Here is a 56,596-nt window from a genome sequence, read left to right as displayed (position 1 = left end):
CTCCGACCGGCGACGACCCGGCCACCCCCGGCACCACCACGACCAGCGCCGAGCCCGGCGGCGCCTCGGACCTCGCCGGTCTGGAGGCGGGGCTCGACGCCCTGGAGTCCACGGTCGTCACCCGCCAGCCGTGGCTGCGCACCGCCGTCGCGAAGGCGTTCCCGCCCGTCGTCGCCATCCTGATCGTGCTGGCGCTGTGGCAGCTCGCCTACCACTTCTCGCTCAAGCCGCACTACCTGCTGCCGAGCCCGGTGGAGGTCGCCCGTTCGCTTCAGCAGAAGTGGCTGGAGGGCACGCTGCTGGGCTTCGTGTGGACCAGCGTCTCGCGCGGCGCCCTGGGCTTCGTCGCCTCGGTCGGCCTCGGTACGGTCCTCGGCCTGATCGTGGCCCAGGTGCGGGCCGTACGGGCCGCGATCGGCCCGATCCTGAGCGGTCTGCAGTCGCTGCCCTCGGTGGCCTGGGTGCCCGCGGCGATCATCTGGTTCGGGCTGAGTGACGCCACCATCTACGCGGTGGTGCTGCTCGGCGCCGTGCCGTCCATCGCCAACGGCCTGGTGGCGGGCGTCGACCAGATCTCCCCGCTCTACCTGCGGGCCGGCCGCACCATCGGTGCGACGGGGCTGGCCGGCGTGCGGCACGTCCTGCTGCCGGCCGCGCTCCCGGGCTATCTCGCCGGCCTCAAGCAGGGCTGGGCCTTCTCCTGGCGCTCCCTGATGGCCGCCGAACTCATCGTCAACGCACCGGATCTGGGCACCGGCCTGGGGCAGCTGCTGGAACAGGGCCGCGAGCTCCAGGACATGTCCTGGGTACTCTCCGCGATCCTGCTCATCCTGATCGTCGGCATCGGCATCGAGCTGCTGATCTTCGCGCCGATCGAGCGGCGGGTGCTGCGCAGCCGCGGTCTCCTCGTCAAGAGCTGAACCATGAACACACGCCCCCTGCACCCCACGCTTCTCGTGATCGCCCATGGCAGCCGCGACCCGCGGCACGCGGCGACCGTCTCCGCGCTCTGCGCGCGGGTACGGGCGCTGCGGCCGGGGCTGCGCGTCGAGGTCGGCTATCTCGACTTCAACGCGCCCCGGGTTCCCCGGGTGCTGGAGCGCCTGGCGGCCGAAGGCACCGGGGAGGTGGTGGCGCTGCCGCTGCTCCTGACCCGGGCCTTCCACGCGAAGTCCGACATCCCGGCGGTGCTGCGGGAGGCCGCCGCGCGGCTCCCCCTGCTGACCGTCCGCCAGGCCGAGGTGCTGGGCCCCTCCCCCCTCCTGACCGGCGCGCTGGAGCGCCGGCTGGCGGAGGCCGGGCTGCGGCCCGGCGACCGCCGCTCGACCGGGGTCGTACTGGCCTCGGCGGGCTCCTCCGACCCGGAGGCGAGCGCAGTGATCGCTGAAATCGCGCGGGAGTGGCGGCGCACCGCTGGTTGGTGTGCCGTGCGGCCTGCGTTCGCCTCCGCATCTCTTCCCCGCACGGCCGACGCCGTGCGGGAGCTGCGCGCCGAGGGCGTGCAGCGGGTGGCCGTCGCGCCGTACGTCATCGCGCCCGGCTTCCTCCCCGACCGCATCGCGGCCGGCGCCCGCGAGGCCCGCGCCGACCTCCTCGCCCCGGTCCTGGGCGCCGCGCCCGAACTGGCCCGGCTGCTGCTGCGGCGCTACGAGCAGTGCGTACTGGCCGGCGCCCGTGGCGAGGCCCCCGCGCTCATCGCCTGAGGCCCGGCGGCACGGGCCGGGCCGCTCCGGCCACCGCGGGCCGGAGGGACCGGGTGCTCAGCCGGCCGGGGTGCGTACCCAGGCCGTCGTCCACGGCGGCAGCTGCGTGCCGGTGACCGGGGCGGAGGACACCAGCAGCTCACCGGGCGGCAGCGGCCGCGGCTCGTCCGACAGGTTCGTCACGCAGGCCCAGCCGCCGCTGCGGCGGAAGTGCAGCACTCCGTCGGCCGCCGTCCGGGCGTCGCCGACCCACTCCAGCGCCTCGTCGGCCACCAGCCGGCGGCGCAGCCGCAGCGCCGTGCGGTACAGCTCCAACGGCGTGTCGGGCACGCCCTGTTGGGCCGCCACGGACAGTTCGCCCCAGCCCGTCGGCTGCGGCAGCCACGAGCCGCCGCTGCCGAAACCGTACGAGCTGCCGCCGCGCTGCCACGGCAGGGGCACCCGGCAGCCGTCGCGTCCTTTCAGCCGGCCGCCGCTGCGCGTCCACACCGGGTCCCTCAGGTCCTCCCGGGCCAGGTCGGCGACCTCGGGCAGGCCCAGTTCCTCGCCCTGGTACAGGTAGCTGGAGCCGGGCAGCGCCAGCATCAGCAGCGTCGCGGCCAGCGCCCGGCGCAGCCCGAACTCCCTGTCCAGCGGCGGCTTCTGCCCGTCCGCCAGCAGCCATGCCTCCTCGTCGCAGCCGTCCGGGAGGCCGTGCCGGGAGGCGTGCCGGATCACGTCGTGGTTGGAGAGCACCCAGGTCGCGGTCGCCCCGGCCGCGCGGGCGTCAGCGAGGGCGGAGTCGATGGAGGAACGCAGTTCCTCGGCGTGCAGCGACGCCTTGAGGAAGTCGAAGTTGAACGCCTGCCCCAGCTCCTGCGGCGTTGCGTACGCGGTGCGGCGGGAGTTGCGCACCCAGGCTTCGGCGACGGCGATCCGCGGCGGGTCGTACTCGTTGAAGACCCGGCGCCAGTCGCGGAAGATGTCATGGACCTCGTCCCGGTCCCAGAACGGGTGGCTGCCGTCCTCGGGCAGGTCCTCCGGCTGGTAGCTCTCGACGGCGCCGAGGTCGCGCAGCGGCGCCGCCAGGTCCTTGGCGAGGCCGTGCGCCACATCGACGCGGAAGCCGTCCACGCCCCGGTCGGACCAGAAGCGCAGGGTCGTCCGGAAGTCCTCGCGGACCTCGGGGTTGTCCCAGTTGAAGTCCGGCTGCTGCGGGGCGAAGAGGTGGAGGTACCACCAGCCGTCGGGCAGCCGGGTCCAGGCCGGGCCGCCGAAGCAGGAGACCCAGTCGGTGGGCGGCTGCTCGCCGTGCTCGCCCCTGCCCTCGCGGAAGACGTAGCGCTCCCTGGCCGCGGATCCGGGTGCGGCCCGCAGCGCTTCCCGGAACCAGACGTGCTGGTCGGAGGAGTGGTTGGGGACGATGTCCACCATCACCTTGAGGCCGAGGCGGTGCGCCTCGGCGACCAGGGCGTCGAAGTCGTCGAGGGTGCCGAGCCGGGGATCGACGTCGCGGTAGTCCGCGACGTCGTAGCCGCCGTCGGCCAGCTCGGAGGGGTAGAAGGGGCTGAGCCAGACGGCGTCCACCCCGAGTCCGGCGAGGTGGCCGAGCCGGGAGGTCACACCGGGGAGGTCACCGATGCCGTCGCCGTCGGAGTCGGCGAAGCTGCGCGGATACACCTGGTAGACGACGGCCTGCCGCCACCAGTCGGTGGTGCCGGGCCGTGCGCCGAGGTGCTGTGCGGTCACGTGACTGCCTTTCGGTCGGGTGCGAAGCGGCGTCGTCCTCGACCACCCCGGAGGTCATGCGCTCCGCACGTTCGTGACTGCCTTCATGACAGCGCTTGCAGGCTAGGAGGGCGTCATTCCCGGGTCAACGGTCGGTGCTCCCCAGGTTTCGGAACCAACCGCCCTGCCAACGCTGTCATCGACTCTCTGTGCTAGCGTCCCGCCATGTCCTCAGCTCGGAGTGAGGCCACGATGGCCGAGGTGGCCCAGCGGGCAGGGGTTTCTGTGTCCACCGTCTCGCGCACCCTGCGCGGACTGTCGACGGTCTCGGACACGACCCGCGCCCGGGTGGAAGCGGCGGCCCGCGAGCTCTCCTTCGCGATCACCCGCAGCGCGTCGAGCCTCGTCACCGGCCGCACCGGTCGCGTCGCCGTCCTGCTCCCGGACCTGGAGTCGTGGTTCCTGGGCGCGGCGCTCTCCGGAATGGCCCCCGCCCTGCGCGACGCCGGCCTGGAACTGCTCGTGTACAGCGTCACCGACGTCCACGAACGCGCCGATTTCTTCGACCGGTTGCCGGCCCGCCGCAACGCCGACGCCCTCCTCGTCGTGAGCTTCGCACTCTCCCCCACCGAACGTGCCCGCCTGGACGACCTGGGCATGCCGCTCGTCTTCGTCAGCCAGCACGCCCCGGGACGGCCCAGCGTCTACGTGGACGACGAGGACGCCGCACTGCGCGGCACCCGCCACCTCCTCAACCTCGGCCACCGGCGGATCGCCTTCCTCCAGACGGCCGACGGGACCGGCTTCACCTGGAGCAGCAAGAGCCGCCTCGCGGGCCATCTGCGGGCCCTGACCGAGGCCGGAATCGAGCCCGACGACGCACTCGTCCTCAGCGTGCCGGACTGGAAGGGCAACGGGATGGCCGCGGCGGTGGGGCGCCTGCTGTCCCTCCAGGACCCGCCCACCGCCCTCTTCACCGAGACCGACGACCTGGCCTTCCGCCTGCTCGCAGCGCTACGGGACGCCAACATCCCGGTCCCCGGGCGGGTTTCGGTCATGGGTTTCGACGACCACGTCATGGCCGGGGTCATGGGCCTGACGACGCTGGCCCAGCCCGCCGTGGAGATCGGCCGCGCCGCGGTGCGCCTCACCCGCGCGGTGATCGACGGCTCCGACGGCGACCACCAGCGCCACATCGTCCTCCCCACCGAACTCGTCCCCCGCGGCACCACGGCCCCACCACCGGCGCCGGTACGTTAGGACCTGCCGGCGCGGCTCCCGTTCGGCCCGCGGGCAGCCTCCTCTTCCGTAAAAGCCCCACCCGTCAGGGGCAGTTGGCCACCGGCGGCCGGGCTCCGACAAGAAGCCGATCACGGTGAGGTCCTACGGATCCGACGCCGGCCGAAACTGGTGATTCCCGACGCGCGCCGAGCCGTGGGAGACCCGCGGTTCGTCTGCCCCGGGCCCGCGACGTCCGTCGATGACGCCGCCGGGTACCTGCTGAAGCGCTCCTCGCCGGCGCCGGGCAGCGGCGTACGCCTCCCCCAAGACGCGCATTCCCCGCCGAGCCCGGTAGGGCAGAGGGCTTAATTAGTTGCCCCCACACTAGTACCCTGGCAACTATGACGTACAGGCGCTCAACGCTGGCTCTGGCGGTGCTCTCCCTGCTGGCCGAGGTGGACCACGAGCAGCAGCCCGGCATGCACCCCTACAAGATGCAGCGGTTGATGAAGGACCGCGGCAAGGGCGAAGTGGTCAACGTGGGGCAGCGGGCCAGCCTCTACCGCACCATCGACCGACTGCACCGCAAGGCCCTGATCGAGGTGCGGGAGAGCAGCCGCGAGCACAACCGCCCCGAGCGGACGCTCTACGCCCTCACCGACGAGGGCCGTGCCGTGTGGCGCGACTGGATGCTCGACGCGCTGGCGGCTCCGACCCGCGAGTACCCGGAGTTCCTTGCCGCCATGGCGTTCGTCCCCCTCCTCGAACCCGGCGAGGTGGCCGAACAACTGGAGAAGCGCCAGACGAACCTCGCCACCGAACTGGCCCGGCTCGACACGCAGATCGCGGCGACGGGCGAATGGGGCAGGCTGTTCGCCCTGGAGATGGAGTGCATGCGCGCCACGACCGCCGCGGAGCTGGACTGGGTGGAATCGGTCATCGCAGACCTGTGCTCCGGGCGCATCACCTGGACCAAGGAGTGGCTGGCCGCAATGGCGGCCGCCCACACCCGCTAGGGCTGTCACGCGCCGGGGCGGTCCCGACAAGGGCGCCGACGCGCCTTCCTCATGACGAAACGGGAGACCGAAATGCCCGGTTTACCTTTGCATGTCATCATCATCGGCGCCGGCACGGGCGGGCTCTGCCTCGCGCAGGGCCTCAAGCGCGCGGGTGTCAGCGTCGCGGTGTACGAGCGTGACCGCACCCGGCGCGACGGTCTGCAGGGCTACCGGGTCGGCATCGACGCCGACGGCAAGCGGGCGCTGCGGGCCAACCTGTCACCGGAGCTGTACCACACCTTCCTCACCACCTGCGCCCAACGCCCCCGCTACGGCAATCAGATGACGCACGAGAAGAAGTTCCTCTTCTCTGCCGGACCCGAGGTGCTGAAGGCGGCGGACCAACCGTCGGAGGACGACGCCGATGAGTCGGTGAGCCGCATGACGCTGCGGCAGGTCCTGCTGACGGGGGTGGAGGACGTCGTCCACTTCGACAAGCGCTTCACCCACTACGAGCAGCACGCCGACGGCCGGGTCACCGCATTCTTCGCGGACGGCGACTCGGCAACCGGCGACCTCCTCGTGGGCGCCGAGGGGGCCAACTCCCCCGTACGCCGGCAATACTTGCCGCACGCGAGGCTGGTCGACACCGGGCTGATCGGCATCACCGGCAAGACGCCGCTCACCGACGAGACCCGGGCACTGCTGCCCAAGGAGGTGATGGAGGGCGTCACCATGGTGCACGGCCCCAAGGGGTTCATGTGCATCCTGCATGTGATGCGCTTCAAGTGGGACGAGGACGGCAAGCCGAGGCAGGGCATCGGCAGCACCGACGCGGAGGCGCTGCGCGCCTGGCCGGGAATGCTGTACGACAACAGCCGCGACTACATCATGTGGGGCTTCGCCGCGTCGGAGCGGTGGCTGCCGCAGGACGTCACACGGATGCGAGGCGCCCGGATCCAGCAGCTCGTGAAGGAGAAGACCGCCTCGTGGCACCCCGACTTCCGGCGGATCTTCGCGCTGGGAGACCCGAACAGCAGCCTCCCGCTGGTGATCCGGACGTCCGAGCCGATCGACCCGTGGCAGCCGAGCAATGTCACGCTCGTCGGTGACGCCATCCACACCATGACGCCGGGCCGCGGGGTGGGCGCCAACACCGCGCTGCGCGACGCCCGGCTGCTCACCCGCAAGCTGGCCGCCGCGAGCCGACGAGAACTCTCCCTCCTCGATGCGGTGGGCCGGTACGAGACAACCATGACGTCGTACGCCTGGGACGCCGTCATCAAGTCCCGGGCCCAGATGGACGGCCACTCCGTCATGCACAGGGGTGACTTGATCGGCACCCTGGCCCGGACCGGCATGCGCACCGCGATGCGCACGATGAACCACCTCCCCCCGGTCAAGCGCAAGATCGTCCTCGCGGAGAGCTCATTCCGCGGTGCCGGCCGCGAGCACGAGGACTGACCCACCGCCCCGCCTCGGGGGCGCGTCGTCCGGAAGAGGCGGGCCCCGAACGGCGGCGGTACTGCCCCACGAGCAGCCGCCGGGGACGGTGTGCAGGACCAGGCTCATGCCGCCCCCCTCCATCCGTCGTCCGTGCTCCCGCGTCCCCGCCGTGAACCGTCCCCCGGCATATCGTGCGACTCGTACACAGCGAATGGAAGGCTTCGCAATGCAGATTGAGTTGACGGGCGACCAGGCCCTTGTCCTGTCAGACTGGCTGAACCGTGTCATGCATAAAGAGGATTTCTCGAATGTGGTGGATGACCGCGCAGTCTGGTCCGCCCTTCTCAGGATCAGCGGGAATCTGGAGACCGGCCTACCTCAGATCTTCGACTCCGCATACTCCGATCAATTGGAAGCGGCGCGCAAACGCCTGATTGCGGAACTCGGCGATTTCGGGCAGTCAACACCCTGACGTCCCTGGCCCGCACATACTGCGCGGGGAGGGGCGTCACCCCGTCCCGGCGAGTGCTGTTCGGGGCGTGGGGGTGTCGGCGCGGCCCTTCTCGTAGACGGTGAGGCCGCGGGACAGGTGGAGGGGGACGAGCAGCAGTTCCACGATGAGGGCCTTCCAGGCGTAGACGAGGTTGACGGCCTTAGTGGCGTAGACGCAGGGGATGTTCAACAGGACATGGCCTACCGGGAGTTTGCGGCGGTGGGCGGCGTAGAGGAGGGGTGGTGTCGTGAGCAGGAGTTCGGCTCCGGCCCACCAGAGGAAGGCGAGCGCGGGTGGCTCATCGGTCGTCGAGGCAATCACCAAGGGCGTCGCCCACCAGACCGGTGCGGTGAGGATTTCCAGCAGAGCGAGCAGGACCCAGAGTGCGAGCAGGGGTTTGCGGAGGATCAGGCCACCCAGGTGGAGCCGGACGTTCTGGCAGAAGCCGGCCATCCAGCGCCAGACCTGTTTGCGGAGGTAGGTGAGGTCTTCCGGGTCGGCGGCCAGGGCCACCGCGTCGGGGACGTAGACCGCGCGTCTGCCGGCGATCTGCTGGGACCAGGTGTAATCCATGTCCTCGACGATGGTGCGCTCGGGGAAGCCGCCGAAGGCCATCAGGTCGTCGCGGCGGAACACCGAGCAGCAACCCGAGCAGACCATGGGGCTGTTGGCGCGTGCCTGGATGGGGCGGTGCCAGTGGAAGCCGAAGAGGTACTCGGTGGAGCGGCCGCGTTCCCAGAGGGTGCGGGTGTGGCGGGTGCGGACCGTGCCTGCCGCGACCGAGACCGCCGGGTCGCGGAAGACCGGGACGACGGTCTCGATGTAGTCGGGCGCGAGGACCGTGTCGGCGTCGACTGCCAGGACGAGGTCGGTGGTGCAGTGCGGAAGGGCGTAGTTCTGGGCTCTGGCCTTGCTGCCGAGGTTGTGTGGCGGGCGTAATACCGTCACGCCGTGTGATGCCGCCACCTCGCCCGTGCGGTCCGTGGAGGCGTCGTCCACGACGAGGATGCGGTCAGGCCGGACCGTTTGCCGGGCGAGAGATTCCAGCGTGGCCGGCAGACCCTCCTCCTCGTTGTGAGCTGGCACGATGACGGTGATGGTGTGCATGTCGCGTTCCCCCTGTCTTGCGGATCGTGCTGACGACGACGGTGATCAGTCCGATCAGGCCGTAGACGATGGTGCTGATGCCGATGAACGGCAGTCCTCCGTGCATGTCACCGACGGTAGGGGGAACGGACCTCAGATGGTTTCGGAGGCTCCCTCCTGTGGATAAGTCGCGGGATCGGACTGTGAGTTGCCCCCTCGGGCGGAGGCCGCAGGGAGGGTTGCGGCGCACAGGGTGCCGAGAGCGGCCAGGGCGGCGAGGGGGAGGAGGGTGGACTGCAGGGTCGGGGTGTAGGTGAGCAGCATGGTCGCGGTGGCGACGCCCAGGGTGGGGCCGATGTTCATGGCGGTCTGCTGGAGTCCGCCGGCGACACCGGCGTTGTCCACGGGGGCGTGGCGCACGATGACCGCAGTGGCGGTGACCATCACCGTGCCGAAGCCCGCGCCCAGGAGGAGGAAGCCGGTGCCGGCCTCCAAGGGAGTGGAGGTTTCGTCGAGTCGGGAGAGGAGGAGGGTGCCCAGCGTCAGGAGGGCCATGGCGGCCGTGGTCGTGCGGCGGGGGCCGTATCGGCGTTGCAGCACGGCCGAGGCCGGGGCGCTCAGCACCATCAGCAGGGGTAGCGGCAGGACTTGGAGGCCGCACTGGAACGGGTCCAGGTGCCGGACGTTCTGCAGGTAGTAGCTGCTGACGAAGAGCGTGCCGAACAGGGCGGCCGAGGCGGCCAGGAGTATGGCGAGGGACGAGGCGACCGCCTTGGAGGCGGCTACGCGTGGGGGCACCAGGGGGCTCGCGGTGCGGCGTTCGTGGTGGACGAACGCGGCGAAGGCGACCGCGGCGGTGAGCACGGCCGCCGTGGTGGTCGTCGTCCAGCCGTGCGCGGGCAGGGCGACCAGGGTGTGTACCAGGCACACCAGGGTGATGCCGAGCAGACCGGCGCCCGGGAGGTCGAGGCCGGTCAGCGGGCGGCTCGGGGGTTTCGGCAGCGGCGGCGGTACGCGTACGGCGAGCGCCAGGGCGCCGATCAGCAGGGCTGGGGGCACGTTGAGGAAGAAGACCGCGCGCCACCCCAGTTGGGCGACCAGTGCGCCGCCGAGGAGGGGGCCGGCCGCGGCGGCGAGACCGATGGCGCTGGTGCGCAGCGCGAGCGGCATACCGAGACGGTCGGGCGGGTAGGCGGCGCGCAGCATGCCGAGGGTGGCCGGCTGCAGCAGTGCGCCGAAGATGCCTTGGACGATGCGCAGGGCGATGACCCAGCCGACGCCGGGGGCCAGGCCGATCCCCGCCGAGGCGGCGCCGAAGCCGAGGATTCCGAGGGCGAAGAGGCGCTGGTGTCCGTACCGGTCACCGAGGCGGCCGGCGAAGACGAGCAGGCTGGCCACGGCGATGAGGTAGCCGGTGCTGGTCCACTGGACCTGCGCGAACGTGGCGTGCAGGGTGCGCTGGAGAGTGGGTTGGGCGACGGTCAGCACTGTGCCGTCCAGGGCGACGATCACCGCACCGGTGATGCTGCCGGTGAGGACGAGCCGCCGGTGGCGTAGTGAGGTCACCGGCCCTCCGGCCCCAGGTGCGCGTCCAGGGTGGCGCGCAGCAGTGGTTCCACGTCGTCGGCTCCGGTGGCGAGCTGGAGGCTGCCCCATTCCCAGAGCTGGGCGATGCCGTGCAGGTTCGCCCACAGCGCGCCCGCGACCACCGGGGGCGGAATCTCGGTTCGCGGCTCCACCTGGCGGACGAGGTCCACGAGCACGGTGAAGAGCGGCAGGCTGGTCTCCCGCAGGCCGAGCTGATTGCTCTCCAGCAGGTCGTGGCGGAACATCAGCTCGTACATCCCGCGGTTGGTCCGCGCGAAGTCCAGATAGAGCCGCGCCAGGGTCATGAGCCCGGCGCGGGGGTCCGGCCGGCCGGCGCCGAGCACCTCGGTGACCCGGGCGGCCAGGTCGGCGAACCCCTGGCGGGCGATGGCGGAGAGCAGGGACAGGTGGGTGGGGAAGTAGCGGCGCGGCGCGCCGTGCGAGACCCCGGCGCGGCGGGCGATCTCGCGCAGGGACAGCGCCTGGACGCCTTCCCTGCCGACCAGTTCGACGCCGGCCTGGACCAACCGGGCGCGCAGGCCGGTGTCCTGGTGCTGTTCAGCCGGCTCGCGGTGCTGCGCGGCTTCCCCCGAGTGTGCGTTCATAGACACTGTCTACCATTCGCGCGTAGACACTGTCTACGCGAGTCGGCACACAAAGAGGCCGGCCGCCGCGCCCCGTGGGGGCGAGCGCGACGGCCGGCGTACAGCTGAGGGGTGAGGAGGTTACTCGACGACCTTCAGCAGCTTGTTGGGCGTGCCCTTGCTCGGGTTCGTGATCTTGTCGGCGGTGGCGCCGTCGGTCAGGGCCTTCTCCACGTCAGCGGGCTTGGCGTCCTTGTGACCGGCCAGGTAGACCGCGGCCGCGCCCACGACGTGCGGGGTGGCCATGGACGTACCGGAGATGGTCTTGGTGGCGTCGTCGCCGGTGTTCCAGTCCGAGGTGATGTCGGAGCCGGGGGCGTAGAGGTCCACCACGCTGCCGAAGTTGGAGAAGTCGGACTGCTCGTCCTTGTTGGTGCTGGAGGCCACGGTGATGGCCTCCTTGACGCGCGCGGGGGAGCCCTGGCCCGCGTCGGCGGACTCGTTGCCCGCCGCGACACCGAAGGTGACACCGGAGTCGATGGCCTTCTTCACGGCCGCGTCGAGCGCCTCATCGGCGCCGCCACCGAGCGACATGTTGGCGACCGACGGGCCCTTGTGGTTCTTGGTGACCCAGTCGATGCCGGCCACGACCTGCTCGGTGGTGCCCGAGCCCTGGCCGTCCAGGACCTTGACGGCCACGATCTTGGCCTTCTTGGCGACGCCGTGCGCCTCACCGGCGATGGTGCCGGAGACGTGGGTGCCGTGACCGTTGTCGTCCTCGGCCTTGTTGCTGCCGTCGATGGCGTTGAAGCCGTACGACGCGCGACCGCCGAAGTCCTTGTGGCTGATGTGCACACCGGTGTCGATGACGTACGCGGTGACGCCCGTACCCGCGCTGTCGGGGTAGTTGTACTTCTTGTCGCCCTGCGTGTCCGCCTGGTCGATGCGGTCCAGGCCCCACGACGGCGGGTTGTCCTGGGTGGCGTCGATGTGGAACTTCTTGTTCTGCACGACCTTGTCGACCGCCGGGTCGGCGGCGAGGCGCTTGGCCTCCTCGGTGCTCAGACCGGACGCCGAGAAACCGTCGATGGCGGAGGAGTACTTCCGCTTGACCTCGCCGCCGTACTTGGCGGCCAGGTCACCGCTCTCGGCGGTACGGACCGACTTCTTCAGCATGACGATGTAGCTGCCGTTCACGGCGCCCTTGGCCTCGGCGCCGAAGATCTTGCCTTCGGCCGGGGCGGGTGAGGCACCCGCGGTGACGGCCGTGACGGTGGCGATACCAGTCGCGGCCACCGCGGCGGCTATCGCCGTGACGAGCCGCTTCTTGCTGGAACGCTTGTGAGCCATTGCGAGGGTTCTCCTCGTTTTGTGGTGTGGGGGGAAAGCGTTGCGCCAACAGCCCCTGGACGCAGGAAGATCTGCGTCGGGCTGGTTCGAAACCCTGTCTGATTGATGAGTTCAATTCAAGGGGGGCCCGGCCGTGTGAGATAAGCAACAAGGCTGCAAAATTGGCGAAGTTGCTACAGAACCGGTCAAAGAAACCCCATGGGTTGAACCTCAGGGGCTCAACTCCGTTTACATACGGGCAACAGAGGGTTACAAGCGGTTCCGGAGCGGCGGCCCGCCGGTGCGGAACCGGGGCGTTGTGCGTCCGACACCCGGCGCGGGCTCAGCGTTGATAGCGCGCCAGCACCAGATTGCCGTCCCGGACCAGCCGCTTGCGCAAGGCGTCCAGACCGATGGCGCCGCTGTAGTACTCCTGCAGACCGGGAGTCGCGATCTTGTCCTTCCACTCCGGGTAGCCCCGCACGGACTGGGCCGGGGCCGAGCGCAGCGACCCGGCGAGCGCCGTGCCCGTCGCCCAGTCGTGCTTCGCCACCCGCAGCGCGGGGTCCCTCAAAGCCTCCTGACCCGTCGGCAGCAGCCAGTCCCCCAGGGCGAGACGGACCATGTTCGGCGGTCGGAGGAGGAAGTCGATGAAGGCCATCGCCTCCTCCTTGTACGGGCAGTCCTCGGCGATCGAGAGGGTCTGCGGGCTCACTCCCTGGGCCGCCGAGGTGCCCCGGGGCGCGGGCAGCACCGTCCAGTCGAATCCCTCGGGCGCCTGCTGGACGATCTGCTGACGGTACGAGAACCCGAGCGGCACCATCGCGTAGCGCCCGGCGAAGAAGCCCGGGAGCGTGTCGGAGCCGCCCATGCCGAGGGTCGTGCGCGAGGCGCTGCGGTCGACGTTCACCTGGTCGTGGACGGTGCGCGGCACCACCTGGTCGACGGCGTCGAAGCGGACCGCCACCTTGCCGTCCGGGCCGCGGTGGAAGACCCGGCCGCCCGTGGAGAGCGCGAGGTTGAGGGTGGCCGAGACCGGTTCCTTGAGCGGCCAGGCGACGCCGTAGTCGGAGCCCCGCGTCAGACGCTTGGCGGCCTCCGCGAACTCCTCCCAGCTCCAGGGGCGTTCGGGAGTGGGAAGGCGGACGCCGGAGCGCCGCAGCTTGGCGCGGTTGGCGATCAGCACCCGTGGTTCCTGGAGGAACGGGACGCCGTACACGCGGCCGTTGAAAGTGGCGGTCTCCCAGCTGTGCGGCGGGATGTCCTGCCGCAGGCGCGTCGGCAGCAGGGCGGTGAGGTCGGCGAGATCGCCGCCGTACGCGAAGTCCGCGAGGTCGTCCGAGGCGTCGTGGATGATGTCCGGCGCCTCGCCCCCCTCGAAGGACGTCAGCAGCTGGTCGTGGACGGTGGCCCAGGCTCCCTGTACGTAGCGCACCTGGATGTCAGGGTGATGGGCGTTCCACTCGGCGACCAGCTGTTTGTTGGCCTTGAGGGAGTCCTGCTGCCAGGCCAGCGACTGGAACCGCAGGGTGATCCGGCCGCCGGACGAGCGGCGCCGGCGCTCCCCGGAGCAGCCCGGCAGCAGGGCCGCGGCGGGCAGCGCGGCGGCGGCCGCGAGCAGTCCCCGACGGTTCCAACGCCCGGGTGCCGTCGCTTCGTTCCCGTCGCGCATCAGCTCTTCACCGCCCCGGCGAGCATCCCGCCCGTGATGCGCCGTTGGATGACGGCGAAGAGCAGCAGGCTGGGGAGGGTGGCGAGCAGCGCGGCGGCGGCGAGCGGACCCAGGTCGGCGACGCCCTCCGTTCCGATGAAGTGGGTCAGCACGACCGGCAGCGTCTGTTTCTCCGGCGTTTTCAGCAGGACCAGGGCGAAGAAGAACTCGTTCCAGGCGGTGATGAAGGCGAACAGCGCGGTGGCGGCGATGCCCGGTGCCAGCAGCGGCGCGGTGACCGAGACGAGCGTACGGACCCGCCCGGCGCCGTCCACGGCTGCGGCCTCCTCCAACTCCGGCGGCACCGACCGGACATAGCCGGTCAGCATCCACAGCGCGAACGGCAGCGACCAGACGACATAGACCATGATCAGGCCGGTCCGGGAGTCCACCAGGTGCAGCCCCTTGAGGATCAGGAACAGCGGGATGATCACCAGCACCAGCGGGAACGCCTGGCTGACCACCACCCAGCCGGTGGCCGCCCGCGAGAGCCGGCTGCGGTAGCGAGCCAGGACGTACGCCATCGGCGTGGCCAGCGCGATCGCGACCAGCGCGGACACCGCCGCGGCCAGCAGGCTGTTGCCGGCGGCGGCCAGCAGCGGCTGTTGCTCGAAGGCCAGCCGGAAGTTCTCCAGGGTCGGCGCCTTCGGTATCCAGGTGGGGTGCAGGCTGCCCAGCTCGCGCGGCGGCTTGAACGCCGTGGAGAGCAGCCAGAGGAAGGGGAAGGCGAGGAAGAGGAGGTAGGCCAGCAGCGCGGTGTACTGGCCGGTGCGGGTGGCGGTGCGTCGCGCGCCGCCGGTGCGTCCTGTCCGGCGCCCGGCCTCCGCGCGCCTCCCGCCGGCCGGCTTCTCGGTGGCGCTCACCGTTCGTCGTCCCCCTTCAGCCGGCCGACCAGATAGAGGGCCAGCAGGACGGAGATCACCGCGACCATCGCCAGCCCCATCGTCGCGGCGTACCCGAACTGGCCGTAGCGGAACGCCTCTTCGTACGCGAAGAGCATCGGCAGCCTGGTCCGCCCGCCGGGACCGCCGTCGGTCAGCACGAAGACCAGGGCGAAGGAGTTGAAGTTCCAGATGAAGTTGAGCGCGGTGACGGCGAGCGCGACGGGCCGGAGGGCGGGCCAGGTGACCGCGCGGAAGCGGCGCCAGGCGCCCGCGCCGTCCATGGCGGCGGCCTCGTGCAGTTCGCGGGGGACGTTCTGGAGCCCGGCGAGCAGGGTCACGGTGGTCTGCGGCATACCGGCCCAGACCCCGACGAGGACGACCGCGGGCAGGGCGGTGGCCAGTCCGCTCAGCCAGTCCCGCCCGTCGGCGCCGGACAGGCCGAGGTCGCGCAGTGTCTCGTTCAGGACGCCGGCGTCCGGGTGGTAGACCAGCCGCCACATGATGCCGACCACCACCTCCGGCATCGCCCACGGGATGATCGCCAGCGCGCGGGCCAGCCAGCGCAGCCGCAGATCCAGGTTGAGCAGCAGGGCGAGGCCGAGGGCCAGGAAGAACTGCGGGACGGTGACGCCGAAAGCCCACACCAGGCCGATCCGGAAGGAGTCCCAGAAAAGGGTGTCCTGGAACAGGTCGGAGAAGTTCAGCAGCCCCACGAAGCCGGTGGCCTGGCTCCGGCCCGACTGGGCGTCGGTGAACGCCAGCCCGATGCCGTACAGCAGCGGCCCCAGGCTCAGCACCAGGATCGGGATCAGTGCGGGCAGCACGAGGAACCACGCACCATGGTCGCGCCGGACCCCGGTGGCGCGGGAGACGGCCGGCACCGAGCGCCGCGGGGCGGACGTCAGGGTCACGGCAGCGCCCCCTCGCCCGGTGTGGGTGCCATCGGCACTGCTGCCATCGCGCTCCCCCTGTCCCCCGTGTCGGCTCCCCGTCAGCCGCCGTCATCGTCGTGACGGCGGCCACAACAGTCAAGGTCCCGGGCGGTTTCCCCGGCGGATCTCCGCATCCGGTAGGTCCCGGTGGGCGGCCGGCCGGAGCCCTGGGACACTGGTCGCGATCACGCACCGCAGGAGGCATCACCATGACCGAACCGAGCACCGTCGCCTTCACGGAGGCGCGCGCCCGGGACGTGCTGGCCGCGGCCGGACGGCCGGACGCGGCGGCCGACGCCCGGCTGCTCTCGCTCGGCGAGAACGCCGTTTTCGCCCTCGGCGACGACGGCCCGGTCGTACGGGTGGGCCGCAGCGCCGAACTGCTGGAGCGCGCCGAGCGGGAACTCCGCGTGGCCCGCTGGCTGGCGGCCGAGGGCGTGCCGGCCGTACGGGCCGCGGAGCCCGCCGCGACGCTGGTCGACGGGCATCCCGTGACCTACTGGGAGCGGCTGCCGGAGGCCGTCCGGCCCGCCGGGCCGCACGATCTCGCCGCGCTGCTGAAGCTGGTGCACGCCCTGCCGGAGCCCCCGTTCGCCCTTCCCCGGCGGGAGTTGCTCGGTGGTGTGGAGCGCTGGCTGCGGCTCGCGGGCGACGCCGTCCCGTCCTCGGACGCGGAGTATCTGCGCGGCCGGCGGGACGCCTTCGCCGCGGCCGCCACGGCCCTGGAGCCGCATCTGCCCCGCGGTCCGATCCACGGCGACGCACTGACCCGCAACGTGCATGTCGGGCCGGACGGGCCGGTGCTGGTGGACCTGGAGACCTTCTCCTCCGATCTGCGCGAACACGACCTGGTCGTGATGGCGCTGAGCCGGGACCGTTACGGCCTGGCCCCGGACGCCTACGACGCCTTCGTGTCGGTCTACGGCTGGGACGTACGGGACTGGGAGGGCTGCGCCGTGCTGCGCGGGTCACGGGAGACGGCGAGCTGCGCCTGGGTGTCGCAGCACGCACCCGCCAACCCGGCGGCGCTCAAGGAATTCCGGCGCCGGATCGCCTCCCTGCGGGAGAAGGACGCGACGGTGCGGTGGTATCCCTTCTGACGCCGGGAGCCTGAGCCGGGCCACGCCGGGGCGGTCCGAGCCGCAACGGTCCGAGCCGAGACGGTCCGAGCCGGAGCGCTCCGAACCGGGCCGACCGGCGGTGTCCCCCTCGGTCAGGATCCGGCCTGGTACGGGATCAGCGGCCAGGCCGGCTCGACTATCGCCTCCGGGTCCCCGGAGCGCCGCAAATACGCCTGGAACGACGCGGCTTGTTCGGCGGCCGCCTGCTCCTGCAGAACGTGCAGGTCGCGCGGGGAGGGGATCGCGACGGCGGGGTACGTGGCCCCGATCCGCCGGGCGACACCGGCCGCGGCCGCCGCGTCGGCGCCCGCCTCATGGGCGCCCTCCAGCCGTACGCCGTAGTGACCGCACAGCGCCTGGAGTGCGCGCTTGCCCTTGCGGTACCGGTCCACGTGCTTGTCGAGCACGAGCGGATCGATGACCGGCGCCGGCTCCCGCCCCAGCCGCTCGCTCAGGGTCCGCACGCCGTGCCGCCGGCACTCACGGTCCAGGAGCGAGAGGTCGTACCGGGCGTTCATCACCACCAGCGGTATGTCCGCGCTCAGCGACTCGGCCAGCGCCTCGGTGATCTCGTCTATCGCCGTCGCGGGCGGCCGGCCGTGCTCCTGGACGTATGCGGTCGAAATGCCGTGAATCGCCGTCGCTTCCTCGGGAATCGGCACCCCCGGATCCAGCAGCCAGGTCTGCTGCCCGGCTGCCCGGCCGTCGCCCTCCAGCCGGATCACGGCGGCGGTGACGATGCGGTCCTGCTCGACGTCCGTGCCCGTCGTCTCCAGGTCGAAGCTGACCAGCAGCCCCTGATGCCAGCTCATGCCGCTACCTCGCTTCGCCCGGCCTCGCACCCGCCGGCCCGGCACCCTTCAACGACGATCCCCCGGCTTCCGGCCGGGGGGACTTGCCTGCCGCGCTCGCTCATACGGCCTCCTTCGGTGGTACTTCCCCCGTCGCTCGCCACTCTCCCACGCACCACTGACAATCGACCGCGCGCCCGTCGCGGCCCGGCGACCGGCGGTACCCGGGTGCTCCGGGGAGTGTCTTTCCGACCGTGCCCCGTGTGCCCGGCCCGATCCGGACGACACCCCCTAGGCTGGCCGTCATGGACCTACGGCTGGCAGGACACGGCGCGCTGGTGACGGGCAGCAGTTCGGGTATCGGGACGACGATCGCCGAGACGCTGGCGGACGAGGGGTGCGACGTCCTCGTCCACGGCCGCGACGCCGGCGCCGCCGCGGCGGTCGCCGAACGCGTCGCCGCCCGCGGCGTACGGGCCGAAGTGGTGCTCGGCGACCTGACGGAGCCCGGAGTCGCCGAGCAGGTCGCCCTCACCGCACGGGACTTCGGCGCCCACATCCTGGTCAACAACGCCGGCCCGTTCGCCGAGCACGACTGGGACAGCGCCCAGCCGTCCGACTGGCGGGCCGCCTTCGAGGGGAACGTGCTGCCGACGGTGCGGGTCAGCCAGACGCTCCTGCCGTCGCTGCGCGCGTACGGCTGGGGCCGGGTGATCACCATCGGCAGCCGCGCCGTGCGGACCCCGCTGCCCAACATGGTGGCCTACTCCGCGGCCAAGGCCGCCGTGGTGAACATGACCACGAGCCTGGCCCGGCACCTCGCCGGGACCGGCGTCACCGCGAACTGCGTGAGCCCGGGCGTGATCGTCAGCCCGTCGATGTTCCGGATACTCCAGGGCCAGACGGACGAAAAGGACCAGGCAGACGAAGCGAACGGCGGAGCAGGCGCCGCGGGTCGGGAGGACGCGTCGGCGGACGGCCCGGACGAGGCGGAGATCGTCGCCGAGTACGCGCCCAACCCGACCGGCCGGCTGGGGCGCCCGGAGGACATCGCCTCCGCGGTCGCCTATCTGGCGAGCCCGCGCGCCGATTACGTCAACGGGATCGAACTGCGCGTCGACGGAGGGATCACGGGGACGCCGTAGGAGTCACGGGACTCCGGGACGCCGGCGGACTCACGGGGAGACCGGAGGGATCCGGGCACGCTGCCCGCGGGCTCCCCCGTCGGCTCCGCCACGTCAGCCCGCCTCCGCCTCGCCTCGTCCGTCACCTCGGCCATGTCAGTCGCTTCAGCGACCCCAGGCACGTCCGTCACCTCCGCCGCCAGGACCTCCGGGGCCACCCCGGCCCCGCTGCGGTACGCCGTTCCGAAGGCCGCCTCGCCCAGACCACGGCGCGCCGCGGCTGTGCTGCGGGCCACGTCCTCCCCCTCCGCGGCAGGCTGGGGCGCGCCGGCCGCGGCCCGCAGCGCCGCCGCGGCGCCCAACAGCCGGGCCGCGGAGACGAACCGGCCGGCCTGTGCCTGGACGCCGGCCAGGCCCTCCAGCGCCAGCGCGACCGCGCGCGGATCCCCGGTGGCGCGGGCCGCCTCGAAACCGTCCAGATGGAGCCGGCGGGCGGCCCCGGTGTCGCCCCGCAACTCGGCGACGAAGCCCAGCTCGGCCAGCGCGAACGCGGTCCCGGGGTCGCCGTCCCGTCCGCGGCACCACTCCAGCCAGGGCCGCAGGCGCGCTTCCGCCTCGTCGAGACGCCCCTCCTTCCGGGCGCCGAGGGCGAGTCCGGACTCGGCGAACATCTCGCCGCGCCGGTGGGACTGTTCCGCGGCCAGCCGCAGCCCCCGCTCGTGACAGTCCCGGGCGCGCGCCAGGTCGCCGGTCAGCAGCGCGATCCGGCCGAGGCCGGTGAGCTTGTACGACGCCTGGATCCACAGGCCGAGCTCCTGGGCGATCCGCAGTCCGTCCTCGTGGAGCCGGGCCGCCCGGGCGTAGTCGCCGGTGATCTCGGCCATCGCGCCGAGGGCATCGGCGGCCTGCAACTGGCCCCATCCGTCGCCCAGTTCGCGGAAGAGCGCGGCGCTCTCCTCGGCGTCCCGGCGGCGGGCGGCCAGGTCCCCGCGCGTCCCCTGGGCGCGGCTGCTCAAGCACGCCGCGGTGCCCCAGCGGTCGCCGAGCGCGCGGAAGGCGGCCAGCGAGCGGTCGAGCCGTGCCGCGGCGGCCGCCGGGTCGCCGAGGCCCACCTGCGCGTACCCCAGGAACCACTGGGCCCAGGCCCGCTCGCGCGGCTCGCCGTGCGCCTCGTACCGCTGGAGGACGGCGGCCGCCCGCGCCACGGGGTCGGCGTCCCCGCCCGCCAGCGAGCCCATGCCGACCTGCCAGGCGGCAGCCCGCAGCCGCCGGCCCTCCGCGACGGAACCGGCCGCCGCCTCGCCCGCCGCGAGCGCGGCCTCCAGGGAGCGGCCCGCCTCCGCGAGGCGTCCGCGCAGGAACCAGTACCAGGCCAGCGCGTTGACCAGGCGCAGCGCGCGGTCCGCGGCGCCCTCCCGGATCGAGCCGTCCAATGCGGTGCGCAGGTTCGCGGCCTCCGCGTCGAGCCTTTCCAGCCACTGCCGTTGGTCCGCTCCGTACAACAACGGTTCGGCCTGCTCGGCGAGTTCGGTGTAGTAGCGGTGGTGCCGGCGGCGTACGGCGGGCAGTTCGCCGGCCTCCGCCAGGCGCTCCAGGCAGTACGCGGCCACCGTCTCCAGGAGCCGGTAGCGCGGCCCGTGCGCGGTGCGCGCCACCGTCACCAGCGAGCGGTCCACGAGCCGGGCGAGCAGGTCCAGCACCTCGTCCTGCGGTACGCCGTCGCCCGCGCAGACCGTCTCGGCGGCCCGCAGGGTGCAGCCGTCGGCCTGGACCGCCAGCCGGCGCAGCACGGTGCGTTCGGGGGCGGGCAGCAGCTCCCAGCTCCAGTCGAGCACGGCCCGCAGGGTCTGCTGGCGGGCCGGCGCACCCCGTCGGCCGGCCCCCAGCAGCCGGAACCGGTCGTCGAGCCGGGCGTTCAGCTCCCGCACGCCGAGTGCCCGCACCCGGGTGGCGGCGAGTTCCAGGGCGAGCGGGATGCCGTCCAGCCGGCGGCAGATCTCCGCCACGACGGGCGTGACTCCCGCGTCCAGGGCGAAGGCGGGGTCGGCGGCGGTCGCCCGGGCCGCGAACAGCTCGACGGCGCCGGCGGGTTCCAGCGGCGGTACGGCCCACACCGCCTCGCCGGGCAGGCCGAGCGGTTCCCGGCTCGTCACCAGTGTCCGCAGGTGCGGTGCGGCGGCGAGGAGTGCGGCGGTGACCTCGGCGGCCGCGTCGATGACATGCTCGCAGTTGTCCAGGACGAGCAGCAGGCGTTTGCCGCGCACCGCACCGGTGAGGCGTTCGGCGACCGGGCCGCCCGCGGCGCCCTCGCGGATGCCGAGGACGGCGAGCACCGTCTCGGCCAGTTCGGCGGCGGTGCAGCGGGTGTCCCGGCCACGCGCGGGGTCGTCCGGGCGGCTCAGCGCGCCGAGTTCGACGAGCCAGACGCCGTCCGGGAAGGTGTCGCCCAGCCGGCCCGCGGTCTCCAGGGCGAGCCGGGTCTTGCCGACGCCACCGGGGCCGGTGAGCGTCAGCAGGCGGTGGTCCGAGAGGGATTGCTCGACCTGGCGTACCGCGTCCTGGCGGCCGAGGAGTGCGGTGAGCGGGGCGGGGAGGTTGGTACGGGGGCGGGCAGGCGCGGTGCCGACCGCCACCTGCGCGCGCCCCGCGTCCCGTGTCACGGCCCCGCCGCCCGGCTCCCAGGGCTCCTGGCGCAGGATCGCGCGGTGCGCCGCGGCGAGCTCCGGTCCGGGGTCGACGCCCAGTTCCTCGGCGAGCAGGGCCCGGATCTCGCCGTATGCGGTCAGCGCCTCGCTCTGCCGGCCGGCCCGGTACAGCGCGGTCAGCTGAAGGGCGCGCAGTCGTTCGCGCAGCGGGTGCCGGGCCACCAGGCCGGCCAGTTCAGCGGCCAGCGGGGCGTGTTCGCCCAGTTCCAGGCGGGCCGCGGCCCGCTCCTCCAGTGCCGTCAGCCGCTGTTCCTCCAGGCTCTCGGCCACCGGGCGGATCAGATCGCCGTCCGCGAAGCCGGCGAACGCCGGGCCGTGCCACAGGTCCAGGGCCGCGCCGAGCAGACCGGCCCGCTCCTGCGCGCCGGCGGCGGCGTGGGCGCGCGCGGTGAGGGCGGTGAAGCGGCCGGCGTCCAGGGCGTCGGCGGCGACGTCCAGGCGGTAGCCGGGCGGGGCGGTCACGACCAGCTTGCGGGCGCCGGGCTCGGCCGTGTCCAGGGCGCGGCGGAGCTGGGAGACCTTGCTCTGGAGGGAGGCGGTCGGGTTGGCGGGCGGACGCGCGCCCCAGAGGTGCTCGACGAGCCGGTCCGCGGACACCGGGCGCCCGTGGTGCGCGAGGAGTGCGGCGAGCAGCGCCCGTACCTTCTTCTCCGGGACGGGGGCGGAGCGGCCGTCGGCGGACCGCACCTCCAGCGGGGCGAGCACGCGGAATTGCATACGCACAACCGTACGAGGTGGTCAGGAAACCGGCCGGGAATCCGCCCAGATGCCTTCGAACTCCTCGCGGTAGGTCTCGAACAGCCCGTGGTCGCCGTCGCGGCCGTCCCGGGCGTCCTGGCGGACGACCTCGCGGGCGCCGCCGCGCAGGACGAGGACCGGGGACTCCATCCCGCGGCTCTTGCGGAGGTAGGACTGGACGACGGCTATGCCGTCGGGGCCGTCGCCGTCGACGAGGTAGGCGGTGAAGCGCGGGGTCTCGTCGAAGACCTGGATCTCGAAGGCGCCGGGGTCGCGCAGCCGGGCCCGCACCCGCCGCATGTGCAGGATGTTCATCTCGATGGAGCGGCTCATCTCGCCCTTCTTCAGGCCGATTTCGCGCTCCCGGCGGCGGACCGCGCTGCTGGCGGGGTTGAGGAAGAGCAGCCGGACCCGGCAGCCGGTTTCGGCGAGCCGGACCAGCCGGCGGCCGGAGTAGTTCTGCACGAGGAGGTTGAGGCCGATGCCGACGGCGTCGAGGCGGCGGGCGCCGCCGAAGAGGTCCTCGGCGGGGAGCTGGCGCTGCAGCCGTACCCGGTCGGGGTGGACCCCGATGACGTCGGCGTAGCGGTCGCCGACCAGGTCCTCGACCGCGTCGATGGGCAGCCGCCCGGAGATCCGGGTGCCGATGCCGGAGCCGAGGATGTCCAGGAGGCGGGCGGAGGCGCGCTCGGCCTGGGCGAGGACGGTCTCGGACAGCGCGCGGTTGCGGGAGACGATGTTGCGGGCGACCTCCAGCTCGTCGAGGGCCAGCTCGACCTCGCGGCGGTCGTCGAAGTACGGCTCGAAGCAGGGCCAGTGCTGGACCATCAGTTCGCGCAGTTGCGGCAGCGTCAGAAAGCTGACGATGTTGTCGTCGGCGGGGTCGAGGAGGTAGCCCTTGCGCCGGCTGACCTCGCGTACGGCGACGGCGCGCTGCACCCACTCCTGTCCGGCGGGGCCGGCCGCGGCGATCACCCATTCGTCGCCGTGCACCGGCTCGTAGATCGGCCGCAGGACGGCCGCGACCACGGCGCGCAGCCGCTGCTCGACGAGATTCAGCCAGATGTAGGCGCGGCCGGCCCGACGGGCACGGGTACGCACCTCGCTCCAGGCGTCGGCGCCCCAGTCCAGCTCCGCCCCGATCTCCAGCGGTCGCGCCAGGGACACCGCGCCGGGCGGTGCGTCGACGGAGCCGCCCTCATGGCCCTCATGACTCTCGTCACCAGGGGGCAACTCCAGCCCGCCGCTCACCTGCCACCGCCTTCCGAACCCCCGTGCCCAACGATCAAGGCAGACTACTGCGGTGCGGGAGGCGGTGCAGCAGGATGGGTCGAGTCGTCTACCAACTCCCCTTATTCATAGTGCCCGTTGTGACCGGTCAGCGCGGGCGGAGTGAGCGGATTCATAGCCGTGACGTCGCGCGGCACCAGTTGGAAGCCCTGCCAGTGGACGGGCATCGGCTCCTGGTCCTCGTCCCTGGCGATGTGGTGGAACCCGATGTTGACCCACGCGATGGGGTGTTTGAGCGGCTGGCCGTTGACCCAGCGGTCGACGCTTCTGCCGGTGCCCGCACCGCAGTTGGCCAGGTTGTTACTGGCGAACTGCTCGCACTTGTTGTACTCGGTGACATACACGTCGTGCTTGGTGTAGCCGCGGCCGCCGTACTTGCTGGTGTGGCCGGGAACGATCTCGTACGAGCGCGGATGCCCGTCCCTGTTCTTGCCGGTGGCGCTCACCACCCGCCACCAGCGCATCGGCCCGGCGTCTCCGGCCAGTTCCTTGGTGACCGGGGTGCGGGTGGTGCGGATGGTCGGGGTGCCACCGCCGGAGCGGGTGGTGAGGGTGGAGTCGAACTGCTCGAACTTGTTGGCGGACGAGCCGTCCAGGCCGAAGTTCAGCCGCCAGAAGACGTTGTGGCTGTGGCTGGTCGCGTAGTCCTTGGCCCCCTTGCCGAGTGGCATGCCGCGGCCGTCGCCGGCGTCGTAGTCGTTGGGCGAGACGGTGCCGGTGGCGCCGACCTGGAAGGTCATGGTGCCGTCGCCGGAGAACCGCCATTCGGTGATGTATTCGTACCAGCCCACCTTGTTGACGGTGTAGAGCAGCAGGTCCTTGCCCTGGAGCTGGTAGGTCTTGGTGTCGCTGCCGGGGAACGCGCCCATCCGGTAGGCGTGGCCGCGGGCACGGGTGGTCGCGCACAGGCCGCTGACGTCGGGGTGCGCGGAGTCCCAGGCGCCGGGCACCCGGACGGTCTTGATGGTGCCGCCAGGGCATTCGGCGGGGTCGAGCCGCTGGAGGCCCTGGGCGAAGCCCTGGCCGGTGAGGTCGTCGTACTCGGTCCTGCCGTCGTCGTAGGGGACGTGGATCTGGGCGAGCTTGGCGGTGGTGAGCACCTTGATGGGAACGCGTTCGCCCTTGGGCTGGTACGAGACGTCGTCCAGGACGAGGCCGGCGTTGCCCTCGTAGTGCCAGCACATCCGCCAGACGGTGCCGCCGTCGAGCGTCTGGGTGACGCGGTAGGCGGGGCTGCAGGCGGGTGCCGGGGCGGGCGCGGCGGTGGTTTCCGGGGCGGCCTGGGCGGCCGGACCGGTGGCCAGGGCGCCGGCGGCGAGCAGCAGCGGGACGGCGAGGAGGGCTGCGGCGCGGCGGTACGGGCGGCGGGGGGTCTTTCCCCGGCGGGGAAGGGCGCCGGTGGTGCGTGGTGCGGACATCGGGGCGGCTCCCGGTCGAAGGAGGGGCGGTGGGGGCGGGCGCGCGTCAGCCCAGTCGGGAGACGGTGCGCGCGCTGAGGTCGATGACGAAGCGGCGGGTGTCGATCCAGCGGCCGCCGGTGACCTGGGTGAAGAGGCGGACGCAGCGGTGCTCCCCGCAGGCGGCGAGGGCGCCCGGCACGGCGCCTTCCGCGCGGCCCCGGTAGACGAAGCCGGTGACGGTGAGGGGTTCGGGCCCGGTGAGGTCGCGGCCGGTGGCGTCCCGGTAGTCCTGCCGCAGCCCGGCGCCGAGCGGCGCGGCGATCAGCAGCCGGGCGGCCTCGACGGCCTCGTCGTGGCCCGGCGGCGGCTGGACGCCGTGCTGGACATCCGTGGCCTCCACCTTCGAGGTGGTGAGGTTGACCGTCGTACGGACGTAGCCGTCGCCGCGGTAGTCGTAGAAGGAGACGACGGCCCGGCGCGGCGGTTCGGCCGACCCTGCCTCCGACGGGTCGGGTTCGGCCAGATCGGTGGTGAGCGGCTCGGGCCCGGGTCTGCCGGTGACGTCCCGGGCGGCGGCGCGCGGGGCGCGCGGCAGCGCCAGGTCCCGGGCGCGGCGCAGCTCGTCGTCGGTGAGCGGGTCCCGCCCCCGGCCGCGCGCCCCCTGGGCCCGGGCCTTCTCGACGACGGCGGGCGGCGGCTGCCCGGGGTCGCGGCCCGCCGCGGAGGCGCCGGCCGCGGCGGGCCGGCCGCCCGCGGGGCCGGTGGCGCCGGCGCCCGCGGGCAAGGTGATCGCGGCCATCGCGGCGGTGCCGGTCAGGGCCAGCGCGGCGCCCGCCACGAGCTTGCCGAGGTGGCGGTGCATCAGTCGGTGCACGGTTCCCCCCTGCTGTCACTGAGCGTGACACGCATCTCGGATCCCCCGTGGGTCCCCCAATGGGACGACCTGTAGGACGATCCGACATGGCGACAGGTTGCCCACCATTCAGCGGAGATCTCGCGAAAAGCCCGCCGTGTGCGACAAGTTGCGACAAGTTGGGGAAGGATTTCCCTTCGGTCCGCGGACGTGTGTCGTGGAGTCGCCGCAGCGCCCGACGAGAAAGTGGAAGAGTCTACGCATGCAGGTCTGGCCGGGACAGATGTATCCGCTGGGTGCCACCTATGACGGGGCGGGCACCAACTTCGCGGTGTTCTCCGAAGCCGCGAAGCGTATCGAACTGTGTCTGCTGCACGACGACGGTTCGGAGACCGCCGTCGAGCTGCGCGAGAGTGACGCCTTCGTGCGGCACGCCTACCTTCCGGGGGTGATGCCCGGGCAGCGTTACGGCTTCCGGGTGCACGGACCCTACGAGCCGCAGCGGGGCCACCGCTGCAACTCCGCGAAGCTGCTGCTCGACCCGTACGCCCGGGCCGTGAGCGGGGTGATCGACTGGGACGAGGCGGTGTACGGCTACCACTTCGGACGGCCCGAGGTGCGCAACGACCTGGACTCGGCGCCGCACACCATGGCGTCGGTCGTGGTCAATCCGTACTTCGACTGGGGCGACGACCGCCCGCCGCGCACCGCGTACCACGAGACGGTGCTCTACGAGGCCCATGTGAAGGGCCTGACGATGCGCCATCCGGAGCTGCCCGAGGAGCTGCGCGGCACCTACGCGGGGCTGGCGCATCCGGCGATCATCGACCATCTGACGAAGCTCGGGGTGACCGCCCTGGAGCTGATGCCGGTGCACCAGTTCGTCCAGGACCACCGGCTGGTGGACGCGGGGCTGACGAACTACTGGGGCTACAACACCATCGGGTTCTTCGCCCCGCACAACGCCTACGCCTCCTGGGGCGACCGCGGTCAGCAGGTGCTGGAGTTCAAGACGGCGGTGCGGGCGCTGCACCAGGCCGGTATCGAGGTGATCCTCGACGTGGTCTACAACCACACGGCGGAGGGCAGCCACCTGGGCCCCACGCTGTCCTTCCGGGGTCTGGACAACGCCTCCTACTACCGGCTGTCGGAGGACCGGCAGTACTACATGGACACCACCGGCACCGGCAACTCGCTGCTGATGCGCAGCCCGCACGTGCTCCAGCTGGTGATGGACTCGCTGCGTTACTGGGTGCAGGAGATGCGGGTGGACGGCTTCCGCTTCGACCTGGCGGCGACACTGGCCCGGCAGTTCCACGAGGTGGACCGGCTGTCGTCGTTCTTCGACCTGGTGCACCAGGACCCGGTCGTCAGCCAGGTCAAGCTGATCGCCGAGCCGTGGGACGTCGGTGAGGGCGGCTACCAGGTGGGCAACTTCCCGCCGCTGTGGACCGAGTGGAACGGCAAGTACCGGGACACCGTGCGGGACCTGTGGCGGGGGGAGCCGCGCACCCTGGCGGAGTTCGGGTCCCGGCTGACGGGGTCGTCGGACCTCTATCAGGAGGACGGGCGGCGGCCGCTGGCCTCGGTGAACTTCGTGACCTGCCACGACGGCTTCACCCTGCACGACCTCGTCGCGTACAACGACAAGCACAACGAGGCCAACGGCGAGGACAACCGTGACGGGGAGCGGCACAACCGGTCCTGGAACTGCGGTGCGGAGGGACCGACCGACGATCCCTCGGTGCGGCGGCTGCGGGCCCGGCAGATGCGGAACTTCCTCGCCACGCTGATGCTGTCGCAGGGCGTGCCGATGCTCAGTCACGGCGACGAGTTCGGGCGCACCCAGGGCGGCAACAACAACGCCTACTGCCAGGACAACGAGCTGTCGTGGGTGCGCTGGCCGGAGCCCGGCGAACCGTCGGGCGGCGCGTCGTACGAGGCCGACGGTCCCGACGGGCCGTACGCGGAGGACGACGACACGGCGGACGGGGGGTGGGAGGCTCCCGACGCGGACGAGGAGCAGCTGGCGCTGCTGGAGTTCGTACGGCAGATGGTGTGGCTGCGGCGCGACCATCCGGTGTTCCGGCGCCGGCGGTTCTTCCAGGGCCATCCGATGGAGGGCACCAGGGACGAGCTGTCGGACATCGCGTGGTTCACGGCCGGCGGCGGGGAGATGGGGCCGCGCGACTGGCAGTCGGTGCACGCCAAGTCCCTGACGGTCTTCCTGAACGGCAGCTCGATCTCCGAGCCGGGCCCGCGCGGCGAACCGGTCACCGACGACTCGTTCCTGCTGATGTTCAACGCCCATGACCAGGACAAGGAGTTCATCGTTCCCGAGCACCTGGGCCGTCAGTGGCAGGTCGTGGTGGACACCGACCGGCCGCAGGCCGTGGCCGACGGCGGCGGCGCCAAGGTCAAGGCCGGCGACCGGCTGACGCTGATCGGGCGCAGCCTGCTGGTGCTCCAGCGGCCGGCGTAGCGGCGGGGGTCCGGGTGGCGGGACGGTGCGGAGGATCGGTACGGCGGCCGATGACGAAACGGCCCGCCGACGGGGTACGGGTGTTCCCATGACGCAGCCCTCGAGTCCGTCGCCGACCGCCACCTACCGGCTGCAGCTCCAGCCGGACTTCCCGTTCGCCGCGGCCGAGCGGGCGGTCCCCCATCTGGCCGAGCTGGGCGTGTCGCACCTGCACCTCTCGCCGGTGCTGGAGTCGGTGCCCGGCTCCACGCACGGCTACGACGTGGTCGACCACACGGCGGTACGGGCCGAGCTGGGCGGTGAGCGGGGCCTGCGGCAGCTGGCGGCGACGGCCCGGGCACACGGCCTCGGGCTGGTCGTCGACCTCGTGCCGAACCACATGGCGGTGCCGCAGCCGGCCGGGCTGAACGGGCCGCTGTGGGAGGTGCTGCGCGACGGCCCGGCCTCCCCGTACGCCCGGTGGTTCGACATCGACTGGGACGGCGGGCACGACGGGCGGCTGCTGCTGCCGGTGCTGGGCGGGCCGCTCGGCGACGAGCTGCCGCACTTCGTCGTGGCGGCCGGCGACGGGGTGCTGCGCTATCACGACCACGCCTTCCCGCTGCGCCCCGGTACCGAGGAGCTGCCGCTGCCGCGCCTCCTCGCGTCCCAGTGGTACCGCCTCGCCTGGTGGCGGCTGGCCCGCAGCGAGCTGAACTACCGCCGCTTCTTCACCATTTCGGAGCTGATCGGGGTGCGCGTCGAGGACCCCGAGGTCTTCGACGCGACGCACCGCACGGTGCTGCGGCTGGTCCGTGACGGGGTCATCGACGGGCTGCGCATCGACCACCCCGACGGGCTGGTGGATCCCGGCGGCTATCTGGCCCGGCTGCACGAGGGCACCGGCGGCCGCTGGACCGTCGTCGAGAAGATCCTCACCGGCGACGAGCGGCTTCCCGCGAGCTGGGCGTGCGCGGGCACGACCGGCTACGACGCGCTGCGGCACATCGACGGCCTGTTCGTCTGCCCCCAGGGCTCCGGGCGGCTCTTCTCCCACTACCGGGACTTCGTCACCCCGCTGGCCGACGAGGGCGGCGACTGGGAGGAGACGGTGCGCCGGGCCGCGTACGAGGTCGTCACGCACGATCTGGCCGCGGAGGTCGAGCGGCTGGTGCGGACCGCGGCGCGGATCAGCGGGCGCGCCCCGCGGCCGGGCGACCACGCGCCCTGGGCGCTGCGGCAGGCGCTCCGCGAGCTGCTGGTGCGGCTGCCGGTCTACCGGCCGTACGCCGCCGACGCGACGCGGGCGGCGACGGACGCGGCGATGCTGGGCCGGGCCGCGACGGGGGCCCGCGGCGCGTTCCGGGTACCGGAGGAGGCACGGGCGGTGGATCTGATCCACGATCTGGCGCTCGGCCGGTGCCCGGACGAGCCGGACGGCGACGGCGGGCACGGCGACACGCCGGACGCGGCGGACCGCGCCGACCGCGCGGACTTCGCGGCCCGCTTCGCCCAGACCGCCTCCGCCCTGCACGCCAAGTCCGTGGAGGACACCGCCTTCTACCGCTATCCGGTGCTGCTGTCGGCCTGCGAGGTCGGCGGCGATCCCGGGGAGCCGGCGCTCGGGCCGGACGCCTTCCACGCGTACTGCGCCCGGGTGCAGCGGGACTGGCCGACGACGGGCACGGTGCTGTCCACGCACGACACCAAGCGCAGCGCCGATGTGCGGGCGCGGATCGCGGTGCTGTCGGAGTGCCCGGACCGCTGGCGCGATGTGCTGGGGTCGATGGCCGAGGCGGCGGTGTGCGGGGTCGGGAGCGGGGTGGACGGCGCGGGTCCGGCGGACCCGATGGTGTCCTGGCTGGCCTGGCAGACCGCCTTCGGCCTGGGCGCCCCGGCCGGCGGGGCGGGCGCGGAACGGGTGGCGCCCGCGGTCCTCAAGGCGGCGCGGGAAGCCGGGCTGCGCACGTCGTGGACGGAGCCGCGCGCGGACTACGAGGAGGCGGTGACGGAGTTCGTGCACAGCGGGCCCTGCGGTCCGCTCGGCGCGCCGCTGGCCGCGCTGGACGCCGAGCTGGCCCCGTTCGTCCGCGCCAATGTGCTGGGCGCCGCGCTGCTGCACCTGACCATGCCGGGCGTCCCCGACCTCTACCAGGGCAGCGAACGCCTCCACACGGCGCTGGTCGACCCGGACAACCGCGCACCCGCGCGCTTCCGGCCGGAACTGCTCGCCGAGCTCGACGGCGGCGCCGCGCCGCTCGATCTGTCCGCCGAGAAGCTGCGGCTGACGGCCACCGCGCTGCGGCTGCGGCGCCGTCGTCCGGAGTGGTTCGGGGCCGCCGCGTCGTACGAGCCGGTGCGGGCCGAGGGGCCGGCGGCCGACCACTGCGTGGCGTTCTGCCGCAGCGGGCGGGTGGTGACGGTGCTGACCCGGCTCTCGCTGCGGCTGGTGGAGACCGGCGGCTGGTGGGACACCGGACTGCGGCTGCCGCCGGGCGGGCCCTGGCGCGAGCTGCTGACCGGGCGTGAGGTGCCGGGCGGTGCGCTGGTGGGGCTGAGCGAGCTGCTGGCGGACGCGCCGGTGGCGCTGTTCGCTGCCGAGTGAGGCCGGTCAGCCGGCGTCCGGGCCCGCACCGCCCCGCAGCAGCTCGGTGAACTCCGCGGCCGCGCCGGTCAGTTCAAGGCGGGAGAAGACCGTGATGTCGCGGCGCCACGGCGGGTCGGTGGGCACGGCCGCACAGTCCAGACCGGTGAGTTCGTGGGCCGCGGTGAGCAGGACACCGACGCCCGCGGACGCCATCCGGACGGCGGTGGAGCTGTGCTGGGTGCGGACGGCGGTCCGCGGGGTGAAGCCCACCCGCTCGCACTCCCGGTCCAGCCAGCGTCGCCCCTCGACCACCGGCTCCAGGCTGCAGCGCACCCACGAGCGGTCCGCCAGCTCCGCCAGCCGCACCGACTCCCGCCCCGCGAGCGGATCGCCGTGCGGCACTACCAGCACGATCCGTTCCCGGCCGACGACGGTGACCGGGCCCTGCCAGCCCTCGGGGCGCGGGCCGAGCGCCAGGTCCGCGACGCCGCGCGTCATGTGCTCGTGGAGCTCCTCGGTGGTGGCGTACTCGTGGAGCACCAGCCGTACGCCGGGGTGCTCGCGGACCCAGCGCGCGCAGACCTGCGGCAGCACCCCGATCGCGTGGGCGTGCACGGTGGCGAGGTGCAGTTCACCGCTCTGCGCGCCGCCCGCGGCCAGCGCGGCGCGCCGGGCCTGCCGGGCGCTGCGGACGGCGAGTTCGGCGTGCGGGAAGTAGGCCCGGCCCATCGGGGTCAGGCGCACCCCGCGGGTCATCCGCTCCAGCAGCGGCCCGCCGACCTCCCGTTCCAGCGCCTTGATCTGGTGGGAGAGCGCGGACTGGGTGACGTGCAGGGCCTCGGCGGCGCGGGTGAAGGACTCCTCCTCGACGACCGCGACCAGGTACTCCATCTGCCGAAGACTCATCCCCGCCCCCTGTTCGTCTGCGCCATGCACCCTACTCATGGGAGGGAGAGAAAACTTGCCTTGGACTCATCACCGCAGGTGGGACGAGGCTTGGGCGCATGAACGAAACAGACGTGATCATCATCGGCGGCGGCACCGGTGGCTACGGCACGGCGCTGCGTGCCGCCTCCCTTGGCCTGCGCGTGGTCCTGGCCGAACGCGCTCTGGTCGGCGGCACCTGTCTGCACCGCGGCTGCATCCCCAGCAAGGCCATGCTGCACGCGGCCGAGCTGGTGGACGGCATCGCCGAGGCCCGTGAGCGGTGGGGGGTGAAGGCCACGCTGGACTCCGTCGACTGGTCCGCCCTGGTGGCCACCCGGGACGCCATCGTCGCCCGCAACCACCAGGGCGTGACCGGCCGGCTGGCCGCGGCTGGTGTGCGGGTCGTGCACGGTACGGCCCGGCTGACCGGCCCCCGTACGGTCGTCATCGAGGGCGCCGGTCCCTTCACCGCCCGGCGCGGCATCGTGCTGGCCACCGGCTCGCGGCCGCGGATGCTGCCGGGGCTCACCGCCGGGGGCCCGGTGGTCACCAGTGACGACGCGCTCTTCGCCGCCGAACTCCCGCGGTCGGTCCTGGTGTTGGGCGGCGGGGCGATCGGCGTCGAGTACGCGTCCTTCCACCGCTCCATGGGCGCCGAGGTGACCCTCGTCGAGGCCGCGGACCGGCTGCTCCCGCTGGAGGACGCGGACGTCAGCCGCCACCTGGCGCGCGGGCTGAAGAAGCGCGGCATCACGGTTCGTACGGGCGCGACGCTCACCGGCGCCGAGGTGCTGGACGACGGGGTGCGGGCCACGGTCCGCACCGCCGCCGGCGCGGAGACGGTGATCGGGGCCGAGCGGCTGCTGGTCGCGGTGGGCCGGGTCCCGGTGACCGACGGGCTGGACCTGGCGGCCGCCGGGCTGGCCACCGACCCGCGCGGTTTCCTGCCGCCCGCCGACTGGTCCCGGCTGGAGACCGCCGTTCCCGGCATCCATGTGGTCGGTGACCTGCTGCCGCCGCCCTCGCTCGGGCTGGCCCACGCGTCCTTCGCGGAGGGCCTGTTGGTCGCCGAGACGCTCGCCGGGATCCCGTCCCGCCCGGTGGACTACGCGACCGTGCCCAGGGTGACGTACTCCGCGCCGCAGACCGCCGCCGTCGGGCTGACGGAGGCCGAGGCGCGGGCCCGCGGCCTGGACGTCAGGGTCAACTCGCTGCCGCTGACGGCCGTCGCGAAGGGGATGGTCCACGGGCAGGGCGGCCTGGTGAAGGCGGTGGTGGCGGCGGACGGCGCGGGTGGCGAGGCCACCGGGGCCGTCCTGGGTGTCCACCTCGTGGGCCCGCACGTCTCGGAGCTGATCGCCGAGAGCCAGCTGATGGTGGCCTGGGACGCCGAACCCCTCGACGTCGCGCAGCACATCCACCCCCACCCGACCCTCTCGGAAGCGGTGGGCGAGACCTTTCTGACCCTGGCGGGCCGGGGGCTGCACCAGCACTGACACCGCTGCCCGGGTAATTCGGTTGCGGTACCGCGCGGGTCTGCGACCATGGCGCCGTACCCACGACCCACTGCTCAGGAGCACGGAATGCGCGGATTCCTCGGAACGACCCAGCGCCCCTACCGGACGTCAGTTCTCGAGGACTCACTCACCCATGCGCATCCGTCACACCCTCAATATCGGGATTCTCGCCCACGTCGACGCGGGTAAGACCAGCCTCACCGAGCGGCTGCTGTTCGACACCGGCACCATCGGCCGGCTCGGCAGCGTCGACTCCGGTGACACCTGCACCGACACCGGCGCGCTGGAGCGGCAGCGCGGCATCACCATCCGCTCGGCCGTCGCCTCCTTCACCGTCGGCGACGTCCAGGTAAATCTCCTCGACACCCCCGGCCACTCCGACTTCATCGCCGAGGTCGAACGCGCCCTGGGGGTGCTCGACGGCGCCGTGCTGCTGCTGTCCGCGGTGGAGGGCGTCCAGGCCAGGACCAGGGTGCTGATGAAGACCCTGCGGCGACTGCGGCTGCCCACCCTGCTCTTCGTCAACAAGATCGACCGGGCCGGCGCCCGGGGCGAGGAGCTGGTCCGCGACATCCACCGCCTGCTGGCGCCCACCGCCGTCCCGATGACGTCGGTGACCGGCCTCGGCACCCCGCAGGCCCGCTCGGTGCCGTACGACCTGACGGAGCCGCGGGTCCGCGAGCGGATCGCCGAAGCGGTGGCCGAGGTCGACGAGTCCGTACTCGCCCTGCTGGTGGACGGGCCGCCCGAGGGGCCGGGGCGGGAGCCGGAAGGCGGCGCGCCGCTGACCGCGGAGCGGCTGGCCGCGGCGCTGGCCGCCCGGACGGCCGACGGTTCGCTGCACCCGCTGTACTTCGGTTCGGCGCTCGCCGGCCAGGGCGTCGGCCCACTCATCGAGGGGATGGTGCGGCTGATCCCGCCGGCCCCGGCCGCCCCGGGCGGTCCGCCGCGCGGCACGGTCTTCGCCGTGCACCAGCCACCGAAGGGCGAGCGCAGGGCCTTTCTCCGGCTCTTCGGCGGCGAGTTGCGGCCCCGCCAGCAGATCGAGTGGCACCGCCCCGGCGCCCCGGCCGACGCGCGCGGGCCGCTGACCGGCCGGATCACCGCACTCGACGTCGTCGGCCGGGCACCCGGCGAGGACGGGCCCCTCACGCCCGGCAACATCGCGGTGCTCCGCGGGCTGCCCGGCATCCGTACCGGGGACCGCCTCGGCCCGCCGGGCGACGACACCGGCGCCGCCGAGCTGTTCGCCTCCCCCACGCTGGAGACCGTCGTCCGGGCCGACGACCCGGCGCGGTCCGCCGCGCTGCGCGCCGCGCTGCTGGCCCTCGCCGACCAGGACCCGCTGCTCCAGGTCCGCCCGGCGCCCGACGGCGCGACGTCGGTGCTGCTGCACGGCGAGGTGCAGAAGGAGATCATCGCGGCCACCCTGCACGACGACTACGGCATCGCGGCCGGGTTCGCGCCGAGCCGGGTGCTGTGCGTCGAGCGGCCGCGCGGCACCGGCGAGGCATGCCACGAGATCGAGGGGCGCCGGCACGTCGGGGAGTGGGCCACGGTCGGGTTGCGGGTCGAGCCGGGCGCCCACGGCTCCGGCCCGGTCTTCACCTACGAGACCGAACTGGGCGCCCTGCCGCACGGCTTCCACCAGGCCATCGAGGAGTCCGTGCAGGCCACCCTGCGACGGGGCCCGCGCGGCCGGGCGGTGACCGACTGCCGGGTGGTGCTGACGCGTTCCGGCTTCGTCGGGCCGCTCAGCACCGCCGGGCACTTCCGCGCGATCACGCCCGTGGTGCTGCTGCAGGCCCTGGAACGGGCCGGCACCCAGGTCTACGAGCCCTGCCACGCCTTCGAGGCGGAGATCCCGGTCAGCGCGCTGGCGGCGGTGACCGCCCGGCTGGGCGCGCTGGGCGCGGAGCTGTCCGACACCTCCGGCGGCCTGCGGTCCTGGCTGGTGAGCGGGGTGATTCCGGCGCGTCAGGCGGGCCCGGCCGAGGCGGCGTTGCCGGGCCTGACGCACGGGGAAGGGGTGTGGATGTCGTATCCGTCGGGCGACCGGCCGGTGCCGGCCGGGCACGAGGAGGCGCCTCAGCGCTCCGTCAGGACGTAGTCCACCCGGCCGAAGGTGATGTGGTCGCCGGGGCCGACGGGGACCTCGCCGACCACCCGGCGGCCGTTGACGCAGGTGCCGTTGGTGGAGCCGAGGTCGCGCAGCATCCAGCCCTTGCCGTCGCTGCGGAGTTCGGCGTGGGCGCGGGAGACCGTCTCGTGGTTGAGCCGGAGGCCCACGCCGGGGGCGCGCCCTATGAGCAGCGGGAGGGGCCCGGGCTCCGGCAGCAGGAGCTTGGGCAGCCGCTCCATGCGCCAGGCCCGGCGCACCCGGAGGTTGAACGCCGACGCCCGGCCGACCATCCGCAGCAGCAGCCCCTGGACCTTGCCGCGGCTCTCCAAGTCGGCCGTCGCCAGGTCGAGTTCGGAGTGCTGCTGGGCGGTGAGGACGAGTTCCATGCGCCGCAGGAAGGTGTCCTGGGAGAGCCGTCCCTGTGCCGCGCCGTCGCGCAGCAGGTCGAGGGCGCGTTCCCGGTCGGCATCGGACGGACGCGCCGGCCGCGCGGGGAACTCGAGCGAAGTCATGCGGTGATTGTCCGGCCGGCGCGAGCCGCTGTCCAGGCGATGCAGGGCGGTGGGGACGGCGGGCCGGCCGGGCTCGCCGGAACGGGCCGGTGCGGTGGCTCGTTGGCGCGATGTCGGCCCGTACCGCCACGTCGGGCTGTCCGGCGGCGCTCCGACGTGCTTGGGTCGTACCGGAGCGGACGAAGGAGGACGGTCGTGCTGTTCGAGGTGTGGGCGCCGCGCGCCGGGCGGGTCGCCCTCCAGTGGGCCGGGGACCGGGCCGGCCGGCCGCCGGTCCCGATGGAGCGCGACGGCGACCGGGACGGCTGGTGGCGCGCCGAGGCGCCGGCCGCGGACGGGGACCGCTATGTCTTCCGGCTCGACGGGGGTCCGCCGCTGCCTGACCCGCGCGCGGCGCGGCTGCCGGAGGGCCCCGACGGGCCCGCGGCGGTGGTCGACCACGACCGGTTCGGCTGGCGGCACCCGTGGTCCGGCCGCCCGCTGCCCGGCGCGGTCCTCTACGAGCTGCACGTCGGCACGTACACCCCGGAGGGCACGTTCGACGCGGCGGCCGCCCGGCTGCGCCACCTCGCCGATTTGGGCGTCACCCATGTCGAGCTGATGCCCGTCTGCCCCTTCCCCGGCACGCACGGCTGGGGCTACGACGGGGTGGCGCCCTGGGCGGTGCACGAGCCGTACGGCGGGCCCGAGGGGCTCAAGCGGTTCGTGGACGCGGCACACGGCCTCGGGCTGGGCGTGGTGCTCGACGTGGTGCACAACCACCTCGGCCCGTCCGGCAACCATCTCCCGGCATTCGGGCCGTACTTCACCGACACCCACCACACGCCGTGGGGCGCGGCGGTCAACCTCGACGCCCCCGGCTCGGACGAGGTGCGTGGCTACTTCCTCGGCAGCGCGCTGTCCTGGCTGCGCGACTACCGGCTCGACGGGCTGCGGCTGGACGCGGTCCACGCGCTGCACGACGACCGCACCCCGCACTTCCTCGCCAAGCTCTCCGCCGCGGTGGACGGGCTGGCCGCCCGGCTGGGGCGTCCGCTGTTCCTGATCGGCGAGTCCGACCTGAACGATCCGCGCACCACGGCGCCGCGGGAGAGCGGCGGCCAGGGGCTGCACGCCCAGTGGAACGACGACTTCCACCATGCCCTGCACACCGCGCTGACCGGTGAATCCCAGGGCTACTACGCCGACTTCGCGCGGGCCCCGCTCGCCGCCCTGGCCAAGACGCTGACCGGCGGCTTCTTCCACGACGGTACGTACTCCAGCTTCCGCGGCGGGCCGCACGGCGCGCCGCTCGACCTGCGGACCACGCCCGCGTACCGGCTGCTGGCCTACGCCCAGACGCACGACCAGATCGGCAACCGCGCGCTCGGCGACCGGCTCGCGGCGAGTCTGCCCGCCGGGCTGCTCGCCGGCGCGGCCGCGCTGGTGCTGTGCTCGCCGTTCACCCCGATGCTGTTCATGGGCGAGGAGTGGGGGGCCACCACCCCCTGGCAGTACTTCACCGACCACACGGATCCGGAGCTGGCGGAGGCGGTACGCGCCGGCCGGCGGCGTGAGTTCGCCGCGCACGACTGGGCGGGCGACGCCGGTGAGTGGCCCGACCCGCAGGATCCGGCCACCCGCGACCGCTGCGTCCTGGACTGGAGCGAACCGGTCCTCGCACCGCACGACTCGCTGCTCGCCTGGCACCGTACGCTGCTGGCCCTCCGCCGCGAGCTGCCGGCGCTGACCGACCCGGATCCCCGCCACACGGAAGTGACCTTCGACGAGGACGCCCGCTGGCTGCTGCTGCGCCGGGGTCCGGTGCGGGTGGCGGTCAACTTCGGGCGCGGGGCGACGGCCTCCGTTCCCGTCGGCCTCACCGGGCGGAGCCTGGAGGTTCTGGCGGGCTGGCCGGAGGCCCGGCTCCCCGGCGCGGACGGCGTGCTGCGGCTGCCACCGGAGTCTGTGGTGGTGCTGGGGCCGTAGGGCGGGCCCCGTAGGGCGGGGCCCGCCGCCTAGTGCGAGAACTCCGCGAGGAATGCCTCGCAGAAGGCGGGCAGATCGGCCGGCTTGCGGCTGGTGATCAGGGTGTTCGGGCCGGCCGTGCAGATCTTCACCTGTTCGTCGACCCAGGTGGCGCCGGCGTTGCGCAGGTCGGTCCGCAGGCTCGGCCAGGAGGTCAGCGTGCGGCCGCGCACCACCTCGGCCTCGATCAGGGTCCAGGGCGCGTGGCAGATGGCCGCCACCGGCTTCCCGGCGTCGAAGAACGACCGGACGAGGGCCACGGCCCGCTTGTCCAGGCGCAACGCGTCCGGGTTGGCCACCCCACCGGGCAGCACCAGCCCGTCGAAGTCCGCCTCGGTGGCTTCGTCCACGGTCAGATCGACGGGGAAGGTGTCCGCCTTGTCCAGGTGGTGGAACGCCTGGACCTTTCCCGTGGCGGTGGAGATCAGCTTCGGGGTGCCGTTCGCCGTGGTCACCGCCTGCCACGGCTCGGTCAGCTCGACCTGTTCGGTGCCCTGGGGGGCCACCAGAAACGCCGCCTGCATACCGCTCACGTCCCTTCGTCCGATCCGCCGGGCCGGGAAGCGGAGAACCACCACTCCCCCACTTCTCGACCATAACGGGACGAAGTGCCTCAGCTCATGCGGGCGGCCACCCGGCACCGGGGGCGCCCCGGACCGCCTGCGCCCCGTGCGGAAGCGTCAGCGTCGAGCCGCCGTGCAGCGTGAGGCGGACCGGCACGAGGCCGGTGGCATCGACCGCCGGCTCCCCGGTGCCGGAATGGCGGGCGTAGCGCGGATGGGCGCCGCCGCTGACCTGGAGGCGCATGCGGTGCCCCGCGGCGAAGCGGTAGGCGGTGGAGCTCATCGCGACGGTGACGTCGGAAGGGGCCTGCCCGGTGGTCCGCAGCCGGGTCAGCCCGTCGCAGATGTTGGTGGAACGGCCCTCGGCGTCGACGTCGCAGAGGCGGGCGAAGACGTCCGCGTATCCGGTGTCCGTGGAGATCCGCAGGCGGGCGGAGACCGGGCCGAGGATCTCGACGGGTTCGGTCAGCGGCGCACCGGTGAAGGTCCGGACGTCCTCGCGCGCTTCCAGGGTGCGGTTGTCGCGCGGCCCGGCGTCCCGGGAGAGCAGGGGCCCGCCCACGGAAGGGGTGGGGTCCGCGGGGTCGTAGCGGAAGGACGTCAGGGGCTCGGGATCCGCGGGCGCCTGCCGGCCGAGGGTCCCGTCGGCGGCGGGGAACCACGTCGTCACCGGCCCGGTGGGCGGCCAGTCGTCGAGGTCCCGCCAGACACCTTCGCCGCCCACGTGCACCCGCACGCGGGTGGGCCGCAGCCCGGCGGGGTCGTCACAGAGGTGCGCGCGCAGCCAGGCGAGGCTCTCGGTGAACACCTCGGGCCACCCCTGCTGAAGCGCGGAGGTGTGGGTCCAGGGGCCGACGAGCAGGGACGTGTCGCAGCCGTCCCGGCCCAGGCGGGCGAACTGCTCGAAGGTCTGGTCGGCCAGGGCGTCGTGCCAGCCACCGATCAGGGCGGTGGGCACCGTCTGCCGCTCCGCCGCCGCGCTCAAGGACGCGCCGTGCCAATACGGGTCGTCGGCGTCCGTGCGGGACATCGCCTCGTCCAGCCAGGACACGTCGCCGAGGGCCGACGCGTGGGCGCCGCGCAGCGGTCGTGCGGTGGTGATCCGGCGCAGACCGCGCTGGAGGCGCAGCGCCGCCCGCACGAACGGGACCAGTCCCTGGTGCTGGTAGGTCATGCCGGCGCCGACGGCGAGGGCGTTGCTCAGGCGGAGCGCGCCGCCCTCGTGGAAGAGGGCGTGCGGATCGTGCAGACCGATCTGGATGACCATGGCCTTCAGCTCCGGCGGCGGGTCCAGGGCGAGCGCCCACTGCACATAGCCCAGGTAGCTGGGGCCGATGGTGCCCAGCGTGCCGCTGAACCAGGGCTGTTCGCGCAGCCAGGCCACGGTGGCCCGGCCGTCGCCGGGTTCGTTGCGCCACAGGTCGAACCGGCCGCCCGAGCCGCCGGTGCCGCGGCAGCTCTGGAGGACCACGTGGAAGCCCTGCTCGGCGAAGAGCATGCCGAACATGGGTGACCACGGCAGGCCCCGGCCGTAGGGCGAGCGCACGAGGAGGGTGGGGAAGTCGCCCTTCGCCCGCGGGAAGTAGTGGTCGGTGAGCAGGGGGCTGCCGTCCGCGGCCGGGACCACGAGACCCCGTTCACAGCCGGCTCCGTACCGCGCGGCGGGGAGGCCGCGCCAGGTCGCCCGCATCATCCGGGAGGCCAGCGGTGGCTTGCCGGGCGGGACGGCTCGCTCGGGCTTCGGCACGACGTCGTGCGGGTGCGGTGTCATCGTTCGTTTCCCCTCCACTTTTTACGTACGTTGTACGAGAATAGTGGATGCTTGGATGGACTCCGCAAGTCCCGGCGGTCCGGGAGAGGAAAGGAAACGCTCGTGCCCGGTGGTCACGGGGCCGGCACCGCAGGTGTCGACCCCCAGCAGCTCTGGCTGAACCCCCGCCCGTCCGGCAGGGGCCGCAAGCCCTCCTTCAGCCGCGAGGCGATCACCGCCGCGGCGGTCGCCCTGGCGGACGCCGAGGGGCTGGAGGCGGTCACCATGCGGCGGGTCGCCTCCGAGGTCGGGGCCGGCGTCATGTCGCTCTACAGCTACGCCCCCGAGAAGGAAACCCTGCTGGAGCTGATGGTCGACCACGTCAGCGGCGAACTCCCGGCACCGGCCCGCACCGGCGACTGGCGCACCGACCTGAAGGCCATCGGGCACCTCCAGCGGGACCTGATGCTCCGTCACACCTGGCTGCCCGCCGCGCTGGCCACCCGGCGCACGCCCGGCCCGCACTCCCTGGCATTCCTGGAACACGCGCTCGCCGCCCTGCGGCCCACCCGGCTGGACGGCAGCGCGAAGCTGGAGGTGTTCAGCCTGCTCACCGGCTTCGTCGCCTCGCACGTCGGCTACGAGATCCGGCAGGCGGCCGCCGCCGACGCGCCCGGCCGGGCCGCGGCCGAAGCCCGCTACCTCGCCGCCGTCGCGGCCGACGGCCACCACCCGGAGCTGGCCGAGGCGCTCTCCGCACCCGGCCGCCCCCCGGCCCCCGAGGCCCTGTTCACCCGGTTCCTCGACCGCCTGGTCGACGGCCTCGACACCGGCTGACCCCACCCGACACCGCCGAGGCGCAGGCACACCTCGGTCCGCCCGTGACCAGGGGCCCGGCCGCCGGGACTCGATCGCCCGATCGTCCATCCCATGGATATGTGATGGACACTATGTCTATGCCCCTGCGAATCTCCGACCTGCTGGCCCGGTCCGACCTCGCGTTGTCGGTCACCTACGACGTGCCGCCGCGGCTGCTGGACCGCACGATCGAGGCGGCGACCGTCTCCGATCTGCCGGTCCCGGGAAAGTGGCTCCAGGGCGGGGAACTGCTGATGACCATCGGCCTGCTGCTGCCGAGCGACCCGGCCGCCTGCCGGGCGTACGTCCGGGAGGTGACCGAGGGCGGGGCGGCGTGCCTGGCGCTCGGGCTGGGCCAGGGGCTGCCGTACCAGGAGGCGCCGGCGCCGCTGGTGGCGGCGGCCGAGGAGGCGGGGCTGCCGCTGCTGACGGTGCCCGACGAGGTCCCGTTCATCGCCGTCACCAAGGCCGTCTTCGACGCCCGGGCCGACGAACAGCGCGAGGTGCTGCACCGGGCGTTCGCCACCCAGCGACGGCTCACCGCCGCGGCGGCCGGCGACGGGCTGCGGCCGATGCTGGCGGAGTGGACGGCGGCCACCGGGGTGGGGGCGGCGGTGCTCGATCCGCTGGGCCGGCTGCTCGCGACCGGCGACCGCGCGCAGCACACCCCGCCGCCGCAGGCCCGCGACCTCGTCGAACGGGTCGCCGCACGCGGGCTGCGCGGCAGCGCGTCCAGCACCGCCGGAGGGCAGCAGCTGGAGGTCCAGCCGCTGGGCGCGCGGCGGCTGCGCGGGCTGCTGCTGCTCACCGGCCGCCCGGACGACGCCGCCCGTTCGGTCGTCCCCGGACTGGTCTCGCTGCTCTCCCTGGAGCTGGAGCGCCGCCACCTGCGCGACGAGCCGGAGCGCCGCCGCAGGTCGGCGCTGCTGTCGGAGCTGCTGGCCGCGGAGGATCCGGCGGCGGACCGGGCCCGGGACATGCTGCACTCGGTGGGGCTGACGGCCGAGCGGGTGCGCGGCGTCGTGGTGGAGCCGGAGGACGGCCGGGAGGCGGCGAACGGCGCGGCCGGTGAGGCCGCCGCGGCCGCCGCGCAGGAGATGGCCGCCGATCTGGCACTGGCGATCCCCGGCGGCCTCGTCCGGGTCACCGGCACGGGCCCCGGCGGGACGCCGGGCGGGCTCATCGAGGCAGTGGTCGGCGAGGACCTGGACGTCCGCGACGTGCTCGCCCGCTTCGCCCCGCACCACCCGGCCGGCATCGGCCCGGTCACCGCGCCGGAGGCGGTACGGGTGTCGCTGCGTCAGGCGGCCGGGCTGCTGGCCGTCAGCCGGTCCGCAGGCGAACCCGCCGAGGCCCGGCAGAGCCAGGCCAGCCGGCTGCTGCTCGACCTCGGCGACCGCCGTACGCTGCACGGCTACGCCGACTCCGTGCTCGGCCCGCTCGACCTCGCCGACAACGGCGAGGAGCTGATCGCCACCCTGGCCGCCTGGCTGGAGACCGGCGGCGCCTGGGACGCCACCAGCCGGCGGCTCGGCGTCCACCGGCACACCGTACGCAACCGCCTCGACAAGGCCATGGACCTCACCGGCCGCCGCCTCGACGACCCCGACGACCGCTTCGACCTGTGGCTGGCGACCCGCATCCGACGCGGCGGCGCCGCGACCACGGGGACCGGCGGGCGGCCCGCTCCCCCGCCCCCGCCGACACGACCAGGCCGGTGACGGACGGCCCTTCTCCCCCGTCCGCCCTTCACTCCCGCCCCCGCACCGTCTTTACTTCGATCGTGACCTACGAGATCCGCACCCTCCCTCCCGGCGGCGCCGGCCCCGCGCCCGCCGCCCCCGCCCCCGGTGCCGCGTCCGGCGGGCGCGGCACCCTGGTGGCCGTCAGCGACCTGCACGTCCGTTACAAGGAGAACCGCGAGATCGTCGAGCAGTTAAGGCCGGAGTCCGACGACGACTGGCTGCTGGTCGCCGGCGACGTCGGCGAGTACGTCTCCGACATCCGCTGGGCGCTCTCCCTGCTCAGCAGCCGGTTCGCCCAGGTGGTGTGGGTGCCGGGCAACCACGAGCTGTGGACACCCGCCGACGATCCGGTGCAGCTGCGCGGCGTGGCGCGCTACGACCATCTGGTGCGAATCAGCCGGGAGTTGGGCGTCCTGACGCCCGAGGACCCCTACCCGGTCTGGGAGGGCGACGGCGGCCCCGCCGTCATCGCCCCGCTGTTCCTGCTCTACGACTACACCTTCCGCCAGCCCGGCCTGGCGACCAAGGAGGCGGCGCTCGCGCACGCCGAGCAGGCCGGGGTGGTGTGCACCGACGAGTTCCATCTGCACCCGGACCCCTATCCGACGCGGGAGGCGTGGTGCCGGGCGCGGGTCGCCGCCACCGAGGCCCGGCTCGCCGCCCTGCCACCGGACCTGCCGACCGTCCTGATCAACCACTGGCCCGTCGTGCGCGAGCCCACCCAGCCGCTGTGGTACCCCGAATTCGCGCTGTGGTGCGGTACGGAGGCGACCGCCGACTGGCCGCGGCGGTTCCGTGCCGCCACCGTGGTCTACGGCCATCTGCACATCCCCCGGCTGCTGATGTGCGACGGCGTTCCCCATCAGGAGGTGTCGCTCGGCTATCCGCGGGAGTGGCAGCGGCGCTCCTCGGCGCCGGGCCGTCCGGTGCGGGTCCTGCCCGCCCCGGCCACCGTGGCCTCCGGCACCACGGGGACCCTCGCATGATCGACAAGTTGTTGCCGGCGCCCGTCGTGACCGCCGAGGCGTTCCGCGACGCCCCGCTGTCGGAGATGTTCCCCGAGGAGCGCGCGCTGGTGGCCGACGCGGTCCCCAAGCGCCAGCTGGAGTTCGGCACCGTACGCGGCTGCGCCCGCAGCGCGCTGTCCCGGCTCGGCTTCGCCCCGGCGCCGCTGCTCCCGGGCAGGGACCGGGCGCCGCAGTGGCCGGACGGCGTGGTCGGCGCGATGACCCACTGCGCGGGCTACCGCGCCGCCGCGGTGGCCCGCCGCCGGGACGTGCTGACGGTGGGCCTGGACGCGGAGCCCAATGAGCCGGTGAACGACCCCGGCGTGATCGACCTGGTCACCCTGCCCGAGGAGCGCGCGCAGCTGCGCGGTCTGGCGGCGTTGCAGCCCGAGGTCAGCTGGGACCGGCTGATCTTCAGCGCCAAGGAGTCCGTCTACAAGGCGTGGTACCCGCTCACCCGGCGCTGGCTGGGCTTCGAGGACGCCCTGCTCACCTTCGACCCCACCGACGCGACCTTCACGGCCCGGCTCCTCGTACCGGGCCCGGTCGTCAACGGCGAGGAACTCAAGGAGTTCACCGGCGGCTGGCTGATCGGCGAAGGGCTGGTGGTGACCGCGATCGCGGTGAAGGCGTGAGCCGTCGCGGACAACGGCGGCCGCGGGGGCCCGGCCGGGCCCCCGCGGCACCTCAGCCCTCGTCCGGCGTCAGCCGCAGCGAGATGCTGTTGATGCAGTACCGCTGGTCCGTCGGCGTCGGGTAGCCCTCGCCCGCGAAGACGTGCCCCAGGTGCGAGCCGCAGCGGGCGCAGCGGACCTCGGTGCGGAGCATGCCGTGAGAGCGGTCCTCGATGAGCTCGACCGCGTCACTGTCCTTCGGGTCGTAGAAGGACGGCCAGCCGCAGTGGCTCTCGAACTTGGTGTCCGAGCGGAAGAGTTCGGCACCGCAGGCGCGGCAGGAGTAGACGCCGGTGGTCTTGGTGTCGGTGTACTCCCCGACGAACGCGGGCTCGGTGCCTGCCTGGCGGAGTACGCGGTACTCGGCCGGGGTCAGCTCGGTGCGCCACTGCTCGTCGGGCTTGTCGATCTCGTACGGCATCTGGGGTGCCTCCTCAGCTCAGCTGCCCAGGCGGGTCAGGATGGCGGGGCCGAGGTCGGTCACATCGCCCGCGCCCATGGTGAGAACAAGGTCACCGGGCCCGGCCATTCCGGCGATCACGTCCGGGACGCGGGCCTGGTCGCTCACGGCCGTGACGGTGGCGCCGGCGGCGCGCGCCGCGTCGATGATCAGCTCGCTGGTGACGCCCGGGATCGGGTCCTCGCGGGCCGGGTAGATGTCCAGGACCACGGAGGCGTCGGCGAGGGCGAGCGCCTGGCCCATCTCCGCGCCCAGCTCCTGGGTACGGGAGAAGAGGTGCGGCTGGAAGACGACCAGCACCCGGGCGTCCTCCGCGGCGCCGCGGATGGCTTCCAGGTCGGCGGTCATCTCCGTGGGGTGGTGGGCGTAGGAGTCGATGACCTGGACGCCGGCCGCCTCGCCCTTGAGCTGGAGGCGGCGCTTGACGCCCGTGTACTTGCCGAGCGCGGAGGCGAGGTTGTGCGGCGGCAGGTCCAGGGCGACGCCGGCGGCCAGGGCGGCGACGGCGTTGCTCGCGTAGTGCCGGCCGGGGACGGAGACCGTGAAGGTGAGGATCTTGCCGCTGGTGAGCGTGACCGTGACGTCGCTGGTCAGGCCGCGGGGGTTGACCTTGAGGATGCGCACGTCGGCGTCCTTGGCCTCGCCGTAGGTGACGACCTCGATGTCGTGGCGGCCGGAGATCCGCTCGGTCAGCTCGCGGGCGCCGGCGTGGTCGGCGGAGATGACCAGGGTGCCGCCGGGGCGGATACGGCCGACGAACGTCTCGAAGGACTCGTAGATCTCGTCCATCGAGGCGTAGTTGGCGTGGTGGTCCAGCTCCACGTTGAGGATGATCGCGACCTCGGGGGCGTACTTGTGGAAGCTGCGGTCGCTCTCGTCTGCCTCGGCGACGAAGATGTCGCCGGCGCCGTGCTCGGCGTTGGAGCCCGGTGCGTCGAGGTCACCGCCGATGGCGTACGACGGCTTCAGGCCGAGGGCGCCGAGCGAGACGGCGAGCATGGACGTCGTGGTCGTCTTGCCGTGGGTGCCCGCCACCGCGATGGGGCGCAGGCCGTCCATGAGGGAGGCGAGGGCGTCGGAGCGGTGCACGACCGGGATGCCGCGCTCCTGGGCGGCGGCCAGCTCCGGGTTGTCCGGGCGGATCGCGGAGGAGACCACGACGCTCGTGGCGTCGGCGGCGAGGTGCTCGGCGGCGTGGCCGAGGTGGACCGTGACGCCCAGGGCGCGCAGCGCCTCGGCGGTCGCGGAGTCCTTGGCGTCGCTGCCCGCCACCTGGGCGCCGCGCTGCGCGAGGATCTTGGCGATGCCCGACATGCCGGCTCCACCGATGCCGATGAAGTGCGGCCGGTCCATCGAGGCTGGGACGGCGGATGCCATGGTGCGTCTCCCTGATCGTCGATCATCGCGAGCTGTGGTGCTGTCGATGATTCTCGCACCCGGCACCGACAGCGCCGGGCCACGGCCCGTGCCCGGTCCCGCGCGGGCGGTCGGCGCGCCGGTTTTCAGCGGCGGATCAGCCCCTGCGCGGTGGCGGCGGCGACCGCGGACGTACGGGAGTCCACGCCCAGCTTCGCGTAAATGTGGACGAGGTGGGATTTGACGGTCGCCTGGCTGAGGAAGAGCCGCTTGCTGATCGCGGCGTTCGAGAGGCCGTCGGCGACGAGCTGGAGCACCTCGGTCTCCCGGCGGGAGAGGGCGGTGGCGGGGGTGCGCATCCGGTCCATCAGGCGCAGCGCGATGGTGGGCGCGAGCGCGGACTTGCCGGCCGCCGCGGTGCGCACGGCGGCCGCCAGCTCCTCCGGCGGGGCGTCCTTGAGCAGGTAGCCGGTGGCGCCGGCCTCGATGGCGGCGAGGATGTCGGCGTCGGTGTCGTACGTGGTCAGGACCAGGACGCGGGGCGCGTCGGGGCGGGCGGTGATCGCGGCGGTGGCCTGCGAGCCCAGCATCCGGCCGCCGAACTGCAGGTCCATGAGGACCACGTCGAAGCCGCCGCCGGCCGCGAGCTCGACCGCCCGTTCCGCGGTGGGCACGTCGGCGACCACCTCGAAGTCCGGTTCGGTCTCCAGCACGGCGCGCAGCCCGGCGCGCACGACGGGGTGGTCGTCGGCGAGCAGCAGCCGGACGGGGGACGGCGTCACGAGGCGGCCTCCGGGGTGGCGGGCGCCGCGGCGCAGGGCAGGGTGACGGCGACGGCGGTGCCCTCCCCCGGGGCGGACTCGACGGCGAGGGTGCCCTGCAGGGCGCGGGCCCGGGCGCGCATCGCGGCGAGGCCGAAGCCGCTGCCGCCGGCCCGCGCGGAGCCCGGGGCGGGCACGTCGGCGGGCACGAACCCGGCGCCGTCGTCGACGACGTCCAGGGCGACCTCGGTGTCCATGTAGCTGAGGGTCAGCTCGACGCGGGCGGCCGCGGCGTGCTGGACGGTGTTGGCGAGCGCGGACTGGGCGATGCGCAGCAGGGCGACCTCGTGCGGGGTGGGCAGGGGGGTCGGCGCGCCGGAGACCTGGCAGTGCACGGCGAGGCCGGAGGTACGGGCGGTGGTGGCGCACAGCCGCTCCAGGGCGGCGGGCAGCGACCCCGTCTCCAGGTCGGGCGGGGTCAGCGCGCGGACGAACCGGCGTGCCTCGGCGAGGTTGTCGACGGCGGCCGTACGGGCCTGCCGGACGTGGCCGAGGGCCGCCTCGGGCCGCTGCGGCAGGACGCGTTCGGCGGCCCGCAGCAGCAGCTGGATGCTGGACAGGCCCTGGGCGAGGGTGTCGTGGATCTCGCGGGCCAGCCGCTCGCGCTCGGCGAGCACACCGGCTGCGTGCTCCGCGGCGGCCAGTTCGCTGCGGGCCTCGGTCAGCTCCTCGATGAGACGGCGGCGCTGTTCGCTCTCCCGGTAGAGGGCCTCGTACCCCAGGACGACGGCCACCGCGACGGCGGCGCCGAGGGCGGGGCCGAGGACCGTACCGACGCCGAGGCTGTGGGTGTGCCGGGCGAAACCGGCGATGGCGGCGAGGGTGGTGGCCACGACGGCGGGCAGCGCCCAGCGCAGCGGCAGCAGGTGCAGCTGCACGAAGAAGAGCGGGAAGGCCAGCCAGACGCCGTCCGGGGTCAGGGCGAGCAGCACCAGCCAGACCAGGGCCACGGCGGCCAGCCAGAGCGCGGCCGCACCGGTGGAGGTGCGCACGCGGGGCAGCCGGGGGCCGACGGCGTACACCGCGAACAGCGCGGCGGCGGTGAGCAGAACGGCAGGGGCGTGCGGGGCGTGGTCCACGACCGCGCGGACGGAGGCCAGCGCGAGCAGCGCGGCCACCATCAGATGCAGGCAGCTGCGCAGGACCCGCAGGACGGGGGTGAGGGAGTGGGCGGTCACGGCTTCTTCGGTCACGGCCCCTTCAGGCTAAGGGCCCGCCCGACCTGCGGCATCAACCGAAGGATTGATGCCGGGGCGCACCTTTCGATGCCGGGGAACCCCTCCGCGGCGCGATGCCCGGGGCCTCGCCGGGAGGCGACGGTGGGGCGAGCCGCCGGGCAGTGGGTCCGGCGCCCCGATCCGAGGATGGCCAAGCCCGTGTTCGTCGCCTGGAGAGACCTGAGGTTCGCCAAGGGGCGGTTCGCCCTGATGGGCACCGTGATCGTGCTGATCACGGTGCTGGTGGGATTGTTGTCCGGCTTGACGGCGGGCCTGGGCCGGGAGAACACCTCAGCCGTCACCGGGCTGCCCGCCGACCACCTGGTCTTCTCTGCGCCCGCCGGGGACGGCAAGGTCGCCTTCGCCGATTCGCGGCTGCCGGAGCGGACCGTACGGGAGTGGGCGCGGGTGCCGGGCGTACGGAGCGCGGAGCCGCTGGGGATCGCGACGACGAAGGCCGGGGCCGGCGGGCGGACCGCCGCGGTGTCGGCGTTCGGGGTTCGTCCCGGATCGCCGCTGGCCCCGGACCGGCGGATCGCTGACGGTGCCGTGGTGCTGTCCGGGAAGGCCGCCACCGCGCTCGGGGTGCGGGCCGGGGCGCGGATCACGCTGGGCGGCCGCGAGGTGCGGGTCGCGGCGGTGGCGGGCGCGGCGATGTACAGCCACACCCCGGTGGTCTGGACGTCGTCCGGTGACTGGCGGGCGCTCTCGGGTGCTCCCGGGAAAGCCGGCGATTCCGGCTCCTCCGTGGGCGCCACGGTGCTCGCCCTCGCCACCACCCCGGCGGCCGATCTGGCCTCCGCCGACCGCAGGCTCGGCACGAAGACCGTCACCCGCGAGGACGCGCTGGAGGCCATCGGCTCGTACGCCGCCGAGCACGGCTCGCTGGAGCTGATGCGCGGTTTCCTGTTCGCGATCTCCGCGCTGGTCATCGGCGCGTTCTTCACCGTGTGGACCATCCAGCGCAGCGGCGACGTCGCCGTGCTGAAGGCGCTGGGGGCCTCGACCGGCTGGCTGCTGCGCGACGCGCTCGGCCAGGCCGTCGTCCTGCTGGTGCTCGGTACCGGCCTGGGCACCGCCCTGGCGGCGGGGGTGGGCGGTGCGGTCGGCGGCACCGTGCCGTTCGTCCTCGACCCGTCCACCCTGCTGTTCCCGGCCCTGATCATGATCGCGCTGGGCGCCGTCGGGGCCGCGCTCGCCATTCGCCGCATCACGTCCGTGGACCCGCTGACCGCCCTGGGAAGTGCCCGATGAGCCTCGAACTGACCGATGTCACCCTCACCTACCCCGACGGCGAGGCGCGGCTGACCGCGCTGGACGACGTCTCGCTGTCCGTGCCCGCCGGGTGCCTGACCGCGGTGATCGGGCCGTCCGGGTCCGGGAAGTCCAGCCTGCTCGCGGTCGCCGCGACGCTGATCCGCCCGGACCGCGGGCGGGTGGTGATCGACGGCACGGACACCACCGGCCTCTCCCCCGCGGAGCTGACCTCGCTGCGCCGCTCGGGTGTCGGCACCGTCTTCCAGCAGCCGAATCTGCTGCCCTCCCTGACGGCCGCCGAGCAGCTCCAGGTGATGGCCCATCTGGACGGCCGCTCGCCCCGTAAGGCGCGCGGCCGGGCACGGGAGCTGCTGGCGGCGGTCGGCCTGGAGGCGCAGGCCGACCGGCGGCCGCACCAGCTGTCGGGCGGCCAGCGGCAGCGGATCAACATCGCCCGGGCGCTGATGAACGAGCCCGCGGTGCTGCTGGTGGACGAGCCGACCAGCGCCCTGGACCACGAGCGCGGCGCCGCCGTCCTCGACCTGCTGCTGGCCCTGACCCATCAGCGCGCCACCGCGACGGTGCTGGTCACCCACGACCACGCGCACCTGGACGCGGCGGACGAGATCACGGAGGTGCGGGACGGGCGGCTGGGCCCGGTGGGGGCCGCCCGTCCGTGACGCCGGCGGCGGCGGTCAGCCCCCGGCCGTCCCCTGGGGCTGGTCGTCCGCCGCGTGCGAGAAGAGTTTGAGGACCGGTACGCCCACTTTGTGGCGGGCGCGGGAGGCCCAGTCGCGGTGGAAGAACTCCTCGACGAAGTGCGGGGCGGTCAGCACGATCACCTCGTCCGCGCCGGTCTCGTCGACGACCGAGCGCAGCAGGTCCAGCGGATGGTCCTCGACCACCTGGCCGATGGCCTGCGCGCCGGCGTCGCGCAGCGCCTGCAGGGTGTGTGCCAGGGCCAGCCCGGCGGGGGCCTCCGCCTGTGCCCCGGCCGGCTCCTCGCCCTCCCTGACGGCGTCGTCGAACTCGCCGAGAGCGACGTCGTCGATGGCCCTCAGCAGTACGTCCTGCTTGCCGCGAGGCTGCATGAGGACGACGAACGAGAGCGGGTCGTCACCGTGCAGGGTGGTCACGAACTCCACGTCCGCGGGCGTCAGAGGCTTCTCGATCATCAATACGCTCGTGAACACGACGGACGCCCTTCTTCTCTTGAGGACGCCACGTTGCGCGGCGCCCGACAGAAACCATCCTGCCCCGTCGCCACACGGGACTGTTGGCTTTTAGTGTGCCCAAAGGAAGCTAAGCGGAACAGATAATTCCGCTGATTTCAGGACCGACGGTAACGAGTGAACAGGAACCCGGCGTCCTCCAATACGGACGCCAGAGCGAACCGTTCGGGAACCGGGACGGCGGGCCCGTTCATGATCCTCGGTGCCTCGCCCACCGCGACCACCGGGGCCAGCGTCAGACACATCTCGTCCAGCGCGCCGGCCGCCGCGAACTGCCCCAGCAGCATCGGCCCGCCCTCGGTCAGCAACCGGGTGTGCCCCCGCTCGGCCAGCACCCCGGCCACCCGGGCCGGGTCGACGCCCAGTCCCTCCCCGGCGAACAGCACCTCGGCGCCCGCCGCCCGGGCCGCGGCCACCCGGTCCGCCGGCGCGCCCGCACCGGTCAGGACGACGGTGGGCACCAGCGGCTCGGTGAACAGCGGCAGCGTGAAGTCCAGCCCCAGGCCCGCGGTGACCACGGCGATGGCCGGGGCCGGGCCCTGACCGGCGGCGGCCCGGCGCGCGGCGAACGCCTCCCGGGCCCGGGCCGGCCGGTAGCCCTCCTTGCGGACCGTTTCGGCGCCCACGACCACGGCGTCCGCGAGCCCGCGCAGCACCCCGAAGATCCGCATGTCGGCGGCGCCGGACAGCGGCTGCGAGCGGCCCTCGTGGTGGGCCGCACCGTCGACGGAGGACACCATGTTGGCCCGCAGCCATCCGGACCGCCCCGAGAGCGCCGGATCGTCCGGCGCGGGATACGCGTACGCATCGGCCAGCTCCGCGAGTGTCCACTCCCGGTCGGCGGGGCCGGTGGCCGCGACCTCGGAGTTGCTGCCGCCGGGGGCGGACGCGGGCTGGACGGGGAGGGGGAACAGGCGTCGCATGGCGGCAGTGTGACATGCCTCGCCCGGCGGACCGGCGGATACCGCCGAGGAGATAGGCTGGAGCGCTGTGTCACCTTCCCAGCCCGCTTCCCCGCAGCCCGACCCGATAGCCGGATCCCCGGCCGCCGGGGAGGACACCGCGCCCGCCGCGCTCACCGCCCGCGCCCCGCACGTCCCGGCCGACCGCCTGGTCGCCGAGATGGTGCCGCCGCCGCGCTTCCAGGGCGCCCGCTTCGACACCTACATCCCGGACGCCGCGCAGCCCAGCCAGGCCGAGGCCGTCCAGGTCCTGAGCGACTTCGCGGACGGCATCGACGCGGGGGCGGCCGCCGGCAGCGCCAAGCGCCGCTGGTTCGCGAAGAAGCCGGTGGCGCCCAAGGGCCCGCGCGGTGTCTATCTGGACGGCGGCTACGGAGTCGGCAAGACCCACCTGCTCGCCTCCCTGTGGCACGCCACCCCCGCCCCGGCCGAGCGGAAGGCGTTCGGCACCTTCGTCGAGCTGACGAACCTGGTCGGCGCGCTCGGCTTCCAGCAGACCGTCCGCACGCTCGGCGAGCACAAGCTGCTGTGCATCGACGAGTTCGAGCTGGACGACCCCGGCGACACGGTGCTGGTCTCCACCCTGCTCGGCAAGCTGGTCGACGCCGGCGTGGCGCTGGCCGCCACCTCCAACACCCTGCCCGGCAAGCTCGGCGAGGGCCGGTTCGCCGCCGCCGACTTCCTGCGCGAGATCCAGGGCCTGAGCGCGCACTTCCGCCCGCTGCGCATCGACGGCGAGGACTACCGCCACCGCGGCCTGCCCGAGGCGCCCGCCCCGTACGACGACGAAACCGTCACCCGTACGGCGTACCGCACGCCCGGTGCCTCGCTCGACGACTTCCCCTCCCTCCTGGAGCACCTGTCGAAGGTGCACCCCAGCCGCTACGGCGCCATGTGCGACGGCATCGACGCGGTCTGCCTCACCGACGTCCAGGCGGTACCCGACCAGTCGACCGCGCTGCGGCTGGTGGTCCTCGCGGACCGGCTCTACGACCGCGAGGTGCCCGTCCTGACCTCCGGCAAGCCGTTCGACGAGCTGTTCAGCGAGGAGATGCTGCGCGGCGGCTACCGCAAGAAGTACTTCCGGGCGATCTCCCGGCTGACGGCCCTGGCCCGGGACGCCAAGCCGCTGGTCGAGGGCACCGCCTAGGACTCGCCCAGCGGGCCGGGGCCGGACAGATCCCCGGCCGCCGGGTGCCCGGCGCCCCGGTAGTGCCGGGCCAGGGCGTGGAACGCCTCCTTCGGCTCCCAGGGCATACCGGGATAGGTCCGGGCCGGCACTCCGTCGAGCATCTTGACGATCCCGTACGAGCCCAGGTCCGCGTCGGTCCGCGGGTCCTCGCGGTGCGGCAGCGCGTACCCGGCGAAGCTGAACCAGAAGGTGGTGTCCACGCCCTCCTGCGCGAAGAGCGGCAGCAGCTCGTCCATGTAGCGGACCTGCTCGCCCTCGTCCCGTATGGTCCCCGGCTTGACCGTGCCGTCCGGCTGGACCACCAGCCAGCCGGCCGCGCCGAGGTCGCCGGCGCCGCGGAAGGTGCAGCAGCCCACCTCGGTGATCACGACCGGCTTGCCGTGCACGAAGAGTTCCTTGAGGTCCGCGCGGTAGCTGTCGGCGTTGCGGGTGCTGCGGTAGGCGTCGGCGCCGACCACGTCGAACGGCGTCCAGTCGATGTGCTCGATGGGGATCGAGGCGTAGCCGATCGGGCCGCCGAAGCGGGGCCGGACCGTCCCGACCACCTCCTGGAGGTAGGCGTTGAGGCGCTCCGGTATCGGCGCGAGCGCCGCCTGCCGCACCTCCGGCGCGGCGCCCAGCGATGCCATCCGGTCGCTGAAGGTGTCGCCGGGCAGGTAGCCGCGGGCGAACACGCTCAGCTCGCAGCCGGTCGCCAGCACGACGTCGGCCCCGCCGCGGCGCAGCACCTCCGCCCGGTCGGCGCACTCGGCGAAGTACGGCAGCATCTCCTGCTCGGTCATCTCGCAGGGGAACGGCGAGTACCAGACCGCCAGCCCGGCGGCGACCGCGAACTCGGCCGCCACACTGAGCCGTTCGGGGTCGCCGCCGGTGATGCGGACGGTGTTGCAGTGCAGGTCCTCGGCGATGATCTGCATCTCCCGCGCCACGACGCGCGGGTCGAACTCCGGGCGGCTGGTGTCGCCGTTGGGGAACGTTCCGGTGTCGTACTGCACGCCCTTGCCGCGCATCGGACTCCTTAAGGTTCGTCGCGTATCTTATCTGGACCGTAAGATACATGGCGTGCCTAAAGATGTAAACGACGGGCCACCGCCCCCGGGACGCCGCCGCAGAGGTGCCGCGCTGGAAGCCGCGCTGCTCGACGCCACCTGGGAGGAGCTGCTCGCCGTCGGCTACCAGGAGCTGACCTACGAGGGCGTGGCGGCCCGCGCCCACACCAGCCGGACCGTGCTCTACCGCCGCTGGCCGCACCGCCGCGACCTGGTCCTCGCCGCGCTGCGCCACCGGACGCCGCCGCTGCCGCCGCCGGTGCCGGACACCGGGGCGCTGCGCACCGACGTCCTCGCCCTGCTCGGCCAGATCACCGCCCGCCTGACGGAGATCACGCCCGTCCTGGAGGTGCTCACCGACAACCGCACCCGTGGCAGCGACCTCGACGACTACCTGGCGGAGCGCTCACGCGGCGACGACGGGGGCGCCATGGCGGAGCTGCTCGACCGCGCGGCGCGGCGCGGGGAGACCGACCCGTCCCGCATTCCCGCCCGGGTCGCCACCCTGCCGGTCTCCCTGGTGGCCGGCGAGATGCTGATCACCCGTCAAGCGCCGTCGCAGGCCGCCGTCACGGCGCTCGTAGACGACATCTTCCTGCCCCTGGTCGCCCATCACGGCGGCACCGGCGACGCGGCGGACGGGGAGCGCTGAGGGGGCACGCGAAGGCGACACCGGCGGCGCCCCGTCGCGCCGCCTGGTTCCCGCCGGGCCGGGTGCGTGCTACACACGAGCGGGTCACGTCACCTGTCCGCCAACAGGGAGTTGCCCATGTCCGCGACACGACGTCAGATCCTCGCCGGAACCGGTGCGTTGGGGGCGTCCCTCGCCTTCGCCGGGAGCCTCACGGAGATCTTCGCGGGGACCGCGACCGCCGACAGCATGGGGCGGCGCGGCTACGGCCCGCTGGTCCCCGACCCGCACGGCCTGCTCGACCTCCCCAAGGGCTTCCGCTACAAGGTCCTCTCCAAGGAGGGCGACCCGCTGCACTCAGGGGAGGGCAAGGTGCCCAGCAACTGCGACGGCATGGCCGCCTTCCCCGGCTCTCCCGCTGCTGCCGGCTCGCGTGGCCGCCGCGGCGGCGCGTACCTCGTCCGCAACCACGAGAACCGTACGAACTCCCGCTCCGCCGTCCCCCGGGTCCGCGATCTGACCTACGACCCCGGTGGCGAGGGGGGCTGTACGGCCCTGGAACTCGGCCCGGACAACACCGTGCGCTCCGAACGGGTCGCCATCGCCGGCACCTCCACCAACTGCGCGGGCGGCCCCACCCCCTGGAACACCTGGCTGACCTGCGAGGAGACCGAGCTGCGGGCCGGCGAGGAGAACTACACCAAGGACCACGGCTTCATCTTCGAGGTCGATCCGTACGACCCGCGGCGCACCGGCGCCGTCCCGCTGACCGCGATGGGCCGCTTCCAGCACGAGGCGATCGCCGTGGACCCCCGCACCGGCACGGTCTACGAAACCGAGGACGCCTTCGACAAGCCCTTCGGCCTCTTCTACCGCTTCCTGCCGGAAAAGCCACGGGGCGGCCGCGGCTCCCTGCGGGCGGGCGGGCGGCTCCAGGCGCTGCGGGTCCCCGGCGTGCCCGACCTGTCCACCATCCAGGAGCCGGGCACCACGTTCGACGACGTCACCTGGGTCGACGTCCCCGACCCGCTGGCCCGCCACACCCCCATCCGCTTCCAGGACTTCGGCCGCGGCGGCATCACCCACGCCCAGAAGCTGGAGGGCTGCTACTGGGGCGGCTCCTGCGTCTACTTCGTCTCCAGCTTCGCGCACCGCGCCGCCGGCTCGGCGGCCGACCACTACGGCCAGGTCTGGAAGTACGACCCCCAACGGCACCGGCTCACCCAAGTCGTGGTCTTCGGCCCGGACAGCGACCTCCAACTGCCCGGCGAGTCACCCGACAACATCTGCCTCGCCCCCAGCGGCGGCCTGATGGTGTGCGAGGACGGCGACGGCGCCCAGCACGTCTTCGGCCTCACGCGCCGCGGCGAGGTCTACGCGATGGCACGCGGCCGGCAGAACATCGGCACCCCGGAGAAGCCGGAATGGGGCGAGTTCGCGGGCGTGACGTTCGCCCCCGACCACCGCACCATGTACGTCAACTGCTACACCCCGGGCACGACGTTCGCGGTGACGGGGCCTTGGGGGGATTGAGGCGGTGACTTGACGCGGGGCAGTGAGCGGGCCGTCGGTGGGCGTCAGCCGGAGCAGGCGGAGCGCTGGGCCTCCTGCCATTCGCACACGGGGCAGAGCACGATGCCGGGCTGCTCGACCGGGTACTCCGTGGGTTCCCCGCACTGAAGGCAGTCGGCCGGCGGGGAGGCGGCGGCACGGGGAGCGGGGGCGGTGGCGGGAGCGGGTCCTGACGGGCGGTGTGTGACGTCGGCGTCCGTCTCGGTGGCGAGGGCGTCGCTGCCGGTCGTCCCGGTGTTCGTCGCGGCGTTCGTCGCGGTGTGGCCGGCGTAGCACTCGGTGGGGGCCGTGGGCTCCGTGGGGCCCGTGTACGGGTGGGGTTCGGGGCTGGGGGTGGCGTGGGCCTGGGTCTGTCTCTTATACACATCTGACGCTGCCGACGATCTACTCTGTGTAGATCTCGGTGGTCGCCGT

At 73.4% G+C, this 56,596-nt stretch carries 47 protein-coding genes (1 of these 47 cut by a window edge); 22 read left to right on the top strand and 25 right to left on the bottom strand.

The features are described from left to right. Nucleotides 1-920: the 3' portion of an ABC transporter permease gene (locus OO62_RS27410; protein ID WP_033270282.1), read on the top strand. The gene continues 37 nt to the left of window position 1, outside the view; only the last 920 of its 957 coding nucleotides appear in the window; its start codon lies beyond the left edge, outside the window; the stop codon is at nucleotides 918-920. 3 nt (nucleotides 921-923) lie between these two features. Then, nucleotides 924-1,703, top strand: a complete 780-nt coding sequence (locus OO62_RS27405) for a sirohydrochlorin chelatase (RefSeq protein ID WP_033270281.1) — start codon at nucleotides 924-926, stop codon at nucleotides 1,701-1,703. A 57-nt stretch (nucleotides 1,704-1,760) separates the two neighbouring features. Here the strand turns inward: OO62_RS27405 and OO62_RS27400 are convergent, their stop codons facing one another. Continuing rightward, entirely contained in the window at nucleotides 1,761-3,431 is a 1,671-nt protein-coding gene (locus tag OO62_RS27400) for a glycoside hydrolase family 13 protein (RefSeq protein ID WP_033270280.1), read from the bottom strand. Between the two features lie 204 nt (nucleotides 3,432-3,635). Here OO62_RS27400 and OO62_RS27395 point away from each other — a divergent pair, with 204 nt between their 5' ends. The 4 genes from OO62_RS27395 (at nucleotide 3,636) to OO62_RS27380 (ending at nucleotide 7,547) form a co-directional block, all read left to right on the top strand. Next, complete coding sequence (locus OO62_RS27395) at nucleotides 3,636-4,670, top strand: LacI family DNA-binding transcriptional regulator (RefSeq protein WP_323135816.1); 1,035 nt, start codon at nucleotides 3,636-3,638, stop codon at nucleotides 4,668-4,670. Between the two features lie 362 nt (nucleotides 4,671-5,032). After that, nucleotides 5,033-5,647 (top strand): PadR family transcriptional regulator, encoded by a 615-nt coding sequence (locus tag OO62_RS27390; RefSeq protein ID WP_164993234.1) that lies wholly within the window; start codon nucleotides 5,033-5,035, stop codon nucleotides 5,645-5,647. 72 nt (nucleotides 5,648-5,719) lie between these two features. Further along, complete coding sequence (locus OO62_RS27385) at nucleotides 5,720-7,093, top strand: FAD-dependent oxidoreductase (protein WP_033270278.1); 1,374 nt, start codon at nucleotides 5,720-5,722, stop codon at nucleotides 7,091-7,093. Nucleotides 7,094-7,301: 208 nt separating this feature from the next. Beyond that, nucleotides 7,302-7,547 (top strand): hypothetical protein, encoded by a 246-nt coding sequence (locus OO62_RS27380; RefSeq protein ID WP_051733645.1) that lies wholly within the window; start codon nucleotides 7,302-7,304, stop codon nucleotides 7,545-7,547. A gap of 36 nt (nucleotides 7,548-7,583) precedes the next feature. Here the strand turns inward: OO62_RS27380 and OO62_RS27375 are convergent, their stop codons facing one another. From OO62_RS27375 to OO62_RS27345, 7 genes are all read right to left on the bottom strand, one after another. Further along, a complete protein-coding gene (locus OO62_RS27375) occupies nucleotides 7,584-8,675 on the bottom strand; it encodes a glycosyltransferase family 2 protein (RefSeq protein ID WP_033270276.1) in 1,092 nt (363 codons plus the stop codon). Between the two features lie 132 nt (nucleotides 8,676-8,807). Continuing rightward, nucleotides 8,808-10,220: an MFS transporter gene (locus tag OO62_RS27370; protein ID WP_033270275.1), complete on the bottom strand. Its 1,413-nt coding sequence runs from the start codon at nucleotides 10,218-10,220 to the stop codon at nucleotides 8,808-8,810. Beyond that, nucleotides 10,217-10,846: a TetR/AcrR family transcriptional regulator gene (locus OO62_RS27365; protein ID WP_051733644.1), complete on the bottom strand. Its 630-nt coding sequence runs from the start codon at nucleotides 10,844-10,846 to the stop codon at nucleotides 10,217-10,219. The genes OO62_RS27370 and OO62_RS27365 overlap by 4 nt, the downstream gene beginning before the upstream one ends. A gap of 120 nt (nucleotides 10,847-10,966) precedes the next feature. Further along, the gene (locus OO62_RS27360; RefSeq protein ID WP_033270274.1) at nucleotides 10,967-12,175 is read right to left on the bottom strand and encodes a S8 family peptidase; all 1,209 of its coding nucleotides are present in this window, start codon (nucleotides 12,173-12,175) and stop codon (nucleotides 10,967-10,969) included. 322 nt (nucleotides 12,176-12,497) lie between these two features. Next, nucleotides 12,498-13,826: an ABC transporter substrate-binding protein gene (locus tag OO62_RS27355; protein WP_051733643.1), complete on the bottom strand. Its 1,329-nt coding sequence runs from the start codon at nucleotides 13,824-13,826 to the stop codon at nucleotides 12,498-12,500. Next, nucleotides 13,826-14,728, bottom strand: coding sequence for a carbohydrate ABC transporter permease (locus OO62_RS27350; protein ID WP_033270273.1), 903 nt, complete (start codon nucleotides 14,726-14,728; stop codon nucleotides 13,826-13,828). Before OO62_RS27350 ends, OO62_RS27355 begins: the two co-directional genes overlap by 1 nt. After that, complete coding sequence (locus OO62_RS27345; protein ID WP_033270272.1) at nucleotides 14,725-15,660, bottom strand: carbohydrate ABC transporter permease; 936 nt, start codon at nucleotides 15,658-15,660, stop codon at nucleotides 14,725-14,727. Before OO62_RS27345 ends, OO62_RS27350 begins: the two co-directional genes overlap by 4 nt. 230 nt (nucleotides 15,661-15,890) lie before the next feature. On the opposite strand from OO62_RS27345, the gene OO62_RS27340 reads away from it, so the two are divergent. Beyond that, complete coding sequence (locus OO62_RS27340) at nucleotides 15,891-16,781, top strand: aminoglycoside phosphotransferase family protein (RefSeq protein ID WP_033270271.1); 891 nt, start codon at nucleotides 15,891-15,893, stop codon at nucleotides 16,779-16,781. 113 nt (nucleotides 16,782-16,894) lie between these two features. Here OO62_RS27340 and OO62_RS27335 read toward each other — a convergent pair whose 3' ends face one another. Beyond that, the gene (locus OO62_RS27335) at nucleotides 16,895-17,614 is read right to left on the bottom strand and encodes an exonuclease domain-containing protein (protein WP_033270270.1); all 720 of its coding nucleotides are present in this window, start codon (nucleotides 17,612-17,614) and stop codon (nucleotides 16,895-16,897) included. A gap of 284 nt (nucleotides 17,615-17,898) precedes the next feature. On the opposite strand from OO62_RS27335, the gene OO62_RS27330 reads away from it, so the two are divergent. Continuing rightward, nucleotides 17,899-18,738, top strand: a complete 840-nt coding sequence (locus OO62_RS27330; RefSeq protein ID WP_033270269.1) for an SDR family NAD(P)-dependent oxidoreductase — start codon at nucleotides 17,899-17,901, stop codon at nucleotides 18,736-18,738. Here OO62_RS27330 and OO62_RS27325 read toward each other — a convergent pair. The 4 genes from OO62_RS27325 to OO62_RS27310 form a co-directional block, all read right to left on the bottom strand. After that, complete coding sequence (locus tag OO62_RS27325) at nucleotides 18,684-22,139, bottom strand: AfsR/SARP family transcriptional regulator (protein WP_228332560.1); 3,456 nt, start codon at nucleotides 22,137-22,139, stop codon at nucleotides 18,684-18,686. The genes OO62_RS27330 and OO62_RS27325 overlap by 55 nt on opposite strands. Nucleotides 22,140-22,160: 21 nt before the next feature. After that, the gene (locus tag OO62_RS27320) at nucleotides 22,161-23,411 is read right to left on the bottom strand and encodes an SAV2148 family HEPN domain-containing protein (RefSeq protein WP_033270268.1); all 1,251 of its coding nucleotides are present in this window, start codon (nucleotides 23,409-23,411) and stop codon (nucleotides 22,161-22,163) included. 101 nt (nucleotides 23,412-23,512) lie between these two features. Then, nucleotides 23,513-24,868 carry a copper amine oxidase gene (locus OO62_RS27315; RefSeq protein ID WP_033270267.1) on the bottom strand — a complete coding sequence of 452 codons (1,356 nt, stop codon included), beginning with the start codon at nucleotides 24,866-24,868 and terminating at the stop codon, nucleotides 23,513-23,515. A gap of 46 nt (nucleotides 24,869-24,914) precedes the next feature. Further along, the gene (locus OO62_RS27310; protein ID WP_106974905.1) at nucleotides 24,915-25,724 is read right to left on the bottom strand and encodes a Tat pathway signal sequence domain protein; all 810 of its coding nucleotides are present in this window, start codon (nucleotides 25,722-25,724) and stop codon (nucleotides 24,915-24,917) included. A 241-nt stretch (nucleotides 25,725-25,965) separates the two neighbouring features. Between OO62_RS27310 and glgX the strand changes: the two genes are divergently transcribed. Then, the gene (glgX, locus tag OO62_RS27305; protein WP_033270265.1) at nucleotides 25,966-28,185 is read left to right on the top strand and encodes a glycogen debranching protein GlgX; all 2,220 of its coding nucleotides are present in this window, start codon (nucleotides 25,966-25,968) and stop codon (nucleotides 28,183-28,185) included. Between the two features lie 88 nt (nucleotides 28,186-28,273). Next, nucleotides 28,274-30,769, top strand: coding sequence for a malto-oligosyltrehalose synthase (gene treY, locus OO62_RS27300; protein WP_033270264.1), 2,496 nt, complete (start codon nucleotides 28,274-28,276; stop codon nucleotides 30,767-30,769). Nucleotides 30,770-30,775: 6 nt separating this feature from the next. Here treY and OO62_RS27295 read toward each other — a convergent pair whose 3' ends face one another. After that, the gene (locus OO62_RS27295) at nucleotides 30,776-31,657 is read right to left on the bottom strand and encodes a LysR family transcriptional regulator (protein WP_033270263.1); all 882 of its coding nucleotides are present in this window, start codon (nucleotides 31,655-31,657) and stop codon (nucleotides 30,776-30,778) included. Nucleotides 31,658-31,755: 98 nt separating this feature from the next. Between OO62_RS27295 and lpdA the strand changes: the two genes are divergently transcribed. Both lpdA and otr(A) read left to right on the top strand, forming a co-directional pair. After that, nucleotides 31,756-33,174, top strand: a complete 1,419-nt coding sequence (lpdA, locus tag OO62_RS27290; RefSeq protein WP_033270262.1) for a dihydrolipoyl dehydrogenase — start codon at nucleotides 31,756-31,758, stop codon at nucleotides 33,172-33,174. A 154-nt stretch (nucleotides 33,175-33,328) separates the two neighbouring features. Beyond that, nucleotides 33,329-35,305 carry a tetracycline resistance ribosomal protection protein Otr(A) gene (gene otr(A), locus OO62_RS27285; protein WP_051733642.1) on the top strand — a complete coding sequence of 659 codons (1,977 nt, stop codon included), beginning with the start codon at nucleotides 33,329-33,331 and terminating at the stop codon, nucleotides 35,303-35,305. Here otr(A) and OO62_RS27280 read toward each other — a convergent pair. Continuing rightward, nucleotides 35,284-35,829 carry an FHA domain-containing protein gene (locus OO62_RS27280; protein WP_033270261.1) on the bottom strand — a complete coding sequence of 182 codons (546 nt, stop codon included), beginning with the start codon at nucleotides 35,827-35,829 and terminating at the stop codon, nucleotides 35,284-35,286. The two genes, otr(A) and OO62_RS27280, sit on opposite strands and share 22 nt — an antisense overlap. A 195-nt stretch (nucleotides 35,830-36,024) precedes the next feature. On the opposite strand from OO62_RS27280, the gene treZ reads away from it, so the two are divergent. Then, a complete protein-coding gene (gene treZ / locus OO62_RS27275; RefSeq protein WP_033270260.1) occupies nucleotides 36,025-37,797 on the top strand; it encodes a malto-oligosyltrehalose trehalohydrolase in 1,773 nt (590 codons plus the stop codon). Between the two features lie 29 nt (nucleotides 37,798-37,826). Here the strand turns inward: treZ and OO62_RS27270 are convergent, their stop codons facing one another. Both OO62_RS27270 and OO62_RS27265 read right to left on the bottom strand, forming a co-directional pair. After that, on the bottom strand, nucleotides 37,827-38,360 hold the full coding sequence (locus OO62_RS27270; RefSeq protein WP_033270259.1) for a type 1 glutamine amidotransferase domain-containing protein: 534 nt from the start codon (nucleotides 38,358-38,360) through the stop codon (nucleotides 37,827-37,829). Between the two features lie 94 nt (nucleotides 38,361-38,454). Beyond that, complete coding sequence (locus tag OO62_RS27265) at nucleotides 38,455-40,089, bottom strand: CocE/NonD family hydrolase (protein ID WP_106974906.1); 1,635 nt, start codon at nucleotides 40,087-40,089, stop codon at nucleotides 38,455-38,457. Between the two features lie 183 nt (nucleotides 40,090-40,272). On the opposite strand from OO62_RS27265, the gene OO62_RS27260 reads away from it, so the two are divergent. The 4 genes from OO62_RS27260 to OO62_RS27245 all read left to right on the top strand — a co-directional run bounded on the left by OO62_RS27260 (nucleotide 40,273) and on the right by OO62_RS27245 (nucleotide 44,394). After that, a complete protein-coding gene (locus tag OO62_RS27260) occupies nucleotides 40,273-40,986 on the top strand; it encodes a TetR/AcrR family transcriptional regulator (RefSeq protein ID WP_033270258.1) in 714 nt (237 codons plus the stop codon). A 119-nt stretch (nucleotides 40,987-41,105) separates the two neighbouring features. Further along, nucleotides 41,106-42,728: a PucR family transcriptional regulator gene (locus tag OO62_RS27255; RefSeq protein WP_033270257.1), complete on the top strand. Its 1,623-nt coding sequence runs from the start codon at nucleotides 41,106-41,108 to the stop codon at nucleotides 42,726-42,728. A gap of 62 nt (nucleotides 42,729-42,790) precedes the next feature. After that, on the top strand, nucleotides 42,791-43,738 hold the full coding sequence (locus tag OO62_RS27250; protein WP_033270304.1) for a metallophosphoesterase family protein: 948 nt from the start codon (nucleotides 42,791-42,793) through the stop codon (nucleotides 43,736-43,738). After that, nucleotides 43,735-44,394, top strand: coding sequence for a 4'-phosphopantetheinyl transferase family protein (locus OO62_RS27245; protein ID WP_033270256.1), 660 nt, complete (start codon nucleotides 43,735-43,737; stop codon nucleotides 44,392-44,394). Before OO62_RS27250 ends, OO62_RS27245 begins: the two co-directional genes overlap by 4 nt. A 52-nt stretch (nucleotides 44,395-44,446) precedes the next feature. Here OO62_RS27245 and msrB read toward each other — a convergent pair whose 3' ends face one another. From msrB to OO62_RS27225, 4 genes are all read right to left on the bottom strand, one after another. Continuing rightward, nucleotides 44,447-44,854, bottom strand: a complete 408-nt coding sequence (gene msrB, locus OO62_RS27240; RefSeq protein ID WP_033270255.1) for a peptide-methionine (R)-S-oxide reductase MsrB — start codon at nucleotides 44,852-44,854, stop codon at nucleotides 44,447-44,449. 18 nt (nucleotides 44,855-44,872) lie between these two features. After that, nucleotides 44,873-46,270 (bottom strand): UDP-N-acetylmuramate--L-alanine ligase, encoded by a 1,398-nt coding sequence (gene murC, locus OO62_RS27235; protein WP_033270254.1) that lies wholly within the window; start codon nucleotides 46,268-46,270, stop codon nucleotides 44,873-44,875. Between the two features lie 125 nt (nucleotides 46,271-46,395). Beyond that, nucleotides 46,396-47,031, bottom strand: coding sequence for a response regulator (locus OO62_RS27230; RefSeq protein ID WP_033270253.1), 636 nt, complete (start codon nucleotides 47,029-47,031; stop codon nucleotides 46,396-46,398). Then, nucleotides 47,028-48,263 (bottom strand): sensor histidine kinase, encoded by a 1,236-nt coding sequence (locus OO62_RS27225; RefSeq protein ID WP_228332559.1) that lies wholly within the window; start codon nucleotides 48,261-48,263, stop codon nucleotides 47,028-47,030. The genes OO62_RS27230 and OO62_RS27225 overlap by 4 nt, the downstream gene beginning before the upstream one ends. A 183-nt stretch (nucleotides 48,264-48,446) precedes the next feature. Here OO62_RS27225 and OO62_RS27220 point away from each other — a divergent pair, with 183 nt between their 5' ends. Together OO62_RS27220 and OO62_RS27215 are read left to right on the top strand one after the other, a co-directional pair. Continuing rightward, nucleotides 48,447-49,541, top strand: a complete 1,095-nt coding sequence (locus tag OO62_RS27220) for an FtsX-like permease family protein (RefSeq protein WP_033270252.1) — start codon at nucleotides 48,447-48,449, stop codon at nucleotides 49,539-49,541. Then, a complete protein-coding gene (locus OO62_RS27215; RefSeq protein ID WP_033270251.1) occupies nucleotides 49,538-50,224 on the top strand; it encodes an ABC transporter ATP-binding protein in 687 nt (228 codons plus the stop codon). The genes OO62_RS27220 and OO62_RS27215 overlap by 4 nt, the downstream gene beginning before the upstream one ends. Before the next feature lie 15 nt (nucleotides 50,225-50,239). Here OO62_RS27215 and OO62_RS27210 read toward each other — a convergent pair whose 3' ends face one another. Continuing rightward, nucleotides 50,240-50,719 (bottom strand): hypothetical protein, encoded by a 480-nt coding sequence (locus OO62_RS27210; RefSeq protein ID WP_033270250.1) that lies wholly within the window; start codon nucleotides 50,717-50,719, stop codon nucleotides 50,240-50,242. A 155-nt stretch (nucleotides 50,720-50,874) separates the two neighbouring features. Continuing rightward, nucleotides 50,875-51,699, bottom strand: coding sequence for a pyrimidine reductase family protein (locus OO62_RS27205; protein WP_033270249.1), 825 nt, complete (start codon nucleotides 51,697-51,699; stop codon nucleotides 50,875-50,877). A 67-nt stretch (nucleotides 51,700-51,766) separates the two neighbouring features. On the opposite strand from OO62_RS27205, the gene zapE reads away from it, so the two are divergent. After that, nucleotides 51,767-52,888 (top strand): cell division protein ZapE, encoded by a 1,122-nt coding sequence (gene zapE / locus OO62_RS27200; RefSeq protein WP_206738439.1) that lies wholly within the window; start codon nucleotides 51,767-51,769, stop codon nucleotides 52,886-52,888. Here the strand turns inward: zapE and OO62_RS27195 are convergent. Then, nucleotides 52,885-53,940: a glycoside hydrolase family 113 protein gene (locus OO62_RS27195; RefSeq protein ID WP_051733640.1), complete on the bottom strand. Its 1,056-nt coding sequence runs from the start codon at nucleotides 53,938-53,940 to the stop codon at nucleotides 52,885-52,887. The genes zapE and OO62_RS27195 overlap by 4 nt on opposite strands. 52 nt (nucleotides 53,941-53,992) lie before the next feature. Here OO62_RS27195 and OO62_RS27190 point away from each other — a divergent pair, with 52 nt between their 5' ends. Both OO62_RS27190 and OO62_RS27185 read left to right on the top strand, forming a co-directional pair. Further along, entirely contained in the window at nucleotides 53,993-54,631 is a 639-nt protein-coding gene (locus OO62_RS27190; RefSeq protein WP_063739058.1) for a TetR/AcrR family transcriptional regulator, read from the top strand. A gap of 117 nt (nucleotides 54,632-54,748) precedes the next feature. Continuing rightward, entirely contained in the window at nucleotides 54,749-56,143 is a 1,395-nt protein-coding gene (locus OO62_RS27185) for an alkaline phosphatase PhoX (protein WP_033270248.1), read from the top strand. 44 nt (nucleotides 56,144-56,187) lie between these two features. Here OO62_RS27185 and OO62_RS27180 read toward each other — a convergent pair whose 3' ends face one another. Then, entirely contained in the window at nucleotides 56,188-56,547 is a 360-nt protein-coding gene (locus OO62_RS27180) for a hypothetical protein (RefSeq protein WP_033270247.1), read from the bottom strand. Between the last annotated feature and the right edge of the window lie 49 nt (nucleotides 56,548-56,596).

The organism is Streptomyces lydicus (assembly GCF_000717345.1).
GTDB lineage: Bacteria > Actinomycetota > Actinomycetes > Streptomycetales > Streptomycetaceae > Streptomyces > Streptomyces lydicus.
Note: the sequence above shows the minus strand (reverse complement) of the source record. Positions and strands in the feature narration are given on the sequence as shown.

What these genes read in the sequence shown, in the direction of transcription:
- OO62_RS27375 (WP_033270276.1), bottom strand. Translation starts at nt 8,675, where the DNA reads ATGCACACCATCACCGTCATCGTGCCAGCTCACAACGAGGAGGAGGGT.
- OO62_RS27245 (WP_033270256.1), top strand. Translation starts at nt 43,735, where the DNA reads ATGATCGACAAGTTGTTGCCGGCGCCCGTCGTGACCGCCGAGGCGTTC.
- murC (WP_033270254.1), bottom strand. Translation starts at nt 46,270, where the DNA reads ATGGCATCCGCCGTCCCAGCCTCGATGGACCGGCCGCACTTCATCGGC.
- OO62_RS27270 (WP_033270259.1), bottom strand. Translation starts at nt 38,360, where the DNA reads ATGCAGGCGGCGTTTCTGGTGGCCCCCCAGGGCACCGAACAGGTCGAG.
- OO62_RS27355 (WP_051733643.1), bottom strand. Translation starts at nt 13,826, where the DNA reads ATGCGCGACGGGAACGAAGCGACGGCACCCGGGCGTTGGAACCGTCGG.
- glgX (WP_033270265.1), top strand. Translation starts at nt 25,966, where the DNA reads ATGCAGGTCTGGCCGGGACAGATGTATCCGCTGGGTGCCACCTATGAC.
- OO62_RS27210 (WP_033270250.1), bottom strand. Translation starts at nt 50,719, where the DNA reads ATGATCGAGAAGCCTCTGACGCCCGCGGACGTGGAGTTCGTGACCACC.
- treY (WP_033270264.1), top strand. Translation starts at nt 28,274, where the DNA reads ATGACGCAGCCCTCGAGTCCGTCGCCGACCGCCACCTACCGGCTGCAG.
- OO62_RS27330 (WP_033270269.1), top strand. Translation starts at nt 17,899, where the DNA reads ATGGACCTACGGCTGGCAGGACACGGCGCGCTGGTGACGGGCAGCAGT.
- OO62_RS27395 (WP_323135816.1), top strand. Translation starts at nt 3,636, where the DNA reads ATGTCCTCAGCTCGGAGTGAGGCCACGATGGCCGAGGTGGCCCAGCGG.
- OO62_RS27195 (WP_051733640.1), bottom strand. Translation starts at nt 53,940, where the DNA reads ATGCGCGGCAAGGGCGTGCAGTACGACACCGGAACGTTCCCCAACGGC.
- OO62_RS27365 (WP_051733644.1), bottom strand. Translation starts at nt 10,846, where the DNA reads ATGAACGCACACTCGGGGGAAGCCGCGCAGCACCGCGAGCCGGCTGAA.
- OO62_RS27280 (WP_033270261.1), bottom strand. Translation starts at nt 35,829, where the DNA reads ATGACTTCGCTCGAGTTCCCCGCGCGGCCGGCGCGTCCGTCCGATGCC.
- OO62_RS27205 (WP_033270249.1), bottom strand. Translation starts at nt 51,699, where the DNA reads ATGCGACGCCTGTTCCCCCTCCCCGTCCAGCCCGCGTCCGCCCCCGGC.
- OO62_RS27340 (WP_033270271.1), top strand. Translation starts at nt 15,891, where the DNA reads ATGACCGAACCGAGCACCGTCGCCTTCACGGAGGCGCGCGCCCGGGAC.
- OO62_RS27315 (WP_033270267.1), bottom strand. Translation starts at nt 24,868, where the DNA reads ATGTCCGCACCACGCACCACCGGCGCCCTTCCCCGCCGGGGAAAGACC.
- OO62_RS27295 (WP_033270263.1), bottom strand. Translation starts at nt 31,657, where the DNA reads ATGAGTCTTCGGCAGATGGAGTACCTGGTCGCGGTCGTCGAGGAGGAG.
- OO62_RS27215 (WP_033270251.1), top strand. Translation starts at nt 49,538, where the DNA reads ATGAGCCTCGAACTGACCGATGTCACCCTCACCTACCCCGACGGCGAG.
- OO62_RS27405 (WP_033270281.1), top strand. Translation starts at nt 924, where the DNA reads ATGAACACACGCCCCCTGCACCCCACGCTTCTCGTGATCGCCCATGGC.
- msrB (WP_033270255.1), bottom strand. Translation starts at nt 44,854, where the DNA reads ATGCCGTACGAGATCGACAAGCCCGACGAGCAGTGGCGCACCGAGCTG.
- OO62_RS27335 (WP_033270270.1), bottom strand. Translation starts at nt 17,614, where the DNA reads ATGAGCTGGCATCAGGGGCTGCTGGTCAGCTTCGACCTGGAGACGACG.
- lpdA (WP_033270262.1), top strand. Translation starts at nt 31,756, where the DNA reads ATGAACGAAACAGACGTGATCATCATCGGCGGCGGCACCGGTGGCTAC.
- OO62_RS27255 (WP_033270257.1), top strand. Translation starts at nt 41,106, where the DNA reads ATGCCCCTGCGAATCTCCGACCTGCTGGCCCGGTCCGACCTCGCGTTG.
- OO62_RS27325 (WP_228332560.1), bottom strand. Translation starts at nt 22,139, where the DNA reads ATGCAATTCCGCGTGCTCGCCCCGCTGGAGGTGCGGTCCGCCGACGGC.
- OO62_RS27380 (WP_051733645.1), top strand. Translation starts at nt 7,302, where the DNA reads ATGCAGATTGAGTTGACGGGCGACCAGGCCCTTGTCCTGTCAGACTGG.
- OO62_RS27385 (WP_033270278.1), top strand. Translation starts at nt 5,720, where the DNA reads ATGCCCGGTTTACCTTTGCATGTCATCATCATCGGCGCCGGCACGGGC.
- OO62_RS27390 (WP_164993234.1), top strand. Translation starts at nt 5,033, where the DNA reads ATGACGTACAGGCGCTCAACGCTGGCTCTGGCGGTGCTCTCCCTGCTG.
- OO62_RS27185 (WP_033270248.1), top strand. Translation starts at nt 54,749, where the DNA reads ATGTCCGCGACACGACGTCAGATCCTCGCCGGAACCGGTGCGTTGGGG.
- OO62_RS27265 (WP_106974906.1), bottom strand. Translation starts at nt 40,089, where the DNA reads ATGCGGGCGACCTGGCGCGGCCTCCCCGCCGCGCGGTACGGAGCCGGC.
- OO62_RS27360 (WP_033270274.1), bottom strand. Translation starts at nt 12,175, where the DNA reads ATGGCTCACAAGCGTTCCAGCAAGAAGCGGCTCGTCACGGCGATAGCC.